Raw genomic sequence first — 56,762 nt, 5'->3', positions numbered from 1 at the left:
ACGGTCAGCCCGAGGCCCAGGAGCAGGATGGGCACGACATAGATGAAGCCCACCAGCGACACCGGAAGGTTCGCCAGGAGGTGGGCGATCTCCTTCCAGGTGTGCCGGTCGTAGGCGAAACGCGCCGGTGGTGGGCGGTCGGCGGGAGAAGGGAAGGGCTCGGTCATGTGTCATAGCGTGCACGGCCACGGGGGCCCACGCCATGAGGTGGGCCCCTGATATCCACGGGGGAAATCCCCACCCCCCGTACCAGGGGGTGACGGGCTGCTTACGGGGCACTTGTCAGGGCCTAGACTCCCGTGCGTACAGATCGTCGAACAGCGAGGGGCGGACGTGCGGCAATCGACCGGCGTCGAACCGACCGGCTTCGACCCGACCGGCATCGGCATGGCCGGCTTCGACATGGCCGGCGGCGGACCGACTGCCGCGATCGCTTCGAACCAGGTCGCGGCGGCAGACTACTTCCAGGCGTACTCGGTCGTCGGACTGCTCGCCGTCGTCGGCGTGCTGTTCGTCGCCGTCGCCTTCGGTGCGGGACGCCTGCTGCGGCCGGTGGTACCCACGCCCGAGAAGCTCATGACGTACGAGTGCGGAGTCGACCCCGTCGGCGAGGGCTGGGCCCACACCCAGGTCCGCTACTACGTCTACGCCTTCCTCTACGTGATCTTCGCTGTCGACTCGATCTTCCTCTTCCCCTGGGCGACCGTCTTCGCCGCCGACGGCTATGGCGGGACCACGCTCGTGGAGATGTTCATCTTCCTAGGCTTCCTCGCCGTCGGCCTGCTGTACGCATACAAGAAGGGCGTCCTGACATGGACGTGACCCCCACCCACTCACCGGGTGCCACCACCCCGCCGGCCCCGGGTTCGGCCCCGGGCCCGGATTCCGGACCGGTGCTGCTGCCCGAGCCCGCCGTGCTCCCCGCCGAAGGCAGCGGAAAGCTCGGCGCGCTCGCCCGGCTCGCCCCCGAGCCGATGAAGGTGATCCTCAACTGGGGTCGCCGCTACTCCCTCTGGGTCTTCAACTTCGGCCTTGCCTGCTGCGCGATCGAGTTCATCGCCGCGTCGATGGCTCGCCACGACTTCATCCGCCTCGGCGTCATCCCCTTCGCACCGGGACCGCGCCAGGCCGACCTGATGGTCGTCTCCGGAACGGTCACGGACAAGATGGCACCCGCGGTGAAGCGTCTGTACGAGCAGATGCCCGAGCCGAAGTACGTCATCTCGTTCGGCGCGTGCAGCAACTGCGGCGGGCCGTACTGGGACTCTTACTCCGTCACCAAGGGCGTCGACCAGATCATCCCGGTCGACGTCTACGTCCCCGGCTGCCCGCCGCGGCCCGAGGCACTGCTCCAGGGGATCCTGAAGCTCCAGGAGAAGATCGCACGGGAGTCGCTGGGGGAGCGGTACGGGTCCGGTGGACGAGGTGCTTCGGCGACGGCGCTGCAGAGCGGGTTGGTGAAGCCGCCGGTGCCGGGGGAGGCCGGTGCGGTGCAGTCCGGCCGGGGGGAGGACCGATGACCGCGGTCGGCTGGCTCCCCGCCGACGCCGAGGAACTGTTCGGCACGGAGGCCGCGGCCGAGGAGTCGTACGACGTCCTCACCGTCGACGTCCCGCCCGCCTCCTGGCTCCCGGCCCTGGAGACCGCGCGCGACCGGCTGGACTGCACGTACTTCGATTGGTTGAGCGCGGTCGACGAGCCCGGTACGGGCTTCCGCGTCGCCGCCCACGTCGTGGCCCTCTCCCCGGTACGGCGCCTGCTCCTGCGTACGACCGTCCCGCACGAGGCCCCGGCGCTGCCCTCCGCGGTGGGCGTCTACGCGGGGGCCGCCTGGCACGAGCGCGAGACGTACGAGATGTTCGGCATCGACTTCACCGGCCACCCCGCACTCGACCACCTGCTCCTGCCGGACACCTTCGAGGGCCACCCCCTGCGCAAGGACTTCGTCCTCGCCGCCCGCGTCGCCAAGGCATGGCCCGGCGCCAAGGAACCCGGCGAGTCCGAACACGGCGGCCCCAAGCGCCGCCAGATGCTTCCCCCGGGGGTCCCCGACCCCAATGAGTGGGGCCCCCTGAAGGGCAGGCTCCCCCCGGCCCCGTCCCGTCCGGCCCGGGGCGCGGGCAGGGCGGCCACCGGCACTGGTCCCGGGCCCGCCGCAGAAGGAACACCCGGCGACCGTCCGCTGCGTCGAACCCGTACGGCGGCGGAGGGCTCCGCGAGCCAGTCGGCCCCCGCGGGGCCGGAGGGCGAGGGCCGTCCCGCACCGCCGCCGCGCCGGAACCGTACGGCGGCCGAGGGCTCCGCGAGCCAACAGGCCGCGCCCGCCCCCGAGCCCCCGGCCGCCCACACCGCGGCACAGCCCGGAACACCCCCGCCGGCCACACCCCGGACGCGCCGTGCCCGGAGTGCGAGCGAGGGCTCGGCATCCCAGCGCGAGCAGTCGACGGCAGCCGCGTCCGGGAAGGCGGAGAAGGCCGCGGAGGGCACTGTCGGCTCTGCTGCCGGTCCCGGCACCGACGCGCCCGAAGCGCCGGCCATCGGACGCCGCACCCGAAGCGCGTCCGAGGGCTCCGCGAGCCAACGACCCCAGGCGTCACCGCCGAAGCCCACCGATGAACGGGGCCCCCGCCGGGCACGCAGCGCGTCGGAAGGCTCCGCAAGCCGCCCGACCGCGCCGCCGGAGATGACCGCGCCGCCGGACATGACCGGGGCGTCAAAAGAGACGGAGGCGCCGGATCGGACCGGAGCATCGGGCACCAAACCCTCCACCGCACCGCGCAGTCCGGACGCCCCCTGGCACCACGCCCGCCCGGCCCACACCGAGCCCGAGCCCGACGCGGCAGGTGAGCCCGAGCCCGAGGTCGAAACACCGGCTGAACCCGAGTCCGCCCCGGACCCGGCCCCGGACCCGGCCCCGGCCCCGGACCCGGCCCCGGACCCGGCCCCGGCCCCGGACCCGGACCCGGACCCGGCCCCGGAGTCGGGCCCCGCGGCCCCCGACACCCCCTCAGGAGGCCCGCGGTGAACGATGTACTCGATGTCGCCCTGCGACTCCTGATCATCTTCGTCGTCTTCCTCACCTTCCCTCTGATCGTCGGCCAGACCGAGCACAAGGTGATGGCGCACATGCAGGGCCGCCTGGGCCCGATGTACGCGGGCGGCTTCCACGGCTGGGCCCAGCTCGTCGCCGACGGCGTGAAGTTCGCACAGAAGGAGGACGTGGTCCCGGCCGGTGCCGACCGCCGTATCTTCCAACTCGCCCCCGCCGTCGCCCTCCTGCCGTATCTCCTCGTCCTGCTCGCCATCCCGATCGGGCCGGGCGAGGGCGCCGTCGGACAGGTGCTGGACGCAGGTGTGTTCTTCGTGCTCGCGGTGATGGGCGTAGGCGTCCTCGGCTCGCTGATGGCCGGGTGGGCCTCCGCCAACAAGTTCTCCCTCCTCGGCGGCCTGCGCACCGCCGCTCAGCTCCTCGCCTATGAACTGCCGATGCTGCTCACCGCCGCCTCGGTGGCGATGGCGGCCGGTACCGTCTCGCTCGTCGGCATCCTCGACGCGTTCGAGTGGTGGTGGTTGCCCTGGCAGATCGTCGGCGCGATCGTCTTCTTCGTCGCCGGCCTCGCCGAACTCCAGCGGCCGCCCTTCGACATGCCCGTCGCCGACTCGGAGATCATCTTCGGTGCGTACACCGAGTACACCGGCCTGCGGTTCGCGCTCTTCCTCCTCGCCGAGTACGCCGGGATCGTCGTCCTGTGCGGCCTGACCACCGTCCTCTTCCTGGGCGGCTGGCACGGGCCGTGGGGCGCCGACGGCCTCGGCTGGGTCTGGACCCTGCTGAAGGCCGCGGTCCTCGCCTTCGTCGTCATCTGGCTCCGCGTCAGCTATCCCCGCCTGCGCGAGGACCAGCTGCAGAAACTGTCCTGGACCTTCCTTGTTCCCCTCGCTCTCGCCCAGATCGCCCTCACCGGCGTCGTCAAGGTGGTGATCTCCTAGCCATGCCCTCTCTTCCTGGCTTCCCCGGCTCCGGCCTGGCCAAGGGCCTGGCCGTCACCCTGCGGACGATGACGAAGAAATCCGTCACCGCCCAGTACCCGGACACCCAGCCCGACCTCGCACCCCGCACCCGAGGGGTGATCGGTCTGTTCGAGGAGAACTGCACGGTCTGCATGCTGTGCGCCCGCGAGTGCCCGGACTGGTGCATCTACATCGACTCCCACAAGGAGACCGTCCCGGCGGCGACGCCCGGCGGCCGTGACCGCAGCCGCAACGTCCTCGACCGGTTCGCCATCGACTTCTCCCTGTGCATGTACTGCGGTATCTGCATCGAGGTCTGTCCTTTCGACGCCCTGTTCTGGTCCCCCGAATTCGAGTACGCCGAGACCGACATCCGCGAACTCACCCATGAACGCGACAAGCTCCGCGAGTGGATGTGGACGGTTCCGGCTCCGCCGGCCCTCGACCCCGCCGCCGAGGAGCCGAAGGAACTCGCCGCCGCCCGCAAGACGGCCGACAAACTGACCGCCGCCCAGCCCGCCCCGCAGGCAGATCCGAAGGGGGAGGAGTCGTGACCCCCGCCGCAGCCGCAGCCGCAGCCGCAGCCGCAGCCGCAGCCGCAGCCGCAGCCGCAGCCGCAGCCGCGGTCGCGCACGCCACGACCACCACCGTCACCACCACCGCCGAGGCGCAGGGCTTCCTCTCCCCGACCGGTGTGGAGATCGCCTTCCTCCTCGTCGGCCTGGTCACCTTCGGTGCCGCCGTCGTCACCGTCACCACCAGGCAGCTGGTGCACGCCGCCCTGTGGCTGGTGGTGGCCCTCGGTGGACTCGCCGTCGAATACCTCCTGCTCACCGCCGAGTTCATCGCCTGGGTGCAGGTCCTGATCTACGTGGGTTCGGTCGTCGTCCTGCTCCTGTTCGGTCTGATGCTCACCAGAGCGCCCATCGGCCGCTCCCCGGACGCCGACTCCGACAACCGCTGGGTCGCCCTCGCCGTGGCCGTCGCCGCGGCCGTCGCCCTGGTCTGGGTCGTCGTCGACGCCTTCCGCACGACCTGGATCGACCTGGACGGCCTGTCCGCCGGCTCCACCGACGTGACCGGCGCCAGCCTCTTCCAGCACTGGGTCCTCCCCTTCGAGGCCCTCTCCGTCCTCCTCCTGGCCGCCCTCGTCGGCGCGATCGTCCTCTCCCGCAGGGCGAAGACGGCCGCCGCGGCACGGGAAGCCGGGGCACGGGACACGGCCGCCGGAGCCACCAGCGGATCGCCCTCGGAATCAGCCCCTGGACCGGCCCGCGCGTCGACCGCCCGCCGCCGCGACGCGGAAGGGAACCGCTGATGCACCTCGCCTATCCCGTCGTGCTGTCCGCCCTCCTCTTCTGCACCGGTCTGTACGGAGTCCTCGCCCGCCGCAACGCGATCCTGGTCCTGATGTCGGTCGAGCTGATGCTCAACGCCGTCAACCTGAACCTGGTCGCCTTCGACGTCTGGCTCAGCAAGACCGCCGAGGAGACCCTGCACTCCGGTCAGGCCCTCGCCCTGTTCACCATCGCCATCGCCGCCGCCGAGATCGGCATCGGTCTGGCGATCGTCCTCGCCGTCCACCGCAACCGCGGCACCGCGGACATCGACAAGCTCCGCGACACCGCCGAGGGCCACGACCCGGATGACCCCGACGGCCCCGACGGCGCGGGCAGTCCCGGCGGGCCGGGCGGCCCCGTACCCGACAGCGACGCCGACGCCCCCACGACCCGGGCGGCCGTCACGAAGGCTGAGGCCACCGCGTGACCACGACCACCCTCGCCGTCCTCGTCCCCCTCCTTCCGTTCCTCGGCGCGATCGCCGGACTGCTCCTCGGCCGAACGGCCCCGGGGTTCGTCCGCCCGCTCGCCGTCCTGCCCACGCTCACCGCCCTCGCACTGGCCGTCGTGGTCGCCGTGCGCCAAGGCGGCGGCCGGGCCGTCGATGCCGCCACCGAGCTCACCCCCACCGGTTCCGTCCCCATCGAACTCGCCCTGGACGTCGACGGCTTCGCCGCCCTCACCGCCGTGCTCGTCGGTGTCGTCGCCACCTGCGTGCAGATCTACTCGACGGGTTACCTCCGCGACGACCCGCGCTACCCCTCCTACGCGGCCCTCGTCTCCCTGTTCACCTCCGCGATGTTCCTCGTCGTCTACTCCGGCGACCTGATGGTGCTGCTGGTCGGCTGGGAAGTCATGGGCATCTGCTCCTACTTCCTCGTCGGCCACTACTGGGAGACCCCCCAGGCCCGCGCCGCCTCCCTGAAGGCCTTTCTGGTCACCAAGCTCGGCGACGTCCCCTTCCTCATCGGTCTGTTCGCCATCGCCGGCGAGACAGGCTCCTTCCGGATCACACACGTCCTCGACGCCGTCGCGAACGGCGGCATCGAGCACCCCACCCTGATCGCCCTGCTTCTCCTGGCGGGCGTGGCGGGCAAGTCGGCGCAGTTCCCGCTGCACACCTGGCTCCCCGACGCGATGGCGGGCCCGACCCCCGTCTCCGCGCTGATCCACGCCGCGACGATGGTCGCCGCCGGTGTCTACTTCGTCGCCCGTCTCCTCCCGCTCTTCGCGGCCTCCCGGGCCGCGATGACCGTCCTCGCCGTCATGGCAGCCGTCACCATGGCCGGCTCGGCGCTCGCCGCGCTCGCCCAGGACGACATCAAACGTGTCCTCGCCTACTCGACGATCGGCCAGCTCGGCTACATGACCGGCGCCCTCGCCGTCGGCGAACGCGGAGCCGCCGTCTTCCACCTCCTGTCCCACGGCGCCTTCAAGGCGTTGCTGTTCCTCGCCGCCGGTGTGATCATCCACGCCGCCGGCACCAACTCGCTGGCCGCCATGTCCCGCATGAGTCACCTGCGTGACCGCGTCCCCGACGCCTACTGGACGATGACCGTGGCGCTCCTCGCGCTGGCCGCGATCCCGCCGTTCAGCGGCTTCTTCTCCAAGGAGGCCGTCCTCGGAGCCGCCGAACACGTCGTCACCGGCCACAACGGGCAGGTCCCCGCCGCGGCGGGCTGGATCGTCCTCCTCGCCGGCCTGGTCACCTCCCTGCTCACCGCCGCGTACGCGACGCGGCTGTGGCTGCTGGCCTTCCGGGGACACGGCACCGAGGCGCCCGACCACGGCAGGCAGCCCCTCACCATGACCGTCGTGCTGTGGGTGCTCGCGATCCCCTCCCTCGCACTGGGCGGCCTCGCCTTCCGCGTGCTGCCCGACTGGTTCGACGGCCACGACCTCACCCCGACCCTCGCCACCTCGGTGCTCGGCACCGGCGTGGCCCTGGTCGGCGGCATCGTCACCTACACCACCTGGCGGCACACCACCGCCCACGCCGCCGGCTTTCCCCTCGGTGCCGTCGCCGCCCACCCGGAACGCGACGCCGGACAGATCGAGGCAGAGGCGATCGCCAGTCACGAGCCCGCCTACGGAGACATCGCGTACGCACCCGACCCGTCCGACCCCGGGCGGCTGCTGCTCGGCCCCCTGCACCGCCACGCGGCCGTCGGCTTCCACCTCGACGCCGTGTACACGGCCCTCTTCGTCCGGCCCGTCCAGTCCGCGGCCGGTCTGGTCCGGTTCCTCGACCGTGAGGTTGTCGACACATACGTGCGCGGTGCGGGAGCGCTGCCCCGGTGGCTCGGCACCGCCGTACGACGTGCCCAGACCGGCAATCTGCAGACCTATGTGAGCGCGCTGCTCGCCGGCACCGTCGTCCTCGCGGTCGCCGTCGTCCTCGCCGCCACGGGAGCGTGACCAGACGTGATCGATATCAGCGAGTCCGTGATGCAGCTCCTTCTGGCGTTCCTCGTCGTCGGCCCGCTCCTGGGAGCCGCCGCCGCTCTCCTCCCGGCCCCGCCGGGACTCAAGGGAAAGTCACCCGACCAGGCCGTGCTCCGGCACGGTGTGACCGTCACCGGCGCCGTTCTCATCGCGGCGATCGTCCTCGCGCTCGGCTTCGACCACGACCAGCCGTCGAAGATGCAGGCCACGACCGACATCAGCTGGATCCCCGCACTCGACGTGCGGATCCACCTCGGCACCGACGGCATCTCCCTCCCCCTTCTGGTCCTGACCGCACTGCTGACCTTTCTCAGCGCGCTCTACACGTACTTCAAACCGCCCGCGGGCCCGTCCCCGAAGGCCTTCGTCGCCCTGCTGCTCGTCCTCGAGTCCGGCACCCTCGCGGCCTTCGCCGTCCTCGACCTGATCCTGTTCTTCCTCGCCTTCGAGATGGTCCTGATCCCGATGTACTTCCTCATCGCCCGCTGGGGCGGCGAGGGCCGGGCCGAGGCCGCCTGGAAGTTCATCCTCTACACACTGCTCGGCTCCGTGGTCATGCTGCTCGGCCTGCTCCTGATCGGAATCAGGGCGGGCACATTCGACATGGTGGCACTCGCCACTGACAACGGCCGGTCACTGACCGTATCCGTGCAGGTCATCGCCGTATTGACGATCGGGATCGGGCTCGCGATCAAGACCCCGATGTGGCCGCTGCACAGCTGGCTGCCCGACGCCCACACCGCCGCCCCGACCGTCGGATCCGTCCTGCTGGCCGGCGTCCTGCTGAAGATGGGCACGTACGGGTTCGTGCGGATCCTGCTCCCCGCCGCACCCGACGGTTTCCGCACGTTCGCGCCCTACCTCGCCGCCTTCGCCGTCGTCGGCATCATCTACGGATCCCTCGCCTGCCTCGCCCTCGCCAGGGAAGGCGCGAAGGGCGACCTCAAACGCCTCATCGCCTACTCCTCCGTCGGCCACATGGGCTTCGTCCTCCTCGGCATCGCCACCATGACCCCGACCGGCGTCAACGGCGCCCTCTTCGCCAACATCGCCCACGGCCTCATCACCGGCCTGCTCTTCTTCCTCGTCGGCGCACTCAAGGACCGCACCGGCACCGTCGACCTCGACACCCTGTCCCGCCCGTGGCCCGACCGCCGCCCCTCAACGAGCGGCTCCGCCACACCGGACCGACCCCAGACCGGCGCCGCCCTCTACGGCAGGGCGCCGCGCCTCGGCGGACTGCTCGCCTTCGCGGCCGTCGCCTCCCTCGGCCTGCCCGGCCTCGCCGGGTTCTGGGGAGAAATGCTCGCCCTCTTCGGCGCGTTCGACCCCGCCGCCGGACTCAGCCGCCCCGCCTTCCTCGTCTTCATGTCGATCGGAGCCTTCGGCACCCTGCTGACCGCCGCGTACCTGCTCGTCGTGGTCCGCAGGGTCTGCATGGGCGCCCTGCCGGAACAGGCTCCCGCGCTCACCGACGTCCGCGGCTACGAGTTCGCGGCCTGGACCCCGCTCGTCGTCCTCACCGTCGTCGCCGGACTGTGGCCCGGGGCCCTGATCGGACTGACCGACCCGGCCGTGCAGCAGCTCCTCACAGGAGGCACCCGATGAGCTCCCTCGTCCAGTCCGTCGACTGGCTGGCCATCGCGCCGCCCGTCATCACGGCCGTGGTGGGACTCGCCGTCCTCGTCGCCGACCTGTTCGTCGGCGAGGCCAGGAAACCGCTCCTCGGCCGGCTCGCGGTGACCGGACTCGCCGCCGCCACGCTCATGCTGCTGCCCCTCCTCGACGCCGACCGCAGCACGTTCTGCCTGGTCGGCGACCCCGGAGTGTGCAGCTACACCGCCGACCGGTTCACCCTCGTCATCCAGTTCCTGGTGCTCGGCGGCGCGCTCCTGACCGCCCTCCTGTCGGTCACCGTCCTCAAGGACGCCGACAAGCGGCTCCCCGAGGGCGAGTACTGGTTCCTGCTCCTGTCCTCCGCCGCGGGCGCCGCCCTCCTGCCCGCCTCCCGCGACCTCGCGACCCTCGTCGTCGCCCTGGAGGTCGCCTCCCTGCCCGCCTTCGCCCTGGTCGGCCTCAGACACGGCGACCGGAAGTCGTCCGAAGCGGCGCTGAAGTTCTTCCTGTCCTCGGTCACCGCCACCGCGGTCAGCCTCCTCGGCATCAGCTTCGTCTACGCCGCCACCGGGACCCTCCACCTCACCCTGGTGGCCGAACGCGTCCAGACCGTCGACGGACAGCTCCACACCCTCGTCCAGACCGGCGTCGTCCTCACCCTCGTCGGCTTCGCCTTCAAGACGGCCGCCGTCCCCTTCCACTTCTGGGTGCCCGACACCTATGTGGGTGCCCCCTTGCCGATCGCCGCCTACCTGTCGGTCATCGGCAAGGCGGTCGGCTTCACCGGCCTGATCCTCGTCACCGTCGTCGCCCTCCCCTCGTACGCCGAGATCTGGGGCCCGGCCCTCGCCGTGCTCGCCGCCCTCACCATGACCGTCGGCAACGTCGGCGCCCTCGGGCAACAGGCCACGCGCGCGTACAGCGCGGTACGCCTCCTGGCCTGGTCCTCCGTCGGCCAGGCCGGCTACCTCCTGGTGCCGATCGCCGCCGCCGCGTACTCCGGCGACGCCGAGAAGTCGATCGGCTCCACCCTCGCCTACGCCCTCATGTACGGCGCGGTGAACCTCGGCGCCTTCGCCGTCGCCGCCCTGGTAGGCCGTACGAAGTTCCTCAACCGGGTCTCCGACTACCGCGGCCTGTACGCCTCCAGCCCGCTCACCGCCCTGCTCCTGGCCTTCTTCCTGCTGTGTCTCGCCGGACTCCCGCCCGGCATCATCGGCCTCTTCGCCAAGGTCACCGTCTTCTCCGCTGCCGTCGACGCCGGACTCGGCTGGCTCGCCGTCCTCATGGCCGTCAACGTCGTCATCGCGCTGGTGTACTACCTCCGTTGGACGGCCCTGCTGTTCCGTGCCCCCGACGGCGAACCGGCCGTGCACCGTGTCCCGGTCCCGCTCACCGCCGCGATCGCCCTCACCGGAGCCCTCGGCATCGTCCTGTCCGGCGCACCACAACTGATCCTGCGCTTCACCGACACCGGGCTCTTCTGACCGACCCCCGGGGCCACGCCGGTACCCCGACCCTCCAAGGCCCCGAGGCGTGCCGGACCTCCTCCGGCACCCCTGCCCTCATCCACCGGCCGCGCTTTTCGGCCACCGGACGGGGCGCGGCCGGCACGGTGCCCAGGACGGCCTCCACCCGGACGGTTTACACGCGCCACCACGCGCCCCAGGGAACCTGTGCCGCTCGCCTGGCGTTGACGAATACGGGAGGGTCCACTGGACGTGAGGCCGAAGCACCCGGGGCCATCGCAGGTCAGAAGGAAGATCGGCAGACAAGGGTCCCCCGCCGCACGATTTGGAGGGCGTACTGTGCACCGCCGGCACAACGGGCTCAGGACCGCGGTCCTCCTCGGGGGACTGTCCGCACTCATCATCGTCATCGGCAGCTTCTTCGGCCGGACGGGCCTCGTTGTCGCTGTCGTGATCGCGCTGGGCACCAACGCGTACGCGTACTGGAACAGCGACAAGCTCGCCCTGCGCGCGATGCGGGCCCGCCCCGTGAGCGAGTTCGAGGCCCCTGGCCTGTACCACCTGGTCCGCGAACTCTCCACCCAGGCCCGCCAGCCCATGCCCCGCCTGTACATCTCCCCGACCGAGGCGCCCAACGCCTTCGCCACCGGCCGCAACCCGCGCAACGCCGCCGTGTGCTGCACCGAAGGCATCCTGCGCCTGCTCGACGAGCGTGAACTGCGCGGCGTCATCGGCCATGAGCTCAGCCATGTCTACAACCGGGACATCCTGATCTCCTCGGTCGCCGGTGCCCTCGCCTCCGTGATCATGTTCCTGGTCAACTTCGCCTGGCTGATCCCGGTCGGCCGTTCCAGCGACGACGACGGCCCCGGCATCCTCGGCATGCTGCTGATCATGATCCTGGGCCCGCTCGCCGCTTCCCTCATCAAGCTGGCCATCAGCCGCTCCCGCGAGTACGAGGCCGATGCCTCCGGCGCTCAGCTGACCGGCGACCCCCTCGCCCTGGCAAGCGCCCTGCGTAAGCTGGAAACGGGCACCAAGCAGCTTCCCCTGCCCCCCGAGCCCCGCATCGAGACCGCCAGCCACATGATGATCGCGAATCCGTTCCGTCCGGGCCAGGGGTTCGCGAAGATGTTCTCGACCCATCCGCCCATGGCGGAACGCATCGCCCGACTCGAGAAGATGGCAGGTCGAACGCAGTGAAGACCATCCTGAACGTCATATGGCTCGTTCTGAGCGGCTTCTGGCTGTTCCTCGGCTACCTGCTCGCCGGCGTCCTGTTGTGCATCACGATTATCGGTATTCCTTTTGGTATCGCCGCCTTCCGGATCGGCGTCTATGCCCTGTGGCCGTTCGGGTACACGGCGGTCGAGCGCAGGGACGCGGGTGCCGCCTCCTTCATCGGCAACGTGCTGTGGCTGCTCCTCGCGGGCTGGTGGCTGGCCATCGGCCACATCGTCACCGGCCTCGCCCTGTGCGTGACGATCATCGGCATCCCGCTCGGCATCGCCAACTTCAAGCTGATCCCTGTTTCGTTGCTCCCGATGGGCCGCGAGATCGTACGCACCGACCAGCAGTTCGTGTCCCGCTAGTCCCGCTGGACCGACTTGGTCTTCCACAGTCCACAAGCGTGCCGACGAGGGTTTTCCACAGGCTGCCGCGACTGTCGGTGGCGGCGTGCATCATGGACGCGTGACCAAGTGTGATCGTTAGCTGACACCTGGTGGTGTCCGAATCCCCGGTGGCCCAGAAGGCCGAGCCCCACCGGGAACGCCACCTGTCCCTGCCCTGCCATGGGGTTGCCCCACCATGGGGTTGCCCTGCCGGGTCCCGCCCGCCCGGACCCGGGACGGTCTACCGCCCGGCAGCCCTCCACCGCCGCACCCCATGAGCGGCCGCACCCACCGCCAGCACCCCCGCGCCGACGGCTACGGACATCCCTGGCAGTGAGAACGCCAGAATCAGACACCCGACGAGCCCGACCGCCGGCAGCACCCGCGCCACCGGTCCCGGCCGAAGCGTCCAGGCCGACGCGTTGGCCACCGCGTAGTACGCCAGCACCCCGAAGGAGGAGAACCCGATCGCGCCCCGTACATCCACCGTGGCGGCCAGGACGGCGACCACCGCTCCCACGGCCAGCTCCGCCCGGTGCGGCACCTGGAACCGAGGGTGGACGGCGGACAGGGAGCCCGGCAGATGCCGGTCCCGGGCCATGGCCAGCGTCGTTCGCGAGACACCCAGGATCAGGGAGAGCAACGAACCCAGCGCGGCCGCGGCCGCCCCCACCCGTACCACCGGCGTCAGTTCCGGAACCCCGGCCGACCGCACCGCGTCGGTCAGCGGCGCGCCCGAGTGACCCAGTCCCTGCGCCCCCAACACCGAAAGGACGGCGACCGCGACAGCCACGTACACGACCAGGGCGATGCCCAGCGCCAGCGGGATCGCGCGCGGGACGGTGCGCGCCGGATCCCGCACCTCCTCGCCGAGGGTCGCGATCCGCGCGTACCCGGCGAAGGCGAAGAACAGCAGACCGGCGGCCTGGAGCCCGCCGCCCGCGCCGCCCGGTGCCACGAAGGAGAGACGCCCGGCATCGGCCTGCTCCGAAGTCAGGCACACGACCACCACGGAAGCGAGGACAGCGAGGACCACGGCCACGATCACCCGCGTCAGCCACGCGGACTTCTGCACGCCGCCGTAGTTCACCGCGGTCAGCGCCACGACAGCGGCGACCGCCACGGCGTTGGCCTGCCCCGGCCAGAGGTACGCGCCGACGGTGAGCGCCATCGCCGCACAGGAAGCGGTCTTCCCGACCACGAACGCCCAGCCCGCGAGGTACCCCCAGAACTCCCCGAGCCGCTCCCGCCCGTAGACATAGGTGCCGCCCGATTCGGGATACAGCGCGGCCAGGCGTGCCGACGACGTGGCGTTGCAGTAGGCGACCACGGCAGCGGCCGCGAGCCCGAGGAGCAGCCCGGAGCCGGCCGCCTGCGCCGCGGGCGCCAGAGCGGCGAAGATCCCGGCCCCCACCATGGAGCCGAGACCGATGACGACGGCGTCTCCCACGCCGAGCGTGCGGCGCAGTTCGGAACCGGCTCGGGCTGTCATGAGACCGCACCCTACTGATCGCGGGAACCGTCACACATACCCGCGTCGTCCTCCACCCCAGCACGACATGAACGGAACACGGCGCGGGTTTCACAGGCCGTGCCAGGTGAGAGCACGGTACGAGAAGGGCAGGGACAGGGCATGACGATCATCAGCTGGATCGTTCTGGGGCTGCTGGCCGGAGCGATCGCGAAGTTCCTGCTGCCGGGCCGCGACCCGGGCGGCTTCATCGGGACGACCCTCATCGGGGTCGCCGGAGCGTTCATCGGCGGCTGGGTCTCGGCCCGTTGGCTGGACCACCCGATCACCAAGGGCTTCTACGACGGTGCCACCTGGGCCGCCGCGATAGGCGGCTCCCTGATCCTCCTGATCGCCTACCGACTCCTCTTCGGCCACTCACGCGACTGACGTCACCGGCACCTCGGAAACGGCTGCCGGCCGAGCAGGGTGGGCGCCCGGAGACACCCACCCGCCCGCATCCACGCGTGCACGCGACGCCCAAGGCACACGCGGTCTCGTTCTCCGCCCGGACCTAGCGGTAGTTCACGAACTGCAGGTCGAAGTCGAAGTCCTGGCCCTTGAGCAGGGAGATGACGGCCTGAAGGTCGTCACGGCTCTTGGAGGAGACCCGGAGTTCCTCGCCCTGCACCTGGGCCTTCACGCCCTTGGGACCCTCGTCCCGGATGAGCTTCGCCACCTTCTTCGCGTTCTCCTGGGAGATGCCCTCCTGGATCGACGCGAAGATCTTGTACTCCTTGCCGGAGAGCTGCGGTTCACCGGCGTCCAGGGACTTCAACGAGATGCCCCGTTTGATCAGCTTGGACTGGAAGACATCGAGGACAGCCTTCACCCGGTCCTCGGAGTTCGCCTCCAGAAGAATCTTCTCCCCGGACCACGAGATCGAGGCACCCACGCCCTTGAAGTCGTAGCGCTGCGAGATCTCCTTGGCGGTCTGGTTGAGGGCGTTGTCGACCTCCTGCCGCTCGACCTTCGAGACGATGTCGAAACTGGAGTCGGCCATGTCCTGTGGCTCCTTGTATCGAGGTTGCGTATGGGGCTGAGAGCCGGATGAGTACCGGCTACCGGCGTATGTGGGCGGCCGTCGAGCCCGGCATCGGTCCCGGGCCGCATCCTCACAAGCCTAGCCACCCCGGGGTCCCCGGGTAGCGATCAATCGGGTGGCGAACCACCCCTCCCCATCAGGTATCGTTTACGTCGTTGCCACGGAGCGCCGCCGCAAGGCGGTTCGATGGCAGCGACCTTGGCGGTGTGCCCGAGCGGCCAAAGGGAGCAGACTGTAAATCTGCCGGCTCAGCCTTCCCAGGTTCGAATCCTGGCGCCGCCACACAAGGGAAAACCCCTTCTGACCAGCCATTACGGCAGGTCAGAAGGGGTTTTTCGTTGGTGGTCCGGGTGCGATTCGTCGTGGACGGGGCGCGGACGTGTCTCACTTCATACCGTCCGTATCCCGCCGTTGATCAGTGCGTGTCCCCCAGGCGTCCCCCGGGGGAGAGCGTGATCACTCCGGTTCGTTCCACTTCCGGAGAACCGCATCGATCCGGCTGTTCGCACGCTCCTGGGTCTGGTCGAGCACCTTGGCATACACCTTGTGCAGCACCGCGATGCTGTGCCCGGCACGACGGGCGCACTCCATCGCGTCCACTCCGGAACTGAGCCAGAACGACACCCCGGCGTGCCGCAGGTCGTAGGGGCGACGAGCCAGCAGAGAGGCCGTCTCTGCCTCGCTCAGCACGTCCCGGCGGGCCTTCGCCCACACCTCTCCGTAGCCGGTCTTCTGGAGCAGGCCGTTGCGGTTCGTCCGGAAGAGCCGGCCGTCGGGTGCCGTGCCGTGCGTGGCGATGTGCTGCCGCAGCATGCGCACGAAGTGCGGCGGGATGGGCACTGGCCGGGAGTCCTTCTCGGCACGGGCCTTGAGATGGCGCGTCCCGTGTGCCGCCCCGTCGTTCGACCAGCTCCGTCCGGCCCGGACGATGCCCTGCCGCAGGGTGAGCATGCCCCACCCCGTTTCCGGCAGGTGGCACTGGTCCGCGCGCAGTCCGGCGGCTTCAGCCGGCCGCATGGCCGCGTAGTACAGGCAGCCGAAGAACGCCTCCAGATGCCGTCCGCGGGGCCCCTGCTCTCGGGCCCCGGCCAAGAGCGCGCGCGCCTGGCGCGGGTTGGCAACGCTTTCGGGGTCCACTTCCTCTACGGACTTCGGAGCGGTTCACTTCACGGCCGTGAGCGGGTTGACCGGGAGGGTGAAGTACTTCTCCTCCACGGCGAGTCCCAGAACGTCGCTCAGGCACGCCCGCTTCCGCTTCGCCGTGCGCGGTGAGGCCGTCTTCCCGTCCAGCCGTAGCGCCACTGCGTCCAGGGCCAGACGCACGGTTGCCGGATCTTCCAACGCGGACACCGACATGAGGGAGTGTCTCATCAACGGCTCTGCCTCCTGTCCGGTGGTGACAGAAAGTGAGAATTGGGCATCTCTGCCTTGCGGAGAGTGCGGCTGGTGCTCCGACCTCGATGCTCCGAAGCGGATGGCAGCGCATCGGGGTCGCTGAGCTTTTCGCGCCGGACTCTCACGGACAGACACCGGGCCGATCGGCCGACTCCGGGGAACGACCGCTGTGGTGCGCGGACCTGAGGGTTCATGCTCGACGGCATCTTTGTCGCCGTCATGACTTTCTGTCACCATCGAATGTGAGACAGAGCCGCTAAGTTGACACACCCCGCTCCGCGCTTCCCGGCTCTGGCTGCGTCCGCGCTCCTGCCTTCGGCTCGCTCGGCGCCGCCGACGCGCGCCCACGAGAGATTGGCCCAAGGGGCATGAGACGAGAACCAAGCCCGCGGCTTCAGACATGCCTCCAGCGGGGGCGCTCGGACTCCGGGATGGGACGGGCGCCGTTCGCGAGTGCCGGCGGATTCGTGGCGAGCGTCGTGGGGCTCCCATCCCGACCGCCTTCGACCCAGGCAGAGCCGAGCGGTCACGGCCCAGGGCGTCAAGGTCGTTCGTACAGTGGCGCGTTCCACCTTGACGCCCTGAACCACGACCGCTCCACGGTGTGTGGGCCGAAGGCGGACGGGATGGAAGCTGGGGTGAGTGGTGGGTTGGCGTAAGCGGGTGCACAGCATCCGGCGGTGCCTGATCGGCAGCGAGCCGGGCCACAAACTGCTGGTCTCTGGCATGACGGCCTGTTTGCACCGCTGCGTACCGTGCACCGTCGAACAGGCCCCTGCATCGGAGTGACGAATGTTCCTGGTCCCTCTGCTGCTGGGCGCCGGGTTGATACTGGTCGGGCTTGCGCTGATGACGGACCACCGTGGCATCGCACAACGGACCGTGGACACGTACTTCAACCCTGCCCACGCCGCCCCCAGCCTCCTGCGGACCTTCAACCAACTGGGATTCGAGCATCCGGGGATGGACTTCCTCCGTTACGCCCCACTCCAACGGCGGCTCGTGCGGATCTGGGGTGGATTTATGTGCGTCTTCGGGCTCGGGTTCCTGGCCGCAGGCGTCGTGCTCTTCGTTCGTGCATGACCCCCGCTATGCGGGTTTACCGTCCCCGCTTCCTGGCACGTGTGCCCGTTGCATGTCCGACCGGTCGGGGGCCAGCGGGGAACCACGGGGACGGACAGCAAGATCGCCTCTGGATCGCAGGTCACAAGCGTGCAGGTCAGGGGTTATCCACATACGGGATCTTGCAGGCTGGGGCATCGGGGCGGCAGGCGGGTCTTCCGCGGTCATCGCGGACCACCGAGCCGACCTGGACCCGCCACGCTCGAAGCGGCAAACGGTTGACAGCCCGCCCAAGATGCGATCGCTCAAGAGGCGACTAGCGTATGTAAGTGGGAGCCGGAACCCGGCGATATGCCCCTTCCGGCGGATCCTTGAAGACCGCGGCCTCCGCGCATTCGTGAAACCCCCGCACTGCGGGACTACGGAGCCGGGCAGGGAAGCTCTTCCCCCATGACACGTGGCGAATTCAAGATCACGCCACGCATCTTCTTATGGCCGCGGCCGAAAATCGCGCGTCCGACAACGTGCAAGTCGATCAAAGGGAAGGCATGATCATGCAGGCGCAGCGTCTGAAGCACCTCTTTGCGGTTTCCGCAGTTGGCGTTCTCATGGCCGGTGGTGCCGCGATCGGTACGGCGGGAACCGCAGCTGCCGCCGCTCCGACTCACGCCCAGACCTCCGTGAGCTCCTACGGTGACCACGGAGGCGGCGGCGGCTACGGCGGCGGCTATGGCGGCTACGGCGGCTATGGCGGCGGCCACGGCGGCTACGGCGGCGGCTATGGCGGCTACGGCGGCTACGGCGGCGGCCACGGCGGCTACGGCGGCGGCTACGGCGGCTACGGCGGCTACGGCGGCTACGGCGGCTACGGCGGCTACGGCGGCTACGGCGGCGGCTACGGCGGCTACGGCGGCGGCTACGGCGGCTACGGCGGCTACGGCGGCTACGGCGGCTACGGAGATTAACTGAGCCCCTTCGGAGCGCGGTGTGTGACCGTTGTGTGGCTCCCTAGTCGGAGTACGCGCACACACCGCGCCCTCTCCGGTGGTCGACCGGTGCTGTACAGCAGTGAAGTACAGCAACCGCCGCGACTGCAGACCAACATCACCTGCCAGCGAACGTCCGATCAGTCGGGCAGACCTCAGCGACCGTCCCGCCCGTAGTTCGCATCGAGGGGCGACCTGACATCAACGACGCCGGGCAGGGACGTACAACAGGGCCTCTGTCCGGCCGTCGCTCCAGTCGACGGCAGCAGCCGGAACGGGCTCGGATCGAACTCCCGAAGCGGTGTTCTCGGGATCTCTGCCCCCAGGTGTGCCCCAGCAGCCTCCAGCGATGGAGAAGCCGCAGGCGAGCGGTGTTGAGGGGAGCCCGTTGTAAATCTGCCGGCTCAGCCTTCCCAGGTTCGAATCCTGGCGCCGCCACAAGGTGAACGAGGGGCCTGTGACCTGCTGTTTCAGCAGGTCACAGGCCCCTCGTCATGTGCTCCCACGAGACCGGCGGTGGGACGGGACCGTCCGGTCGGCCGGACGGTCGTACCCCGGCCGAGCCACTTGAACGCGCAGTGCGGTGGCTGTCATGATCACGAGGCGTTCGGTGGAAATCCGGCGCGCGGAGAGGGGAGTCATGCGGCTTTTTCTCGCCATAACTGTCGCGCTGATGGCGTTGCTCATCGCTGCCTCGGGGGTAGCGGCGGTCACCCGCGGCTGGGTACTTCCTCTGAACCGGCATCTGGTTCGCCGCGTTCGCCTCTTCGGCTGGGCCCAGTTGGTGGTGGCCTTCGCCCTGTGCTGGCAGGTGGCCTTCGGGCTGGTGATCAGCGACATCGGCACCCGGCAGTGGGGAACCTTGACGGGCAGCGGGCTTCTGCTGACCGGCCTTCTCGTGATGGCGGTGAGCCAGCGCGCGGGCGGTGGACAACGGGGTAGGGGCACGCCCTAGCCAGGGTCTTTCGTTTGTGCTGTGGGGTATGTGTGGGGCGGGTCGCTCGGGGAGACTGGCGGGATGTCGTCGCGTCGTAGGCGTTGTCCCGAGTGCCGTCGTGAGATCGCCGTCGTGGCCGGGCGGTACGCGCGTCACGATCCGGCCGGCGCCCGGGGGAGCGGGAAGCTCACCTCGTGCCCGGGGTCCCGCCGGTACGCCCGGGCCGGCGCCGAACAGCCGTCGCTGGACGGGTACGTCGTACCGGAGTTCCCGGGGCAGATGCCGCTGTTCTAGCCGTCCTGGAGAAGCTTTCCGAATCCCTCCCGGTCCCCTCCCGAATCCCTCCCTGTCCCCTCCCGCGGCTCACTCGCCCGCCACCGCCTTCACCGCCACCGGGACCGGCAAGGGGCCGCTGATCAGTTCCAGGGTCAGGCCGGCCGTCGAGGAACCCTCCACCAGCTCGGCCAGGACGGCGGCCACGTCGTCGCGGGGGATCGGGCCGCGGCCGGTGTGGGCTTCCAGGCGGACCAGGCCGGTGCCGGCGTCGTCGGTGAGCAGACCGGGGCGCAGGATCGTCCATTCGAGGGCGTCCAGGCCGCGGACGTACGCGTCGGCCTCGCCCTTGGCGCGCTGGTACACGTCGAAGACCTCGTCCCCCTCATGGGCAGGGTCCGCGCCCATCGACGAGACGACCACGAACCGCCGCACGCCCGCGCGGACCGCGGCGTCGGCGAAGAGGACCGCCGCGGCCTTGTCCACCGTCTCCTTACGTGCCGCGCCGCTCCCCGGACCGGCGCCTGCGGCGAACACCGCGGCGTCCGCGCCCCGGAGTTGCTCCGCGACGTCCGCCACCGACGCCGACTCCAGGTCGAGTACGACCGGCTCGGTACCCAATTGCCTTAGTGCATCGGCCTGTTCGGGCTTGCGGATGATGCCCGCCACTTCGTCCCCGCGCGCGGCGAGCAACCGCTCCAGCCGCAGCGCGATCTGACCATGACCACCAGCGATGACAATGCGCATGCCTTCGACCGTACGCCGCGACGATCGCATCCGCCGCACGGCACGGCCTGGAAGGAGAGGGGCGGAAGAAACAGCAGAACAGAAGGAAGAACAGAAGGAAGAACAGAAGGAAGAAAGGGAGGAGCCGGCGGAGGAGCTACGTGGTTCCTGTCCGCCCCTGTCGGGGCAGGCCCGTGGCTGGTTCCGTGGCCGGTTCCGTGGCCGTCGTCAACGAACCGCAGTACTCCCTTACCGCGCTCGTCCGTGCGACCACGCGCCCCCGGTGCACCACGATCCGGCTGTACGCCAGGGACAGTGCCGCCGACAACCGGTCGCCGCGGACCGCGAGCAGTTCGGCGGGGAAGCCCGCCTCCACCCGTACCTCGGGCAGTCCGAGGGCGGCGCGAGCCGACGTGCTCACCGTCTCGTAGGCATCCTCGGGGGACAGCCCGTGACGGGAGGCCAGTAGGTAAGCCGCCTCCAGCGGGTCGCCGCGGCCGACCGGGTTCGACGCGTCCCGCAGGGCACCGCTCCCGGCCGCCACCTGCACGCCCGCTGCGCGCAGCAGCCGTACCGGAGCCGTGCCGGTGTCCCGGCGGTCGAGGCCTCCGCAGCCGCCCTGGGGCAGGCACACCACGGTCACCCCGGCCGCCGCCAGTTGGTCCGCGGTACGTGAGGCCGCTTCGGAGGGCAGCCGGCCGAGGCCGCCGCACGGGCTGAGCGTCACCCCCGGCCGCAGCCCGCCCGCCATCGCGGCGAGCCGGGCCACGCGGGCGGGGTCGGCGGTGTCCGTGTGCAGGTCGACGGGGCAGCCGTGCTCGGCGGCGACCTCCAGGACCGCTTCCACGTACCCCGTGGGGTCGGGGTCGACGTCCGGACAGCCGCCCACCACCGAGGCGCCCATCTTCACCGCGTCCCGCAGCATCGCGATCCCGTCGGCCCCGGCCATCCCGGTCAGTACGCGCGGCATCGCCACCGTCGTCAGCTCGGTCAGCCCGCGCAGCGAACGCCCCGCCTGCAGGACGGCGGTGAGCGCGCCGAGTCCGGTCATGTCGTCCACGCGCACGTGCGCCCGAAGTGCCGTCGCCCCGTGCCCGAGCTGGAGCAGCGCGGCCTCCGTCGCCCGGCTCCGGACGTCGTGGGGATCGTACGAGACGGGGCCGTCGGATGCTGCGGACAGGGCGGTGTCGGAGTGGGCGTGCGGCTCGGCGGGGGCCGGGAGGAGCAGATGGCCGGCCAGGTCGACCCGGGTGCCGCCCGTGCGGGTGCCGTCCACGGTCAGGCTGCCGGCCGTGCCGACCGCTTCGATGCGCCCGCCGCCCAGCCGTACGTCCACGGTCCGGCCGTCGGTGAGTCGCGCGCCGCACAGCAGGAGCGGCGCCGGGTCGGACGGGTCCGGGGGCGGTACGGGCGACGAGGGGGGCGGCGGCTGCGGACGGTTGTCGGGCATCGCGCTCCTGAGGCTCGGACTGCGCACGGTTGTCGCAGGATCACACAGAGGGAAGATCACGCAGAGTGAGACGAGCCTAGGGCGGAGGCTCGTCCCTCGCCGGGAGGAGCGTAAGAGTCAGCAATAGTCGTACTGGCGTGGCCGGGCAGGGGCCGCCGTGGCCCGGTGGGGTGTCGCGGAGGGCCGGACGCGGCGTCCGGGACCGTCGGGAGGGGGTGGCCGACAGGGTGGGACAGGGGCCGCGAAACGGATTTGGGTGAACGGCGGCGGAGCGTGTAATGTCTTCCTCGCTCGCCCCAATAGCTCAGTCGGTAGAGCGTCTCCATGGTAAGGAGAAGGTCAACGGTTCGATTCCGTTTTGGGGCTCTGGTGTGTGAGGTTCCCGTCGCGAGGCGGGAATCGATCGCATCACAGCGGTGTAGCTCAGTCGGTAGAGCAAGCGGCTCATAATCGCTGTGTCACCGGTTCAAGTCCGGTCACCGCTACATACAGTAGCCGATTGCGGGGTCGGTCCTTCGATCGGCTACTCTTTCTGCGTTCATTCAGTCTCATTATCCCGTTCGTCCAAGGAGCACTCACGTGGCTGCCACCGACGTCCGCCCGAAGATCACGCTGGCCTGCGTGGAGTGCAAGGAGCGGAACTACATCACCAAGAAGAACCGGCGTAACAACCCGGACCGTCTGGAGATGAAGAAGCACTGCCCGCGTTGCAATGCGCACACCGCGCACCGCGAAACGCGATAAATCAGGCTCGTACGCGAGGCCGTCCCCGTAGTCGGGGGGCGGCCTCGCGTTGTTCTTCCCGCCGGCCGACCAGGGCCGCACGAGACGCAGGAGGTGCTGCGCGCATGGCGCTCGACCAGTCCTTCGTGGGGCGGAGCTACCCGCCCACCGTTCCCTATGAAGTGGGCCGGGAGAAGATCCGCGAGTTCGCAGAGGCGGTGGGGGACACCCACCCGGCGTACACGGACGCGGAGGCCGCCAAGGCGCTCGGCCACCCCGATGTGATCGCCCCGCCGACCTTTGTGTTCGCGATCACCTTCAAGGCCGCCGGGCAGGTCTTCACCGACCCCCAGCTCGGCCTGGACTACAGCAGGGTGGTGCACGGCGACCAGAAGTTCGCCTACCGTCGCCCGGTGCGCGCCGGTGACCGGCTCACCGTCACCTCGACCATCGAGACGATCAAGTCGATGGCGGGCAACGACATCCTGGACGTCCGCGGCGAGGTGCACGACGAGGCGGGCGAGCACGTCGTGACCGCCTGGACCAAGCTGGTGGCCCGCGCCGCCGAGAGGGCGTGAGCAGCATCATGACGGCGAAGATCTCCTACGCCGACGTCGAGGTCGGCACCGAGCTGCCCGCACAGACGTTCCCCGTCACCCGGGCCGCCCTCGTCCAGTACGCGGGTGCCTCCGGCGACTTCAACCCCATTCACTGGAACGAGAAGTTCGCCAAGGAGGTCGGCCTGCCCGACGTCATCGCGCACGGCATGTTCACCATGGCCGAGGCGATCCGCGTGGTCACCGACTGGGTGGGCGATCCGGGCGCGATCGTCGAGTACGGCGTCCGCTTCACCAGGCCGGTCGTCGTCCCCAACGACGATCAGGGCGCCACCATCGAGGTCACCGGCAAGGTCGCGGCCAAGCTCGACGACCACACCGTCCGCGTCGACCTCACGGCGACCAGCGCCGGGCAGAAGGTGCTGGGGATGTCGCGGGCGGTCGTACGACTCGCCTGACCGAAGAAACCGCGTCGCGTGGCATGGCGTAAGGGGCGTTCTCCCTGAGGGCGCCCCTTACGGCGTACCCGGACCGCCTCTTGACTTAGTTAGTGATTGCGTACTAACTTGTGGACATGGTCAGGATGAGTGCGGCGGAGAGGCGCGAGAGCATCGTCCGCGCGGCGAGTGCCGAGTTCGCCCGCGGCGGCTACCACGGCACGTCGACCGAGGCGATCGCCAAGCGGGTCGGCGTCTCGCAGCCGTATCTCTTCCGGCTCTTCCCGGGCAAGAAGGCCATCTTCCTGGCAGCGGCGGAACGCTGCGTGGAGGACACCATCCGCATGTTCGCGGAGGCCTCCGAAGGGCTGGAGGGCGAAGGCGCCCTGCAGGCCATGGCGGGCGTTTACACCCGGACCATCGCGGAGCGGCCCGAGCTGCTCATGATGCAGATGCAGATGTACCTCGCCGTGGCGGCCGCCGAGGAGGAGGGTGACGAGGAGTTCGGTGCGAGCGTGCGTGCCGGCTGGCTGCGGCTGTGGGACACCGTCCATCTCGCCCTGGGGGCCGACGTCTGCGAGACGACGAGCTTCATGGCGTACGGCATGCTCATCAACTGCCTGTCCGCCATGGGGTTCCCGTCCGGGCACCGGATCTGGGAAGGGCTGGACCTGTCGGCGCGGGCCGAGGGGCCGTCGAAGAAGTAGGAAGCGGTGCCATCGGTGGATCCGGTGGATCCGGTGGAAGTGACCGAAGTGAAGGAAGGCGTCATGGTGGCGCCTTTTCTGCTCGTGAAAGTTAGTCATCAGTAACTAACAACATCATTTCCTGGGGGAGCGATGTCACAACAGACCGCACGCGGCGGCTCGGCCGCCTGGGCACTCGTCATCACCAGCGTCGCCGGCTTCATGGCGGCCCTCGACAACCTCGTCGTCACCACCGCACTGCCCTCCATCCGCAAGGACCTGGGCGGCGCCCTGCACGACCTGGAATGGACCGTGAACGCCTACACGCTCACCTTCGCCGTCCTGCTGATGTTCGGCGCGGCGCTCGGCGACCGCTTCGGCCGCCGTCGGCTCTTCATCGCCGGCATCACCGTCTTCACCGCGTCCTCCGCCGCCGCGGCCATGGCCCCCGGCATAGACTCCCTGATCGCCGCCCGCGCGGTGCAGGGTGCCGGAGCCGCGGTCATGATGCCCCTCACCCTGACCCTGCTCACCGCAGCCGTACCCGAGGCGCGGCGCGGCATGGCGTACGGCATCTGGGGCGCCGTGAACGGCCTCGCGGTGGCCTCCGGACCGCTGGTCGGCGGCAGCCTCACCGAACACATCTCCTGGCAGTGGATCTTCTGGCTGAACGTCCCGCTCGGTCTGATCCTCATCCCGCTCGCCCGCCTGCGCCTCGCCGAGTCCCACGGCACCGGAGCCCCGCTCGACCTGCCCGGCACCCTGCTCGCCAGCGGCGGACTCTTCGGCATCGTCTACGGGCTGGTCCGTGGGCCCGTCGACGGCTGGACCGGCAGGGTCGTCCTGACCGGGCTGTTCGCCGGGACCGCGCTGCTCGTGGGCTTCGTGCTCTACAGCATCCGCGCCAAGAACCCCATGCTGCCGATGCGGCTGTTCCGCTCCCGTGCCTTCTCCGGCATCAACGCGGCGAGCCTGCTGATGTTCCTCGGCATGTTCGGCTCGATCTTCCTGCTCAGCCAGTACATGCAGGGCGTGCTGGGCTACTCGCCCACCGAGGCGGGCCTGCGGATGCTGCCCTGGACCGGCATGCCGATGCTCGTCGCCCCGATCGCCGGCATCCTCTCCGACCGCATCGGCGGCCGTCCGGTCGTCGCCACCGGTCTCTTCCTGCAGGCCCTCGGCCTCGGCTACCTGGCCGTGGTGGCGACCGCCGACGCCTCCTACGCCGCCCAGCTGCCCGCCCTGATCATCAGCGGCATCGGTATGGCGCTGTACTTCGCCCCGGCCTCCAACCTGGTGATGTCCAGCGTCCGCCCGAAGGAACAGGGCATCGCATCCGGAGCCAACAACGCCCTGCGCGAGGTGGGCGGCGCCCTCGGTATCGCGATCATGGCGTCGATCTTCGCTTCCCGGGGCGGTTACGAATCCGGCCGGGCCTTCGTCGACGGTATGCGTCCGGCGCTGGTGACCGGCGCCGCGGCGGTCGCTCTCGCGGGCGTCGCGACCCTGTTCATACCGGCCCGCAGGCGGTCCATCGCCCCCACCGCGCCCCCGGCCGGTCCGACGCCGGAGCCGGTACTGGAAACGGCCTTCTGAGCCCTTCGGAATCCCGTGGCCCCTCGTCCCCCTCCATCCACCACGGAAGGACCCGGTCGTGCCCACGCTTCCCTGGACCGTCCCGAACACCCCGCCGCCCCACACCGACGTGCACGTCTTCGTCTCCCGCTTCGAGACCCGCACCCTCTGGGGAGCCCTGCGCCTCTTCCTCAAGAGGCCCGCGGTGTGGTGGCAGGTCAGCGGGGCTCCCGGCGCGTACGGAGCCTCCCTGAAGGCAGAGCCGCTGTGGCGGACCTTCTGGACCCTGTCCGCCGGGAGTCTCCCCGAAGGCCCTCGGTGCCTTCGCCCGTACCGGCCCGCACGCGCTCGTCGCCCGAGGGCTCGCCGCGCGGATGCACGACGCCAAGTTCGCCGGCTGGGCCGCGGAGAGCGAGGACCTCCCCGTCGACCGGACCGAAGTACGGCGCCGCCTCACCCGAACACACGTCCGCGTGAACACCCGCCCGCACGTCCGCGTGAACACCCGCCCGCGCGTGGGCACGACCCGCCCCGCGCGGACACCACACCCGTACAGGTGTACGGCAGCGCAGGCGCACGACAGCGCACATGGCCCCCGCCCCGTCCGGCGGGGGCCTTAGTCTTGAGCCCGTGCAGGAACTCCACGACGCCCCCCTCGCCCCGCTGACCACGTTCCGCCTGGGCGGCCCCGCGACCCGGCTGGTCACCGCGACGACCGACGAGGAAGTGATCGCCGTCGTCCGTGAGGCCGACGACAGCGGTACGCCCCTGCTGATCATCGGCGGAGGCTCGAACCTGGTCATCGGCGACAAGGGCTTCGACGGCACCGCACTCCTCATCGCCACCCGGGGCCTCACCCTGGACGGCACGCGCCTGGAACTGGCGGCCGGAGAGGTGTGGACCGACGCCGTCGCCCGCACCGTGGAAGCCGGCCTGGCCGGCATCGAGTGCCTGGCCGGCATCCCCGGCTCGGCGGGCGCGACCCCCATCCAGAACGTCGGCGCGTACGGCCAGGAGGTCTCCTCCACCATCACCGAGGTCGTCGCCTACGACCGCCGGGCCCGCGAGACGGTCACCCTCGCGAACGAGAAGTGCGCCTTCTCCTACCGGCACAGCCGCTTCAAGGCCGACCCCGAGCGCTACGTCGTCCTGCGTGTCCGCTTCGGCCTGGAGGACGCCGACGGCCTCTCCGGCCCCGTCCGGTACGCCGAGACGGCCCGCGTCCTCGGCGTCGTACCGGGCGACCGCGTCCCCCTGCCCACGGCCCGCGAGACGGTCCTGAAGCTCCGTGCCGGAAAGGGTATGGTCCTGGACCCCGAGGACCACGACACCTGGTCGGCCGGCTCCTTCTTCACCAACCCGATCCTCACGAGCGAGGAGTTCACGGCCTTCCGGACCCGGGCGAAGCAGCACCTCGGCCCCGACACCGAGCCCCCCGCGTACCCCGCCGGCGAGGGCCGTACCAAGACCTCCGCCGCCTGGCTGATCGACAAGGCCGGCTTCACCAAGGGCTACGGCGAGGGCCCGGCCCGCATCTCCACCAAACACACCCTCGCCCTCACCAACCGCGGCGAGGCGAGCACCGAGGACCTGCTGGCGCTCGCCCGCGAAGTGGTGGCCGGCGTGCGCGAAACCTTCGGCATCATCCTGGTCAACGAGCCGGTGACGGTGGGGGTCGGCCTCTGAGCGGCCGCGGACCGCCCGTCCTCACCCCGTCCTCACCCCGTCCTCACCCCGCCGGAGTCGTCAGCCACCGGTCGACCCCCGCCAGCAGCTCCGCCCTGACCGCCTCCGGCGCCGTCGACCCGCGCACCGACTGCCGTGCCAGCTCCGCCAGCTCGGCGTCCGTGAACCCGTGGTGCTCGCGCGCGATCTCGTACTGGGCCGCCAGCCGCGAGCCGAACAGCAGGGGGTCGTCCGCCCCCAGCGCCAGCGGCACGCCCGCGTCGAACAGCTTCCGCAGCGGCACGTCCCCCGGCTTCTCGTACACGCCCAGGGCCACGTTCGACGCCGGGCACACCTCGCATGTGATCTGCCGGTCCGCGAGCCGCTGGAGCAGCCGCGGGTCCTCCGCCGCCCGTACCCCGTGCCCGATCCGGTCGGCCTCCAGATCGTCCAGGCAGTCCCGCACGGACGCGGGACCGGACAGCTCACCCCCGTGCGGCGCGGACAGCAGCCCGCCCTCGCGCGCGATGGCGAACGCCCGGTCGAAATCCCGGGCCATGCCGCGCCGCTCGTCGTTGGACAGCCCGAACCCGATGACCCCGCGGTCCGCGTACCGCACCGCCAGCCGGGCCAGCGTGCGCGCGTCCAGGTGGTGCTTCATCCGGTTCGCGGCGACCAGTACCCGGATCCCGAGCCCGGTGTCCCGCCGCGCCGAGTCCACCGCGTCCAGGATGACCTCCAGCGCCGGGATCAGCCCGCCCAGCCGGGGTGCGTACGACGTCGGATCGACCTGGATCTCCAGCCAGCCCGAGCCGTCCTTCAGGTCCTCCTCCGCGGCCTCCCGCACCAGCCGCTGGATGTCCTCCGGCTCGCGGAGGCACGAGCGCGCCGCGTCGTACAGCCGCTGGAACCGGAACCAGCCCCGCTCGTCCGTGGCCCGCAGACTCGGCGGCTCCCCGCTGGTCAGCGCGTCGGTCAGCGCCTCGGGGAGGCGTACGCCGTACTTGTCGGCCAGTTCCAGCACGGTGGCGGGGCGCATCGACCCGGTGAAGTGCAGGTGCAGATGGGCCTTCGGCAGCAGGGAGAGGTCACGTACACGTTCCATTCCAAAATCTTGCCGCACCCCCCGGGGGCCTCGGTAGCGCTTTCCCCGAACGTGGTCTTGCTCGCACGTCAGCACGAGGGAAACGGAAGCGGGCCGCCTCCCCGAGGGGAGACGGCCCGCCGTGCACTCACGTGAGGACCGGGATCAGTCCTGTGCCTCCGCCAGCAGCTTCTGGATCCGGCTCACGCCCTCCACCAGGTCCTCGTCGCCCAGCGCGTAGGACAGCCGCAGGTACCCCGGAGTGCCGAAGGCCTCGCCGGGTACGACCGCGACCTCGACCTCCTCGAGAATGAGCGCGGCCAGCTCCACGGAGTTCTGCGGCCGCTTGCCCCGGATCTCCTTGCCGATCAGGGCCTTCACCGACGGGTAGGCGTAGAACGCGCCCTCGGGCTCCGGGCAGACCACGCCGTCGATCTCGTTGAGCATCCGCACGATGGTCCTGCGCCGGCGGTCGAAGGCCTCGCGCATCGTGGCGACCGCGTCGAGGGAGCCGGAGACCGCGGCCAGCGCCGCCACCTGGGCGACGTTCGACACGTTGGAGGTGGCGTGCGACTGCAGGTTGGTGGCGGCCTTCACGACGTCCTTCGGACCGATGAGCCACCCGACCCGCCAGCCGGTCATCGCGTACGTCTTCGCGACACCGTTGACCACGATGCACTTGTCCCGCAGCTCCGGCAGGACGGCGGGCAGCGAGGTGAAGGTGGCGTCGCCGTAGACCAGGTGCTCGTAGATCTCGTCGGTCAGCACCCACAGACCGTGCTCGACCGCCCAGCGGCCGATCGCCTCGGCGTCCTCGGCGCTGTAGACCGCGCCGGTGGGGTTCGAGGGGGAGACGAACAGGACGACCTTGGTCTTCTCCGTCCGCGCGGCCTCCAACTGCTCCACGCTGACGCGGTAGCCGGTCGTCTCGTCGGCGACGACCTCGACCGGGACACCGCCGGCCAGGCGGATCGACTCCGGGTACGTCGTCCAGTACGGGGCCGGGACGATGACCTCGTCGCCCGGGTCGAGGATCGTGGCGAAGGCTTCGTAGATGGCCTGCTTGCCGCCGTTGGTGACGAGGACCTGGGCGGGGTCCACTTCGTAGCCGGAGTCGCGCAGCGTCTTCGCGACGATCGCGGCCTTCAGCTCGGGCAGCCCGCCGGCCGGCGTGTAGCGGTGGTACTTCGGGTTCCGGCACGCCTCGATCGCGGCGTCGACGATGTAGTCCGGAGTCGGGAAGTCGGGTTCACCGGCGCCGAAGCCGATCACCGGTCGCCCGGCGGCCTTGAGGGCCTTGGCCTTGGCGTCCACGGCGAGGGTGGCGGACTCGGAGATCGCACCGATCCGGGCGGAGACCCGGCGCTCGGTGGGAGGGGTTGCAGCGCTCATGGACCCATCGTTCCAGACCGGAAACCTGCCCGGCACGGGGGTTTCACAGACTGAACAGGTCCTGGCCAACCTCTGAACACCAGTCCGGATCCGTCCCGCCGGCCCCCTCCGTCAGGACGATCTTCGGTCGGGAGACCGGTCACGGGCGCTTTCTGTTCGACGCCCGGCCCCGGAACACGTACACTCACACCTCGTTGGCCTTCTGCGGCCGCGCTCACCGGATGCACACCAAGCATCCGGTTGGATGCGGTACGTTGGGGGACACACAAAGGGTCGTAGCTCAATTGGTAGAGCACTGGTCTCCAAAACCAGCGGTTGGGGGTTCAAGTCCCTCCGGCCCTGCTATACACAACCTTAGCCAGGATGTGTACGCATATACGTACAGCAATGCACCGCCGTGCGGCTCATACCGGGCGCGGCACGGCCATGACCCGGAATCAGGTGAGGACGAGTGACGGACGCCGTGGGCTCCATCGACATGCCTGATGCCGAGGACGAGGCGCCGGACTCCCAGAAGAAGACCCGCAAGGGCGGAAAGCGGGCCAAGAAGGGCCCGCTGAAGCGCCTCGCGCTCTTCTACCGCCAGATCGTGGCGGAGCTTCGCAAGGTTGTCTGGCCGACCCGGAATCAGCTGACGTCGTACACAAGCGCAGTGATCGTCTTCGTGGTCGTCATGATCGGCCTGATTACTCTGATCGACTACGGGCTCAGCCACGCCGCCAAGTACGTCTTCGGCTGAGCAGCCTGCGAAGAGCGCCGAGGTACCCGGCGCTCCTTTCGCGTGTTCCACCCCTATGTATCCAGGAAGAAGCAGCCACCGTGTCTGACCCGAACGTGAACGACGCCATCGAGCAGGTCGAGTCCGTCGAGGACGAGCTCGACACCGTCGGGGGCGCGGACAGTGAGGCCTCCGAGGCCTCCGCCGAGGTCGAGGCTGCCGACGCCGCCGCGGACGAGTCCGAAATGGCGGCCGATCCGACCCCCGAGGCCGAAGAGGCCGACGACGCGGACTCCGACGAGGATGCCGCGGACGAGACCGCCGCCGAGGACGAGGCCGAAGAGGCCGCCGAGGACGAGGCCGAAAAGGTCGAGGCCAACCGCGACCCGGTCGAGGAGCTCCGCGAGGAACTGCGGACGCTGCCCGGTGAGTGGTACGTCATCCACACGTACGCGGGGTACGAGAACCGGGTGAAGACCAACCTGGAGCAGCGTGCCGTCTCGCTGAACGTCGAGGAGTTCATCTTCCAGGCCGAGGTGCCGCAGGAAGAGGTCGTCCAGATCAAGAACGGCGACCGCAAGACGATCAAGCAGAACAAGCTCCCGGGTTACGTCCTGGTCCGCATGGACCTGACGAACGAGTCCTGGGGCGTCGTCCGCAACACCCCCGGTGTCACCGGCTTCGTGGGCAACGCCTACGACCCGTACCCGCTGACCCTGGACGAGATCGTCAAGATGCTCGCCCCGGAGGCCGAGGAGAAGGCCGCCCGCGAGGCCGCCGAGGCCGAGGGCAAGCCGGTTCCGCAGCGCAAGGTCGAGGTCCAGGTGCTGGACTTCGAGGTCGGCGACTCGGTCACTGTCACCGACGGCCCGTTCGCCACCCTCCAGGCGACCATCAACGAGATCAACCCCGACTCCAAGAAGGTCAAGGGCCTGGTGGAGATCTTCGGCCGCGAGACGCCGGTCGAGCTCTCCTTCGACCAGATCCAGAAGAACTGACCCGGTTCCGGGCAGTTCCGGAGAGTCTGGACAGCAGCTTCCGAGCAGGTCAGGTGAACGCTCAGGCGTCTGCCTGACCTGCTCGGTTTTTGGCCGCACACCTATACCCGCTATCGTTGTGCGGTATGCCTGTGTCCGGGTTGATTCCCGGTACGCGGGCAGGACCCGAATCGAAAGGACCCGGAGAGTCATGCCTCCCAAGAAGAAGAAGGTCACGGGGCTCATCAAGCTCCAGATCCAGGCCGGTGCCGCCAACCCGGCTCCGCCGGTGGGCCCCGCGCTGGGTCAGCACGGCGTCAACATCATGGAGTTCTGCAAGGCCTACAACGCCGCGACCGAGTCGCAGCGTGGCTGGGTCATCCCGGTGGAGATCACGGTCTACGAGGACCGTTCCTTCACCTTCATCACCAAGACCCCGCCGGCCGCGAAGATGATCCTCAAGGCCGCGGGTGTGGAGAAGGGCTCCGGCGAGCCGCACAAGACCAAGGTCGCGAAGATCACCGCTGCCCAGGTCCGTGAGATCGCCACGACCAAGCTGCCCGACCTCAACGCCAACGACCTGGACGCCGCGTCGAAGATCATCGCCGGCACCGCCCGTTCCATGGGCGTCACGGTCGAGGGCTGACCTCCACCCCCGTAAGCCAAGCAGAAGTGTGGAAGGGCCCGCTCGGCCCGGACCACGACTCCTAAGAACCCACAGGAGCTATACGTGAGCAAGCGCAGCAAGTCTCTCCGCGCTGCGGACGCCAAGATCGACCGGGAGAAGCAGTACGCCCCGCTCGAGGCCGTCCGTCTCGCCAAGGAGACCTCCACCTCGAAGTTCGACGGCACCGTCGAGGTCGCCTTCCGCCTGGGCGTTGACCCGCGCAAGGCCGACCAGATGGTCCGTGGCACCGTGAACCTCCCGCACGGCACCGGCAAGACCGCCCGGGTCCTGGTCTTCGCGACCGGCGACCGTGCCGAGGCCGCGCGTGCCGCGGGCGCCGACATCGTCGGCGCCGACGAACTGATCGACGAGGTGTCGAAGGGCCGTCTGGACTTCGACGCCGTCGTCGCCACCCCGGACCTCATGGGCAAGGTCGGCCGCCTCGGCCGTGTGCTCGGTCCCCGTGGTCTCATGCCGAACCCCAAGACCGGCACCGTCACCCCGGACGTCACCAAGGCTGTCAACGACATCAAGGGTGGCAAGATCGAGTTCCGCGTCGACAAGCACTCGAACCTGCACTTCATCATCGGCAAGACGTCCTTCGACGACACCAAGCTGGTGGAGAACTACGGCGCCGCGCTGGATGAGATCCTCCGTCTGAAGCCGTCCGCCGCGAAGGGCCGGTACATCAAGAAGGCCGCGATCACCACCACGATCGGCCCCAGCATTCCGCTCGACTCGAACCGCACCCGCAACCTCCTCGTCGAGGAGGACCCGGCGGCGGTCTGAGCCCGTCGGGCCGGCCCGTCCGGCCCGCGCGCCCACCGAGCACGCCCCGAACCCGTCCCCGCGCCCTCCCAGGCGCGGGGACGGGTTTTTTCCGTACAGCAGTGTCAGTCGGGTGGGCTACGGTGCACCAGACTTCACTGAGCAGGCGAAACAACCAGGGGTGGGATGCATGGGCATGTCCGCATGGAAGCGCGCGGGTGTCTGCGTGGCGGCCGTGACGGTCGTCGCGGGTGTCGCGGGCTGCCAGGCCGGTGACGGGGGAGCGAGGGACAAGGCGGCGGAGCCCAAGGTCCTGTCCCGGAGTGAGGCGGCCGAGGTGCTTCAGGCCGCCTTCAAGAAGACGACGGAGGCGAAGTCCGCCAAGGTCCGGATGACCATGTCGATGCCCTCGGGGATGCAGGGCATGGGGGACATGGTGGGCATGGCGGGCGACGGAACCATGGAGATGACCGGAGTCCAGGGCTGGGACCCGGCGGTCATGGATATGACCATCAAGGGATCCGGCTTCGCGGGGACCGGTCCCGACGCGCCCTCCGAGATCCGCATGATCATGCTGGACAACATCATGTACGCGGACATGGGTGCGGAGCAGGCCGCCGAGATGGACGGCAAGCGCTGGATGAAGCTGGACTTCCAGGCCATGGCCGAGGAGTCCGGAAGCAAGGAACTGCAGAAGCAGATGACCGGCAGCCTGGAGAGCATGAACCAGGACCCGGCCCAGCAACTGGCCCTGTTGCTCGAGTCGCCCAACCTGAAGCACGTCGGTCCGCAGAAAATCGACGGCGTCCAGGCGCAGCACTACAAGGGCACCCTGACCTTCGAGGAGATCATCAAGGGCAACGAGTCCTTCGACTTCCTCTCCGAGAAGGAGCGCAAGGAGCTCGTCGCCGACGCCGAGAGGTCGGGCGTGAAGGGCTACGACACCGAGGTCTGGGTCAACGAGGACGACTACCCGGTCAAGATGGTCCTCGGCATGGAGTCGGACGAGGGCACGGTCGACATCACGACGCACTACTCCGACTACGGTGCCCAGGCCGAGGTCGAGGCGCCGCCGGCCAAGGACACGGTCGACCTCTTCGAGATGCTGCAGGGCTTCGAGGAGGGGCTCACGGGCATCGGAGCGGACGCCTGAGTGCCGTGACCGTCCCGATGGCTCGACCGTCCTGATGGCCCGCCCTGAACGTCCCGGCGGGAACGGATTTGCCTCGCGGCGATCCGTTCCCGTACTCTCCAGAAGAAGCCAAAGACCGCTGGTCGTTGCCGTGCACTCGCAAGAGGGTGCGGTGGCCGAAGGATCCGCTGAACTGCGGACGACCCGCGCAGGTGAATGTGGAAGAGTTCCCGGAAATTCGCGGCCGTGAGGATGCGAATCACCGGTTGAACCCAGCCCCGTGCGCCTGCGCCCGGGGCGTTTCGTTTTTCCCAGTCCTCCTTCGGGTCCGCGCGGTCCGAATCACCCGGAAGGAGGCCGAGGCTCTATGGCGAGGCCCGACAAGGCTGCCGCGGTTGCCGAGCTGACGGACCAGTTCCGCAACTCGAGCGCCGCTGTGCTGACCGAGTACCGCGGTCTCACCGTGGCGCAGCTCAAGCAGCTGCGCCGTTCGCTCGGTGAGAACGCCCAGTACGCCGTGGTGAAGAACACGCTGACCAAGATTGCGGCCAACGAGGCCGGGATCACGACGCTGGACGACCTGTTCAACGGTCCGACGGCAGTCGCCTTCGTCACCGGTGACCCGGTGGAGTCGGCGAAGGGTCTTCGTGACTTCGCCAAGGACAACCCGAACCTCGTCATCAAGGGCGGTGTCCTTGACGGCAAGGCGCTGTCCGCCGACGAGATCAAGAAGCTCGCGGACCTCGAGTCCCGCGAGGTTCTGCTCTCCAAGCTGGCGGGTGCCTTCAAGGGCAAGCAGTCCCAGGCTGCTCAGCTCTTCCAGGCGCTTCCGTCGAAGCTCGTCCGCACCGTGGACGCGCTTCGCGCCAAGCAGGACGAGCAGGGCGGTGCCGAGTAATTCGGCTCGCTTTCCGGCCCTCGCCGACATGAGGCAAGGGTCATAGCGGGCCCGACGTACGCCCGCCTCACCCAGTACACCCGGCACCTGCCGATTTAGTGGAAGGACCGCCATCATGGCGAAGCTCACCCAGGACGAGCTGCTGGCCCAGTTCGAGGGCATGACCCTCATCGAGCTCTCCGAGTTCGTGAAGGCCTTCGAGGAGAAGTTCGACGTCACCGCCGCCGCCGCGGTCGCCGTGGCCGGTCCGGCCGGCCCGGCCGCCGCCGTCGAGGCCGAGGCCGAGCAGGACGAGTTCGACGTCATCCTCACGGGTGCCGGCGACAAGAAGATCCAGGTCATCAAGGTCGTGCGCGAGCTGACCTCCCTCGGCCTGAAGGAGGCCAAGGACCTGGTCGACGGTGCGCCGAAGGCCGTCGTCGAGAAGGTCAACAAGGAAGCCGCGGCGAAGGCCAAGGAGGCCCTCGAGGGCGCCGGCGCCTCCGTCGAGGTCAAGTAAGACCTTCCGGGTCCGACAGGACCCCCGCGGGGCCGGCAGCGCCGGATCCGCACCGCGTCCACCAGGGCGTGTAACGCGTAAGCGCCGAAGAGCGATCATCCATCCGGGTGGTCGCTCTTCGGTGTCTCCGGGGCCGGTGGCGATTGCCTCGAACCCGGGACGGCGGGGGTAGGGTGATCTTCGTTGTGGCCCTGTGCGGGCCACGTGGGGTCGCCTGTCGAAGGGCGGTTCGGGCAAGGGGGCCTTGACGAACCGCACGTGGCGCGCAATTCTCAGGACGCGTCGTCACAAGGATCCGAATCCGAGGCATGGATCGGCGGCGGAGAGGGCAGGATCACGGTGCGTTGAGGGCAGGACCGTGTCATAGGAGTTGAGAGCAACGAGGGCCTCCAAGGGTCTCGAAAACCCGCACTGGACATCAGTGTGCCAAGTGGCTACACTGACCCTTTGCGCTGCCTGTTAGCTGTCCCCTGCCCGTCACCAGGGGCATGCCCTCACTTGAGCACTGACGATCAGAGCCTCTCTGACCCGGCCTTTCCCGCCGGGAAGCGAAGTGTCTGCCGTGGTGTCCCGTGGGGGGCCGGTACGCGCGTAGTGAGTCCGAGCCCTCGGAAGGACCCCCTCTTGGCCGCCTCGCGCAATGCCTCGACCGCGAATACGAACAACGCTGCCAGCACCGCACCGCTGCGCATCTCTTTTGCAAAGATCAAGGAGCCCCTCGAGGTTCCGAACCTTCTCGCGCTGCAGACCGAGAGCTTCGACTGGCTGCTCGGCAACGACGCCTGGAAGGCTCGCGTCGAGGCCGCTCTGGACAACGGTCAGGATGTCCCCACCAAGTCCGGTCTTGAAGAGATCTTCGAGGAGATCTCCCCGATCGAGGACTTCTCCGGGTCGATGTCGCTGACCTTCCGCGACCACCGCTTCGAGCCGCCGAAGAACTCCATCGACGAGTGCAAGGACCGCGACTTCACGTATGCGGCGCCGCTCTTCGTCACCGCCGAGTTCACCAACAACGAGACCGGCGAGATCAAGTCCCAGACCGTCTTCATGGGCGACTTTCCGCTCATGACGAACAAGGGCACCTTCGTCATCAACGGCACCGAGCGTGTCGTGGTGTCGCAGCTGGTCCGTTCGCCGGGTGTCTACTTCGACTCCAGCATCGACAAGACGTCCGACAAGGACATCTTCTCCGCCAAGATCATCCCGTCCCGGGGTGCCTGGCTGGAGATGGAGATCGACAAGCGCGACATGGTCGGCGTCCGCGTCGACCGCAAGCGCAAGCAGTCCGTCACCGTCCTGCTCAAGGCGCTCGGCTGGACCACCGAGCAGATCCTCGAGGAGTTCGGCGAGTACGAGTCCATGCGCGCCACCCTGGAGAAGGACCACACCCAGGGCCAGGACGACGCGCTGCTCGACATCTACCGCAAGCTGCGTCCGGGCGAGCCCCCCACCCGCGAGGCCGCGCAGACGCTGCTCGAGAACCTCTACTTCAACCCCAAGCGCTACGACCTCGCCAAGGTCGGCCGCTACAAGGTCAACAAGAAGCTGGGTGCCGACGCGCCGCTCGACGCGGGCGTGCTGACCGTCGAGGACGTCATCTCGACGATCAAGTACCTGGTGAAGCTGCACGCCGGCGAGATCGAGACCGTCGGTGACAGCGGCCAGACGATCGTCGTCGAGACGGACGACATCGACCACTTCGGCAACCGCCGCCTGCGCAGCGTCGGCGAGCTCATCCAGAACCAGGTCCGTACGGGTCTGGCTCGTATGGAGCGCGTCGTGCGTGAGCGTATGACGACCCAGGATGTCGAGGCGATCACGCCGCAGACCCTGATCAACATCCGGCCGGTCGTCGCCTCCATCAAGGAGTTCTTCGGCACCAGCCAGCTGTCGCAGTTCATGGACCAGAACAACCCGCTGTCCGGGCTGACGCACAAGCGTCGTCTGTCCGCGCTCGGCCCGGGTGGTCTCTCCCGTGAGCGGGCCGGCTTCGAGGTCCGTGACGTGCACCCCTCGCACTACGGCCGCATGTGCCCGATCGAGACGCCCGAAGGCCCGAACATCGGTCTGATCGGCTCGCTCGCCTCCTACGGCCGGGTCAACGCGTTCGGTTTCGTCGAGACCCCGTACCGCAAGGTGATCGACGGCCAGGTCACCGACGAGGTCGACTACCTGACCGCCGACGAGGAGGACCGCTTCGTCATCGCGCAGGCCAACGCCCCGCTGAGTGACGACATGCGGTTCGCCGAGGCCCGCGTGCTGGTCCGCCGCAAGGGCGGCGAGGTCGACTACGTCAGCCCCGACGAGGTCGACTACATGGACGTCTCGCCGCGCCAGATGGTGTCGGTCGCGACCGCCATGATCCCCTTCCTCGAGCACGACGACGCCAACCGTGCCCTCATGGGCGCGAACATGATGCGTCAGGCCGTGCCGCTGATCAGGTCCGAGTCCCCGCTCGTCGGCACCGGCATGGAGTACCGCTCCGCAGCCGACGCCGGTGACGTGGTCAAGGCCGAGAAGGCGGGTGTGGTCCAGGAGGTCTCCGCGGACTACATCACCACGACCAACGACGACGGCACGTACATCACGTACCGCCTGGCCAAGTTCGCCCGCTCCAACCAGGGCACCTCGGTCAACCAGAAGGTCATCGTCAACGAGGGCGACCGCGTCATCGAGGGCCAGGTCCTCGCCGACGGTCCGGCCACCGAGAACGGCGAGATGGCGCTCGGCAAGAACCTGCTGGTCGCGTTCATGCCGTGGGAGGGCCACAACTACGAGGACGCGATCATCCTGTCGCAGCGCCTCGTCCAGGACGACGTCCTCTCCTCGATCCACATCGAGGAGCACGAGGTCGACGCCCGTGACACCAAGCTCGGCCCCGAGGAGATCACCCGGGACATCCCGAACGTCTCCGAGGAGGTCCTCGCCGACCTCGACGAGCGCGGCATCATCCGTATCGGTGCCGAGGTCGTCGCCGGCGACATCCTCGTCGGCAAGGTCACGCCCAAGGGTGAGACCGAGCTGACCCCGGAGGAGCGCCTGCTGCGTGCGATCTTCGGTGAGAAGGCCCGCGAGGTCCGTGACACCTCCCTGAAGGTGCCGCACGGCGAGATCGGCAAGATCATCGGCGTGCGCGTCTTCGACCGCGAGGAGGGCGACGAGCTTCCCCCCGGTGTGAATCAGCTGGTGCGCGTCTACGTCGCGCAGAAGCGCAAGATCACCGACGGTGACAAGCTCGCCGGCCGTCACGGCAACAAGGGCGTCATCTCGAAGATCCTGCCGATCGAGGACATGCCGTTCCTGGAGGACGGCACCCCGGTCGACATCATCCTCAACCCCCTCGGTGTGCCGTCCCGGATGAACCCGGGACAGGTGCTGGAGATCCACCTCGGCTGGCTCGCCAGCCGCGGCTGGGACGTCTCCGGCCTCGCCGAGGAATGGGCGGAGCGCCTGCAGATCATCGGCGCCGACAAGGTCGAGCCCGGTACCAACGTCGCCACCCCCGTCTTCGACGGTGCGCGTGAGGACGAGCTGGCCGGCCTGCTGCAGCACACCATCCCGAACCGGGACGGCGAGCGCATGGTGCTCCCGACCGGCAAGGCGAGGCTGTTCGACGGCCGCTCCGGCGAGCCGTTCCCGGAGCCGATCTCGGTCGGCTACATGTACATCCTCAAGCTGCACCACCTGGTCGACGACAAGCTGCACGCCCGCTCGACCGGTCCGTACTCGATGATCACCCAGCAGCCGCTGGGTGGTAAGGCCCAGTTCGGTGGCCAGCGCTTCGGTGAGATGGAGGTGTGGGCGCTGGAGGCGTACGGCGCCGCTTACGCCCTCCAGGAGCTGCTGACCATCAAGTCCGACGACGTCACCGGCCGCGTGAAGGTCTACGAGGCCATCGTCAAGGGCGAGAACATCCCCGAGCCGGGCATCCCCGAGTCCTTCAAGGTCCTCATCAAGGAGATGCAGTCCCTGTGCCTGAACGTGGAGGTGCTGTCCAGCGACGGCATGTCCATCGAAATGCGTGACACCGACGAGGACGTCTTCCGCGCAGCGGAGGAGCTCGGCATCGACCTGTCCCGGCGCGAGCCGAGCAGCGTCGAAGAGGTCTGACGGGAGTCCGGTCAGGAGGTTCAGCGATGAAGATCCCTGAACCTCCGGCCGACCCCAGGACCCCCGTATCAGACCCCAAGACTTACAACCCTGAGAGGGATTGACGCATAGTGCTCGACGTCAACTTCTTCGACGAGCTCCGGATCGGCCTGGCCACCGCGGACGACATCCGTCAGTGGAGCCACGGCGAGGTCAAGAAGCCCGAGACCATCAACTACCGCACCCTCAAGCCCGAGAAGGACGGACTCTTCTGCGAGAAGATCTTCGGTCCGACCCGGGACTGGGAGTGCTACTGCGGCAAGTACAAGCGCGTCCGCTTCAAGGGCATCATCTGTGAGCGCTGTGGCGTCGAGGTCACGCGCGCCAAGGTGCGCCGTGAGCGGATGGGCCACATCGAGCTCGCCGCGCCCGTCACGCACATCTGGTACTTCAAGGGCGTCCCGTCGCGCCTCGGCTACCTGCTCGACCTCGCCCCGAAGGACCTGGAAAAGGTCATCTACTTCGCGGCGTACATGATCACGTTCGTCGACGAGGAGCGCCGCACCCGCGACCTGCCCTCGCTGGAGGCGCACGTCTCCGTCGAGCGCCAGCAGGTGGAGAACCGTCGCGACGCCGACCTGGAGGCCCGGGCCAAGAAGCTCGAGACCGACCTGGCCGAGCTCGAGGCCGAGGGTGCCAAGGCCGATGTGCGCCGCAAGGTGCGCGAGGGTGCCGAGCGTGAGATGAAGCAGCTGCGCGACCGTGCGCAGCGCGAGATCGACCGCCTCGACGAGGTGTGGAGCCGGTTCAAGAACCTCAAGGTCCAGGACCTGGAGGGCGACGAACTGCTCTACCGCGAGCTGCGCGACCGCTTCGGCACGTACTTCGACGGCTCGATGGGTGCCGCGGCGCTGCAGAAGCGCCTGGAGTCCTTCGACCTCGAGGAGGAGGCCGAGCGTCTCCGCGAGATCATCCGCACCGGCAAGGGCCAGAAGAAGACCCGTGCGCTCAAGCGCCTCAAGGTCGTCTCCGCGTTCCTGCAGACCAGCAACAGCCCCAAGGGCATGGTCCTGGACTGCGTGCCGGTCATCCCGCCGGACCTGCGTCCGATGGTGCAGCTGGACGGTGGCCGCTTCGCGACCTCCGACCTGAACGACCTGTACCGCCGTGTCATCAACCGCAACAACCGCCTGAAGCGGCTTCTCGACCTCGGCGCGCCCGAGATCATCGTGAACAACGAGAAGCGCATGCTCCAGGAGGCCGTCGACGCGCTCTTCGACAACGGCCGTCGTGGCCGCCCGGTGACGGGCCCCGGCAACCGTCCGCTGAAGTCGCTGTCCGACATGCTCAAGGGCAAGCAGGGCCGCTTCCGTCAGAACCTGCTCGGCAAGCGAGTCGACTACTCGGCGCGTTCCGTCATCGTCGTCGGCCCGCAGCTGAAGCTGCACCAGTGCGGTCTGCCGAAGGCGATGGCGCTGGAGCTCTTCAAGCCGTTCGTGATGAAGCGCCTGGTCGACCTGAACCACGCGCAGAACATCAAGAGCGCCAAGCGCATGGTCGAGCGCGGCCGCACGGTCGTGTACGACGTGCTGGAAGAGGTCATCGCGGAGCACCCGGTTCTGCTGAACCGTGCGCCCACGCTGCACCGCCTCGGCATCCAGGCCTTCGAGCCGCAGCTGGTCGAGGGCAAGGCCATCCAGATCCACCCGCTCGTCTGCACCGCGTTCAACGCGGACTTCGACGGTGACCAGATGGCCGTGCACCTGCCGCTGTCCGCGGAGGCGCAGGCCGAGGCCCGCATCCTGATGCTGTCCTCGAACAACATCCTCAAGCCCGCCGACGGCCGTCCGGTGACGATGCCGACCCAGGACATGGTCCTCGGTCTGTTCTTCCTCACCACCGACGGCGAGATGCGCGAGCTCAGGGGCGAGAGCCGTTCCTTCTCCTCCGTCGCCGAGGCGATCATGGCCTTCGACGCGAGCGAGCTGTCGCTCCAGTCGAGGATCGACGTCCGCTTCCCGGTCGGCACCATCCCGCCGCGTGGCTGGATGCCGCCGGCGCGCGAGGAGGGCGAGCCGGAGTGGCAGCAGGGTGACAGCTTCCGGCTGAACACCACGCTGGGTCGCGCGCTCTTCAACGAGCTGCTGCCCGAGGACTACCCGTTCGTCGACTACGAGGTCGGCAAGAAGCAGCTCTCCGAGATCGTCAACGACCTCGCCGAGCGCTACCCGAAGGTCATCGTGGCGGCGACGCTCGACAACCTGAAGGCGGCCGGCTTCCACTGGGCGACCCGTTCCGGCGTCACCGTGGCCATCTCCGACGTCGTCGTTCCCGAGGCGAAGAAGGCGATCGTCCAGGGTTACGAGGCGCAGGACGAAAAGGTCCAGAAGCAGTACGAGCGCGGTCTGATCACCAAGGACGAGCGCACGCAGGAGCTCATCGCGATCTGGACCAAGGCGACCAACGAGGTCGCCGAGGCGATGAACGACAACTTCCCGAAGACCAACCCGATCTTCATGATGGTGAACTCGGGCGCACGAGGCAACATGATGCAGATGCGTCAGATCGCCGGTATGCGTGGTCTGGTGTCGAACGCGAAGAACGAGACGATCCCGCGGCCCATCAAGGCCTCGTTCCGTGAGGGTCTGTCCGTGCTGGAGTACTTCATCTCCACGCACGGTGCCCGTAAGGGTCTGGCGGACACCGCTCTGCGTACCGCCGACTCGGGTTACCTCACCCGTCGTCTGGTCGACGTCTCCCAGGACGTCATCATCCGCGAGGAGGACTGCGGCACCGAGCGCGGTCTGAAGCTGCGGATCGCCTCGCGCGACGCCGACGGGACGCTGCGCAAGACGGACGACGTCGAGACCAGCGTGTACGCCCGCATGCTCGCCGAGGACGTCGTCATCGACGGCAAGGTGATCGCGCCGGCCAACGTGGACCTCGGTGACGTGCTCATCGACCAGCTGGTGCACCACGGTGTCGAGCAGGTCAAGACCCGTTCGATCCTGACCTGCGAGTCCGCCGTCGGCACCTGCGCCATGTGCTACGGCCGTTCGCTGGCCACCGGCAAGCTGGTCGACATCGGTGAGGCGGTCGGCATCATCGCCGCCCAGTCCATCGGTGAGCCCGGCACCCAGCTGACGATGCGTACCTTCCACACCGGTGGTGTGGCCGGTGACGACATCACCCAGGGTCTGCCGCGTGTCGTCGAGCTCTTCGAGGCCCGTACCCCGAAGGGTGTCGCCCCGATCTCCGAGGCCGCCGGCCGCATCCGGATCGAGGAGACCGAGAAGACGAAGAAGATCGTCGTCACCCCGGACGACGGCAGCGACGAGACGGCGTTCCCGATCTCGAAGCGTGCCCGTCTGCTGGTCGGCGAGGGCGATCACGTCGAGGTGGGCCAGAAGCTCACCGTGGGTGCCACCAACCCGCACGACGTGCTGCGCATCCTGGGTCAGCGGGCCGTCCAGGTCCACCTGGTCGGCGAGGTCCAGAAGGTCTACAACTCGCAGGGTGTGTCGATCCACGACAAGCACATCGAGATCATCATCCGGCAGATGCTCCGCCGCGTGACGATCATCGAGTCCGGCGACGCCGAGCTGCTGCCCGGCGAGCTGGTCGAGCGGTCGAAGTTCGAGACCGAGAACCGTCGTGTGGTCCAGGAGGGCGGTCACCCCGCTTCCGGCCGTCCGCAGCTGATGGGTATCACCAAGGCCTCGCTGGCGACCGAGTCGTGGCTGTCGGCGGCGTCCTTCCAGGAGACGACCAGGGTCCTCACGGACGCGGCGATCAACGCCAAGTCCGACTCCCTGATCGGCCTCAAGGAGAACGTCATCATCGGTAAGCTCATCCCGGCCGGTACGGGTCTGTCCCGTTACCGCAACATCCGGGTCGAGCCGACCGAGGAGGCCAAGGCCGCGATGTACTCGGCCGTCGGCTACGACGACATCGACTACTCGCCGTTCGGCACGGGCTCCGGCCAGGCCGTTCCGCTGGAGGACTACGACTACGGTCCGTACAACCAGTAAGCGAGTCGCCCGACGTACCGCAGGGGCGGTCACTCCCGTTTCGTACGGAGTGGCCGCCCCTGCGGCGTTCTCATGACCTGTACCGGTTTCGTGACGCGCTGCGGTGCCGGAAGGCGTCGCGGGGGCGCATCATGGGATGACGTGTGCAGTTGGGGGAGGTACCTGGTGTCGCATTCGCCGTATCCGTCGTGGCAGCCCTGGCAGGGGCGGGGTGTTCCGCAGCCGTGGGGTGGGCCGGTCGGACCGGGCGGACCGCCGCAGGGCGGGCCGCCGATGCTGGCCTCGCACGCCGACCGGGAGCGCACCGTGGACGTGCTCCGGGCCGGGTACGCCGAGGGCAGACTGGACCAGCAGGAGCTCGAGCGGCGGGTGGCGCGGGCCTACCAGGCGCGTACGGTGGCGGATCTGGCGCTGCTGGTGGCCGACCTGCCGCAGGGGCCCGTGCCGCAGACCGCGCCGGTGCAGCACGTCGCTTCCATGGCGCCGGCGACGTTCCTGCCCCGGCCGCCGAAGACCAATGAGAAGGCGGTCGGGTCCATGGTGTGCGGGGTGCTGTGCCTGGCGACGGGTGGTCTGACCGGCATTCCGGCCGTGATCCTCGGGCATGCGGCCCGCGCGGAGATCCGGCGGACGGGCGACGGCGGCGACGCGTACGCGATGACCGGGCTGGTGCTGGGCTGGCTGTCCACGGCCGGCTGGGCCCTGCTGATCACGCTGATGGTCTTGTTCAGTGCCACGTCGGGCTGACGTCCGGGCGGTGCCCGACGGGCCGGGGACCGCCCATTCGAAGATCATTACCCGTGTCCGGGCTTCACTCGCTTCGTGCGGCGGTGGGATGAAGGCCCATTTGTTTTGACCGCAGCCAATGCTATAGGTACGCTCAGACCTTGTGCCTGGGGTGTGCCCTGGCCTCCGTGCGTGCCATCACCCGCATCGGGGGTTGTGAACGGCCACCGTGATCATGCGTTGCTTTCTGCTTTGCGGCGGAAGTCCGCGGGATTCGACACACCCGACCGCGTGGGTCGGTGGCGTTCCAGGTTAGCTGTACCTATCGGCACACAGAAACCGGAGAAGTAGTGCCTACGATCCAGCAGCTGGTCCGAAAGGGCCGGCAGGACAAGGTCGAGAAGAACAAGACGCCCGCACTCGAGGGTTCCCCTCAGCGCCGTGGTGTCTGCACGCGTGTGTTCACGACCACCCCGAAGAAGCCGAACTCGGCCCTGCGTAAGGTCGCGCGTGTGCGTCTGACCAGCGGTATCGAGGTCACTGCTTACATTCCGGGTGAGGGACACAACCTGCAGGAGCACTCCATCGTGCTCGTGCGCGGCGGCCGTGTGAAGGACCTGCCGGGTGTTCGCTACAAGATCATCCGTGGTTCGCTCGACACCCAGGGTGTCAAGAACCGCAAGCAGGCCCGCAGCCGCTACGGCGCCAAGAAGGAGAAGTAAGAATGCCTCGTAAGGGCCCCGCCCCGAAGCGCCCGGTCATCATCGACCCGGTCTACGGTTCTCCTCTTGTCACGTCGCTCATCAACAAGGTGCTGCTGAACGGCAAGCGCTCCACCGCCGAGCGCATCGTCTACGGCGCCATGGAGGGCCTTCGCGAGAAGACCGGCAACGACCCGGTCATCACGCTGAAGCGCGCTCTCGAGAACATCAAGCCGACCCTCGAGGTCAAGTCCCGCCGTGTCGGTGGCGCCACCTACCAGGTGCCGATCGAGGTCAAGCCCGGCCGTGCCAACACCCTGGCGCTGCGCTGGCTGGTGGGTTACTCCCGCGCCCGTCGCGAGAAGACCATGACCGAGCGTCTGCTCAACGAACTCCTCGACGCCAGCAACGGCCTCGGTGCCGCGGTGAAGAAGCGCGAGGACACGCACAAGATGGCCGAGTCCAACAAGGCCTTCGCGCACTACCGCTGGTAGTCGCTCCCCACATCGAGACCGAGAGAAGACTGAAGCCTTATGGCTACCACTTCACTTGACCTGGCCCATGTCCGCAACATCGGGATCATGGCCCACATCGACGCGGGCAAGACGACCACCACCGAGCGGATCCTGTTCTACACCGGCGTGTCGTACAAGATCGGTGAGACCCACGAGGGTTCCGCCACGATGGACTGGATGGAGCAGGAGCAGGAGCGTGGCATCACGATCACCTCTGCTGCGACCACCTGTCACTGGCCGCTCGAGGACAACGACTACACGATCAACATCATCGACACCCCGGGGCACGTCGACTTCACCGTAGAGGTGGAGCGTTCACTGCGCGTGCTCGACGGTGCCGTGACCGTGTTCGACGGTGTCGCCGGTGTCGAGCCGCAGTCCGAGACGGTGTGGCGTCAGGCCGACCGTTACGGCGTGCCGCGTATCTGCTTCGTCAACAAGCTTGACCGTACCGGCGCGGAGTTCCACCGCTGCGTCGACATGATCAAGGACCGCCTCGGCGCGCAGCCGCTGGTCATGCAGCTGCCGATCGGTGCCGAGGCCGACTTCAACGGCGTCGTGGACCTGGTCCGCATGAAGGCGTTCGTGTGGTCCGCCGAGGCCGCCAAGGGCGAGATGTACGACGTCGTCGACATCCCGGCCACGCACGTCGAGGCCGCCGAGGAGTGGCACGGCAAGCTGATCGAGGCCGTCGCGGAGAACGACGAAGAGATCATGGAGCTGTACCTGGAGGGCCAGGAGCCCACCGAGGAGCAGCTGTACGCCGCGATCCGTCGCATCACCATCGCGTCCGGCAAGTCCAGCGACACCACGGTCACCCCGGTGTTCTGCGGCACCGCGTTCAAGAACAAGGGCGTCCAGCCCCTGCTCGACGCGGTCGTGCGCTACCTCCCGACCCCGCTCGACATCGAGGCCATCGAGGGCCACGACGTCAAGAACCCCGAGGTCGTGGTCAAGCGCAAGCCGTCCGAGGACGAGCCGCTGTCGGCCCTCGCGTTCAAGATCGCGAGCGACCCGCACCTCGGTAAGCTCACCTACGTCCGGGTCTACTCGGGCCGCCTGGAGTCCGGCACCGCCGTGCTGAACTCCGTCAAGGGCAAGAAGGAGCGCATCGGCAAGATCTACCGCATGCACGCGAACAAGCGTGAGGAGATCGCGTCGGTGGGCGCCGGTGACATCGTCGCCGTCATGGGCCTGAAGCAGACCACCACCGGTGAGACGCTGTCCGACGACAAGCAGCCGGTGATCCTGGAGTCCATGGACTTCCCGGCGCCGGTCATCCAGGTCGCCATCGAGCCCAAGTCGAAGGGCGACCAGGAGAAGCTGGGCGTCGCGATCCAGCGCCTGGCCGAGGAGGACCCGTCCTTCCAGGTCCACTCGGACGAGGAGACCGGCCAGACCATCATCGGTGGTATGGGCGAGCTGCACCTCGAGGTGCTGGTCGACCGTATGCGCCGTGAGTTCAAGGTCGAGGCCAACGTCGGCAAGCCGCAGGTCGCCTACCGTGAGACGATCCGCAAGGCCGTCGAGCGCGTGGACTACACCCACAAGAAGCAGACCGGTGGTACCGGTCAGTTCGCCAAGGTGCAGATCGCGATCGAGCCCATCGAGGGCGGCGACGCCTCGTACGAGTTCGTGAACAAGGTGACCGGTGGCCGCATCCCGAAGGAGTACATTCCTTCGGTGGACGCCGGCGCGCAGGAGGCCATGCAGTTCGGTATCCTCGCCGGCTACGAGATGACGGGCGTTCGCGTCACGCTCATCGACGGTGGCTACCACGAGGTGGACTCCTCCGAGCTCGCGTTCAAGATCGCCGGTTCGCAGGCCTTCAAGGAGGCCGCGCGCAAGGCTTCGCCCGTGCTCCTCGAGCCGATGATGGCCGTCGAGGTCACCACGCCCGAGGACTACATGGGTGAGGTCATCGGCGACATCAACTCCCGCCGTGGCCAGATCCAGGCCATGGACGAGCGCGCGGGTGCTCGTGTCGTGAAGGGGCTCGTGCCCCTGTCGGAGATGTTCGGCTACGTCGGGGACCTCCGCAGCAAGACGTCGGGTCGCGCAAGCTACTCGATGCAGTTCGACTCCTACGCCGAGGTTCCGCGGAACGTCGCCGAGGAGATCATCGCGAAGGCCAAGGGCGAGTAACGGTCTCCGTTCACACGCTTTAGGCTTGACCCCGGAGCCTGCTTGGGGCATTTCACCGAGAACCGGTGGAATGCCCCCGGCCCCGGGCTTTCCAGCAAAGATCACCTGGCGCCGATGAGTAAGGCGTACAGAACCACTCCACAGGAGGACCCCAGTGGCGAAGGCGAAGTTCGAGCGGACTAAGCCGCACGTCAACATCGGCACCATCGGTCACATCGACCACGGTAAGACGACCCTCACGGCCGCCATTACCAAGGTGCTGCACGACGCGTATCCCGACCTGAACGAGGCCTCGGCCTTCGACATGATCGACAAGGCGCCCGAAGAGCGCCAGCGTGGTATCACGATCTCGATCTCGCACGTCGAGTACCAGACCGAGTCGCGTCACTACGCCCACGTCGACTGCCCTGGTCACGCGGACTACATCAAGAACATGATCACGGGTGCGGCGCAGATGGACGGCGCCATCCTCGTGGTCGCTGCCACCGACGGCCCGATGCCGCAGACCAAGGAGCACGTGCTCCTGGCCCGCCAGGTCGGCGTTCCGTACATCGTCGTCGCCCTGAACAAGGCCGACATGGTGGACGACGAGGAGATCCTGGAGCTCGTCGAGCTCGAGGTCCGTGAGCTGCTCTCCGAGTACGAGTTCCCGGGCGACGACGTTCCGGTCGTCAAGGTCTCGGCTCTGAAGGCGCTCGAGGGCGACAAGGAGTGGGGCAACACCGTCCTCGAGCTCATGAAGGCCGTGGACGAGGCCATCCCGCAGCCCGAGCGTGACGTCGACAAGCCGTTCCTCATGCCGATCGAGGACGTCTTCACGATCACCGGTCGCGGTACGGTCGTCACCGGCCGTATCGAGCGTGGTGTCCTGAAGGTCAACGAGACCGTCGACATCATCGGTATCAAGCAGGACAAGACCACCACCACGGTCACCGGTATCGAGATGTTCCGCAAGCTGCTCGACGAGGGCCAGGCCGGTGAGAACGTCGGTCTGCTGCTCCGCGGCATCAAGCGTGAGGACGTCGAGCGCGGCCAGGTCATCATCAAGCCCGGTTCGGTCACCCCGCACACCGAGTTCGAGGCCCAGGCCTACATCCTGTCGAAGGACGAGGGTGGCCGTCACACCCCCTTCTTCAACAACTACCGCCCGCAGTTCTACTTCCGTACGACGGACGTGACCGGCGTCGTGACCCTCCCCGAGGGTACCGAGATGGTCATGCCGGGTGACAACACCGAGATGAAGGTGGAGCTCATCCAGCCGATCGCCATGGAAGAGGGCCTGAAGTTCGCCATCCGTGAGGGTGGCCGGACCGTGGGCGCCGGCCAGGTCACCAAGATCAACAAGTAAGCTCCGGCTGCTTCTGATCAGACCTGGTAGCTCCACCGCGAGCACCTGAGAGGGGCCGCACGACTTCGGTCGTGCGGGCCCTTTCGCGTGGCCGGTGACCGGTGACCGGTGGGCGGCGGAGTCAACTTCCGTTCCCCGCCGGTCACTCGATCGCAGGAACCCTTGGCATATGCGGCCACTGAGTGGCGAGGCGCCTTTAGTTTCGGATCATGCTCAGCTCATCCCATGAGGCCCTGCATCGGATCTTCCAGGAAGACCCGGGTCTCTTCGCCCGTGCCGTCAGAGGGCTCGGTGTCTCCTTTCCACCGCCTGTTTCCGCCTCCCCGCTTCCCACCGACCTCACGGAGAACCGTCCGCTGGAGCGGCGGGTGGACACGCTGCTGAGGATGGACACCGAGAACGGCGAGTTCCTCCTGGCAGTCGAGTCCCAGAGCGAGCGGGACCCCGGCAAGCCCGCGAGCTGGGCGTATTACCTCTCCCACCTGTATGCCAAGTACAGCATTCCCCCGGTCCTCCTCGTCGTCTGCGCGGACCGGTCCACCGCGGCCTGGGCGGCCCGGCAGATCGACATCGGCCCGCCGCAGTGGCCTTCGCTCACTTTGCGCCCCCTGGTCCTGGGACCGGACAGCCTGCCGGTGATCGCCAGCCCCGACGAGGCCGCTCGCGACATTCCGCTCACGGTCCTGTCGGCGGCTCTGCACCGCCGGGATCCGGGTGCCGATGCCATACTGAACGCGCTGGCAAAGGCACTGAAGGGCTTGTCGGCCGACGACGAGAACACCGCAGGCACCTTCATCGAACTCACCGAACAAGGCCTCGGCAAGACGCCGGCCGCGGATCTCTGGAGGCACCTGATGGCTGTCGACCTCTCTTTCTTCCAGTCGGAGACTGCTCAGAAGCTTCGGGCAGAGGGCCGAGTGGAGGGCCGGGTGGAGGACATCCTGCGGCTGCTCGACGGCCGAGGGGTCGAGGTGTCCGCGGAGGAGCGGGAGCGTATTGCCGGGTGCGGTGACCTGGACATGTTGGATGTCTGGTTCACCCGGGCGATCACGGCCACTTCGGCGGCGGAGGTGTTCGTGCCGGAGGGGAACTGAAAGGCTGCTTCGGGTGGCCGGTTCGGCGGTCCGGCAGAGATGTGTCGAAGGGCGGTCATTCACGGGTGCCCGCGAGTTCCACCGCCCGGCGCCGCAGGACGAGGCCGGCCGGGACGACCGAGGCGAGCACCGCGAGGAACGTGCAGGCGGCCACGACCGCGCCGATCGTCGCCCATGGCAGTCCTGGCGTGGGGCGCACCGAGAGCAGCCCCAGCGCCGCCCACATCCCGGCCAGGTTGACCCCGGTGACGACCAGTCCCAGGAGCGCGCCGACCCCCACGATCATCAGCGACTCGGCACCCACCAGCCGCAGCACCTGCCCGTTGGTGGCCCCGGCCAGCCGTAGTACCGCCAGGTCGCGGACCCGGTCGGAAGTCGCCATCACCATGGTGTTGACCATGGAGATCCCGGTGTAGAGCAAGGCGATGCCGAGGACCAGCAGAAGGCCGAGCCGGGTCGGGCGGTCGGTCTTGGGAGAGACGGCCGCGACCCACTTGTCCTTGCTGAACACCTGCCCGCCGGCCGACCGCACCGCCTCGCGCAGCCCGGCAGCCACGGCCCCGGTGTCGGCGCCGTCGGCGAGGGCGACGTCCACCCGGTCGACGGAGGCGCCGGGAGCGTTGGCGAGAGTGACATAGACGCCGTTGTCACCGGTGCCGGTGGTCATCACCGCGGCGATGCGCAGCGTCTTCTTCGTGCCGTTCCCGAGCCACACCTCCACGCTCCGGCCGACGGAGTGCCGTTCCCACTCCTCGTTGACGATGATCGAACCGTCGTCGAGGTCGGACACCTTCCCCGCGGCGAGCGGCAGCCGGGTGGTGGCGGACAGGGCCTCGGGGACGGCGGCGCGTGCGTCGGACTCGAGGAGGACCATGCCCTCTTCGAGGACGTACACCGCGCTCGACGAGGTGGGTGACACCTCGGTGCCGGGCACGGAGCGCAGCCGCTCCACGGTCCGCGCGTCGAAGCCCGCGCCGTCCGGCGCGGTGACCACGAAGGCGGCGGTGGTCCGCTCGCGAGTTTCGGTGGCCTTCGCCTCGTCCAGGGTCGTGGTGGCGCCGAGCAGTGAGCCCGCGAGAGCGACCGTCACCAGCACGGGTGCCGCGATCGCGGCCGTACGGCGCACTCCCGCGGCCGCGTTCTCGCGCACCAGCATGCCTGCCGCGCCCGGCAGTTGAGCCGGCAGCCACACCAGCAGCCGGGTCAGTGGACGCATCAGGACCGGCGCGAGCAGCGCCACCGCGGTGATCAGCAGCATCGGCCGGAGCACATAGGTCTTGCGGTGCAGCAGGTCGCCGGGGTCGTCGGCCAGGGTGATGCCGAGCGTCACCTGGGCGGTCAGCAGCAGTCCCGCGCCGGACAGCCACCGGCCCCAGGTCATGGTCCTGGCGTCCACGGAGGCCTCACGCAGTGCCTGCGCGGGGCCGGTCCGGCCGGCCCGCCAGGAGGCCGTGGCCGCGCCGCACAGGGCGACGAGGAGCCCTGTCCAGAAGGCCAGGTGGTAGGGCCACGTGTAATCGCCCATGGTGAACCAGGCCGGTGCCAGTCCGCCGTCGACCCGGAGGTGGTACGCCAGTTGCTGCGCCGCCGCCGGGACCCCCTGGAGCGGCTCAGCCCGCGTGAGCGCGAGGTGCTCGCCCTGATCGCGGAGGGCAGGTCCAACGGCGCCATCGCCCGCGAACTCGTCGTCTCCGAGGCGGCCGTGGGCAAGCACATCGGCAGCATCCTCACCAAGCTCGACCTGCCCCCAGCGGCCGAGACCCACCGCAGGGTGCTGGCGGTGCTGGCGTATCTGCGGGCCTGATCCTGCGGGTACGACTCCCACACGGCGCCGCGCGCCTTTTCCGAGCAGCGGCAACATTCTGTGGTGGGGCCGAGGCGGGCCAGGGGTTGTTCAGGTGCGTGAGGACGGCGAGGACGCAACGCTACGGTCGGCTTCCTCCGCGGAGAAGGCGTACCCCCAGGCCCAGGTATAGGCCCAGCTCCAAGCGTGTACTGCCTTCATCGCCTCGATGGAGTTGGAGCCGTCATGGCTTTCCACGACGTGACCCGGCGCTGAGTCAGCGAAGTGCGGGTGCTGCTCGGCAGTCGGGGCAGCGGGCCTCGGTTTCGGGGGCGCGGAAGTCGCGGTCGCAGCCGTCGCAGTTCCTCATGCGGTGCCCTACATGCGCGTGAGCCGCATAGGGACCCCGTCACCAGCAGTCGTCATCGGCCTGGAGAACGGTCAGGTGCTGACCTCGGAGTGCAGAGGGACGGGTTGGCGGACACCGGTGAGGGCTTCCGCGCGGGCGACGAGGCGGGGCGCAAGGTCGGGGTACCAGCCACGGGCCACGGCTTGCAGCATCTCTGCCAGGGCCGCGAGTCCACCGATCCGGCCGGCGGGGGTGTCGAGAACCGCTGCGAACTCCTCGCGGAGGCGGCCGACCACGTCGGGAACGAGCAGGCTGTCGGCGTGGAGGAGCCCGGCGTCGAAGCCGAAGGGCACCAGACCTCACCGCTCCCAGTCCAGCAGGGCCAGGGCACGGTGGTGAGGTTGCCCCAGTGCAGGTCACCGGGACCGGTCACCTGCTCCCTCTCGGTGGGGGCCGGGATGCCGAGGAACCGGGGGAAGGCCCGCTCGATCCACCCGTCCCGGACGGTCGTCTGGTGCGTTCACCGGTCGGCCGACTGCCGAGCCCAAGCACCTGCGCATCCTTGAGCTGTGGTATGGCGCCATCCGGGCTCAGGCACTCTCGCCGAGGGAGTCGCTGGCCTTCATCGAGCGACTGCTGGGAGAAACATGATCCGCAAGACCACTGCCGGGGGCGCCTCCGAGCCGGCGTGGTTCAAGAGCAGCTACGGCGGCGGAAACGACGGCAACTCCTGCGTTGAGCTGGCCATCACCCCCGGCACCGTGCATGTCCGTGACTCCAAGAACGTCGAGGGGCCCCGGCTGGCGGTCGCGCCTGGTGCGTGGGCGAGCTTCGTGACGTACGCGTCGGAGCGCTGACACTCCAACGACACGCGCCCCGCGCCCCGTGCCCCGCGCCTTCGCCTTGGTCTTACGGGCGGCAGCCCTGCGCCTCTTCGCTTCGGGGTATGCAGCCCTTGTTCCCACTCTTCCTTATCCCCTGGTGCAGGGCCGGCTCCGGCGCTGCGGGCGGGATCGTCGGTGGTCAGGGCGGAACGGGTCACCGCCGTCACCTCCCACGGGCGGTTGCGCACGGTCACCGGCTGACCTGGGGCGACGGGCACCGCGCCCTCGGCCGGGCGCGTCAGGTCGGCGTCGCCTTCGGCAGCCGCGTCGTACATGTTCTCAGTGCCGCCAGTGCCGCCAGTGCCGCCAGTTCCCGGCCGCACAGCCGCCCCACCCCTTGTCATGGCGCCCCGTTCTCCTGTCCCGCCCCGGTCCGGCGACCGCCCCACATGGTGCCGGTACCGTCCCGGAAGCCTGAGGGTGATGTGGGTGTTGTGGGCAGGTGTGAGAAGGGGGCGGTAAGGGGGAAACCGAGCGTCAGGCCGCTGTCCCATCTTCTGTACGGAGGGTCTCAAATGGCGGACAATCGTGCAGGACCCTTGGCCTTCCGCTTAACACATGAGTAACACTGAAGGGTCGACTGCCGTACCGAGGACTCCCGGGCAGTCGCCGTCCCCGCGCGAGGCAATGGCGCCGCGCGCCCATCACCGGGCCCGTTCCGGTGTCAGCCGCGCCAGAAAGGGACCCCGTGACCTCACGATCCGACCACAGCACAGCGCTCGCCCACATCCATGCCGAGATCGTGCGCCGCAATCCGGCGGAACCCGAGTTCCACCAGGCCGCACGCGAGGTGCTGGACAGCCTCGGGCCGGCGCTCGCGGCGCGCTCCGAGTACCGGGACCCGGGGCTCGTCGAGCGTCTGATCGAGCCGGAGCGACAGATCATCTTCCGGGTGCCGTGGCAGGACGACCAGGGCTGCGTCCACGTCAACCGCGGCTTCCGGATCGAATACAACAGCGCCCTCGGCCCGTACAAGGGCGGCCTGCGCTTCCACCCCTCCGTGAACCTGGGGATCATCAAGTTCCTCGGCTTCGAGCAGGTCTTCAAGAACGCGCTGACCGGCCTCGGTATCGGCGGCGGCAAGGGCGGCAGTGACTTCGACCCGCAGGGCCGCAGCGACGCGGAGATCATGCGCTTCTGTCAGTCCTTCATGACGGAGCTGTACCGGCACATCGGCGAGTACACCGACGTCCCGGCGGGCGACATCGGTGTCGGCGCGCGCGAGATCGGCTACCTGTTCGGCCAGTACCGGCGGATCACCAACCGCTGGGAGGGCGGCGTCCTGACCGGCAAGCGCGCCGGCTGGGGCGGCTCGCTGATCCGGCCGGAGGCGACCGGGTACGGCAACGTGCTGTTCGCCGAGGCGATGCTGCACGAGCGCGGCGAGGACCTCGAAGGCCAGACCGCGGTCGTCTCCGGCTCCGGGAACGTCGCGCTCTACACCATCCAGAAGCTGATCGCCCTCGGCGCCAACCCGGTGACCTGCTCCGACTCCAGCGGCTACGTCGTCGACGAGAAGGGCATCGACCTGGAGCTGCTCTGCCAGATCAAGGAGGTCGAGCGCGGCCGGGTGAACACGTACGCCGAGCGGCGCGGCTCCTCCGCGCGGTTCGTTCCCGGCGGGCGGGTCTGGGAGGTCCCGGCCGACCTCGCCCTGCCGTCCGCCACGCAGAACGAGCTGGACGAGGACGCGGCCGCCACGCTCATCCGCAACGGCGTGAAGGCCGTCTCGGAGGGCGCGAACATGCCCACGACACCGAAGGCCGTGCAGCTCCTCCAGCGGGCCGGAGTCGCCTTCGGCCCCGGCAAGGCGGCGAACGCGGGCGGGGTCGCGGTCAGCGCCCTGGAGATGACGCAGAACGCGTCGCGCACGACGTGGAAGGCCGACCAGGTCGAGAACGAGCTGGCCCGCATCATGATCGACATCCACCGCACCTGCGCCGAGACCGCCGAGCGCTACGGCGCCCCCGGCGACTACGTCACGGGAGCGAACATCGCCGGCTTCGAACGGGTCGCGGACGCGGTGCTGGCGCAGGGCGTCATCTGACGGTGCCGGACCGTCACCGGCGGGGGAGGGCGGAGGCCCTTCCCCCGCTCGGGCCCGGCCCGTCCCGCTCGGACCGGGGACTACCCCACATGGCCCTGGCGCCCGCCCGCCCGGGCCGTGGAGACTCGGACCCATGCAGAAGCTCTCCCTCGACGCACTCGCCCGCGAGCACCTGGAACGTGCCGCCGCCGCCTCCACCGGCCGCAGCGCGAGCACGGTCTACGGCGGCCACGAGCACACCCTGCGCCAGACCCTCCTCGCGCTGACCTCCGGCACCTCCCTCGCCGAGCACGAGAACCCCGGCGAGGCGACCCTGCTGGTGCTGCGCGGCCGGGTCCGCCTCACCAGCGGTGACACCGCGTGGGAGGGCAGAGAAGGCGACCTGATCGTCATCCCGCCGGCCCGGCACGCCCTGGAGGCCCTGGAGGACGCGGCCGTACTCCTCACCGTCGCCAAGCCGAACTGAGCGAACCGGCCGACGCGGACGAGAGCCGGATCCCCCGCCACGGAGCCGCATCGAACAATGGGACGATGTCGCCGCAGACCATCGAACCGTGAACGGGGGAGGGCGGCGCCATGGCCCGCTACATGGAGGCACTGACCGTCGAACGCGGCGGTTTCCGGATCAAGGTGCCGGAGTCGTGGTGGGAGTTCGACGTCCGGCCGGAGTCGCGGGACGACTCGATCCACCGGATGGTGACCGAACGGCTGCGTCAGCACCCGGAGTTGGAACCGCACCGGGACACGTACACCTCCTTCCTGCGAAAGGCCGCCGCGGACGCCTGGAAGTCGGGCGCGCTGTACTGCGGCTGCATGGCCGAGAGCTTCGGCGGGGACGTCCCGATCACCGGCTCGGTGACGGTGTCGCTGGTCGGCGGCCGTGCGAGCGGGGGCGACCCGCTGCCCACCGACCCGGCCGCCATCGCCGCCCAACTCGCCGTCAAGGAAGCCAAGAAGCCGGGTGACTCCTGGCGCAAGGTGACCACCGTCGACATCCCGGGCGTCGGCCCGGCGGCACGCACGTACGGCATCGAGGACATCCCCGTACCCGGCGACGAACTCCACCGGACCGTCCGCGCGGTGCTGACCCAGACCTTCATCCCGGTGCCCGGCCAGGAGGGCAAGGTCGCCCTGGTGGCCGGCAGCAGCCAGGTCCTCGACCTCGCGGACTCCTTCTTCGACATCTTCGACGCGATCACGTCGACGTTCCGCTTCACCGCCTGAGCCGCCCGTCCCGGCCCGACCCTTCTCACGGCGGCTGAGCCGAACGAGCACCGCCCGTGGCCACCCGATCCACCCTCAACATGAGCCACGCCGTTCATCTGATTCCTTTTGTGGATACCCCCGCCTTCAGGCGGGGGTGGGGGTACCGCCCGCTTGCGGGGGAGAAACG

The 56,762-nt window shown here is 69.0% G+C and carries 53 protein-coding genes, 4 tRNA genes and 4 pseudogenes (1 of these 61 running past the window's edge); 49 read left to right on the top strand and 12 right to left on the bottom strand.

Going from position 1 to position 56,762, the window contains the following annotated elements; all coding sequences use genetic code 11:
• Positions 1–167, bottom strand: the 5' end (the start) of a protein-coding gene (locus tag ACFP2V_RS31200; protein ID WP_381218631.1) for a sensor histidine kinase. The gene continues 1,066 nt to the left of window position 1, outside the view; the window shows 167 of its 1,233 coding nt (coding positions 1–167); its start codon is at positions 165–167; the stop codon falls past the left edge of the window.
• A gap of 235 nt (positions 168–402) precedes the next feature.
• Between ACFP2V_RS31200 and ACFP2V_RS31195 the strand changes: the two genes are divergently transcribed.
• From ACFP2V_RS31195 to ACFP2V_RS31140, 12 genes are all read left to right on the top strand, one after another.
• Complete coding sequence (locus ACFP2V_RS31195; protein WP_381218693.1) at positions 403–822, top strand: NADH-quinone oxidoreductase subunit A; 420 nt, start codon at positions 403–405, stop codon at positions 820–822.
• Complete coding sequence (locus tag ACFP2V_RS31190; RefSeq protein WP_381218630.1) at positions 813–1,520, top strand: NADH-quinone oxidoreductase subunit B; 708 nt, start codon at positions 813–815, stop codon at positions 1,518–1,520. The genes ACFP2V_RS31195 and ACFP2V_RS31190 overlap by 10 nt, the downstream gene beginning before the upstream one ends.
• On the top strand, positions 1,517–3,025 hold the full coding sequence (locus tag ACFP2V_RS31185) for an NADH-quinone oxidoreductase subunit C (protein WP_381218629.1): 1,509 nt from the start codon (positions 1,517–1,519) through the stop codon (positions 3,023–3,025). Before ACFP2V_RS31190 ends, ACFP2V_RS31185 begins: the two co-directional genes overlap by 4 nt.
• Positions 3,022–3,990: a complex I subunit 1/NuoH family protein gene (locus ACFP2V_RS31180; RefSeq protein WP_381218628.1), complete on the top strand. Its 969-nt coding sequence runs from the start codon at positions 3,022–3,024 to the stop codon at positions 3,988–3,990. Before ACFP2V_RS31185 ends, ACFP2V_RS31180 begins: the two co-directional genes overlap by 4 nt.
• A 2-nt stretch (positions 3,991–3,992) precedes the next feature.
• On the top strand, positions 3,993–4,565 hold the full coding sequence (locus ACFP2V_RS31175) for a NuoI/complex I 23 kDa subunit family protein (RefSeq protein WP_381218627.1): 573 nt from the start codon (positions 3,993–3,995) through the stop codon (positions 4,563–4,565).
• The gene (locus ACFP2V_RS31170; RefSeq protein ID WP_381218626.1) at positions 4,562–5,329 is read left to right on the top strand and encodes an NADH-quinone oxidoreductase subunit J family protein; all 768 of its coding nucleotides are present in this window, start codon (positions 4,562–4,564) and stop codon (positions 5,327–5,329) included. Before ACFP2V_RS31175 ends, ACFP2V_RS31170 begins: the two co-directional genes overlap by 4 nt.
• Positions 5,329–5,778: an NADH-quinone oxidoreductase subunit NuoK gene (gene nuoK / locus ACFP2V_RS31165; RefSeq protein ID WP_381218625.1), complete on the top strand. Its 450-nt coding sequence runs from the start codon at positions 5,329–5,331 to the stop codon at positions 5,776–5,778. The genes ACFP2V_RS31170 and nuoK overlap by 1 nt, the downstream gene beginning before the upstream one ends.
• Positions 5,775–7,769, top strand: a complete 1,995-nt coding sequence (locus tag ACFP2V_RS31160) for an NADH-quinone oxidoreductase subunit 5 family protein (protein WP_381218624.1) — start codon at positions 5,775–5,777, stop codon at positions 7,767–7,769. Before nuoK ends, ACFP2V_RS31160 begins: the two co-directional genes overlap by 4 nt.
• A gap of 6 nt (positions 7,770–7,775) precedes the next feature.
• Positions 7,776–9,404 carry a complex I subunit 4 family protein gene (locus ACFP2V_RS31155; RefSeq protein ID WP_381218623.1) on the top strand — a complete coding sequence of 543 codons (1,629 nt, stop codon included), beginning with the start codon at positions 7,776–7,778 and terminating at the stop codon, positions 9,402–9,404.
• Positions 9,401–10,900, top strand: coding sequence for an NADH-quinone oxidoreductase subunit N (locus ACFP2V_RS31150; RefSeq protein WP_381218622.1), 1,500 nt, complete (start codon positions 9,401–9,403; stop codon positions 10,898–10,900). Before ACFP2V_RS31155 ends, ACFP2V_RS31150 begins: the two co-directional genes overlap by 4 nt.
• 321 nt (positions 10,901–11,221) lie before the next feature.
• Positions 11,222–12,085: a zinc metalloprotease HtpX gene (htpX, locus tag ACFP2V_RS31145; protein ID WP_381218621.1), complete on the top strand. Its 864-nt coding sequence runs from the start codon at positions 11,222–11,224 to the stop codon at positions 12,083–12,085.
• Positions 12,082–12,474 (top strand): YccF domain-containing protein, encoded by a 393-nt coding sequence (locus tag ACFP2V_RS31140; RefSeq protein WP_381218620.1) that lies wholly within the window; start codon positions 12,082–12,084, stop codon positions 12,472–12,474. The genes htpX and ACFP2V_RS31140 overlap by 4 nt, the downstream gene beginning before the upstream one ends.
• Positions 12,475–12,736: 262 nt before the next feature.
• Here ACFP2V_RS31140 and ACFP2V_RS31135 read toward each other — a convergent pair whose 3' ends face one another.
• Positions 12,737–13,987, bottom strand: coding sequence for an APC family permease (locus ACFP2V_RS31135; RefSeq protein WP_381218619.1), 1,251 nt, complete (start codon positions 13,985–13,987; stop codon positions 12,737–12,739).
• A gap of 141 nt (positions 13,988–14,128) precedes the next feature.
• On the opposite strand from ACFP2V_RS31135, the gene ACFP2V_RS31130 reads away from it, so the two are divergent.
• Positions 14,129–14,395: a GlsB/YeaQ/YmgE family stress response membrane protein gene (locus ACFP2V_RS31130; protein ID WP_381218618.1), complete on the top strand. Its 267-nt coding sequence runs from the start codon at positions 14,129–14,131 to the stop codon at positions 14,393–14,395.
• Positions 14,396–14,519: 124 nt separating this feature from the next.
• On the opposite strand, the gene ACFP2V_RS31125 is transcribed toward ACFP2V_RS31130, so the two are convergent.
• Positions 14,520–15,008, bottom strand: a complete 489-nt coding sequence (locus ACFP2V_RS31125) for a YajQ family cyclic di-GMP-binding protein (protein ID WP_055595887.1) — start codon at positions 15,006–15,008, stop codon at positions 14,520–14,522.
• Positions 15,009–15,250: 242 nt separating this feature from the next.
• Between ACFP2V_RS31125 and ACFP2V_RS31120 the strand changes: the two genes are divergently transcribed.
• Positions 15,251–15,332: transfer RNA gene (locus tag ACFP2V_RS31120), tRNA-Tyr, on the top strand.
• A gap of 174 nt (positions 15,333–15,506) precedes the next feature.
• Here ACFP2V_RS31120 and ACFP2V_RS31115 read toward each other — a convergent pair.
• On the bottom strand, positions 15,507–16,142 hold the full coding sequence (locus ACFP2V_RS31115; protein ID WP_381218617.1) for a hypothetical protein: 636 nt from the start codon (positions 16,140–16,142) through the stop codon (positions 15,507–15,509).
• A gap of 69 nt (positions 16,143–16,211) precedes the next feature.
• On the bottom strand, positions 16,212–16,421 hold the full coding sequence (locus ACFP2V_RS31110) for a hypothetical protein (RefSeq protein ID WP_381218616.1): 210 nt from the start codon (positions 16,419–16,421) through the stop codon (positions 16,212–16,214).
• A gap of 816 nt (positions 16,422–17,237) precedes the next feature.
• Between ACFP2V_RS31110 and ACFP2V_RS31105 the strand changes: the two genes are divergently transcribed.
• The gene (locus ACFP2V_RS31105; protein WP_381218615.1) at positions 17,238–17,528 is read left to right on the top strand and encodes a hypothetical protein; all 291 of its coding nucleotides are present in this window, start codon (positions 17,238–17,240) and stop codon (positions 17,526–17,528) included.
• 398 nt (positions 17,529–17,926) lie between these two features.
• On the opposite strand, the gene ACFP2V_RS31100 is transcribed toward ACFP2V_RS31105, so the two are convergent.
• Entirely contained in the window at positions 17,927–18,175 is a 249-nt protein-coding gene (locus tag ACFP2V_RS31100) for a hypothetical protein (RefSeq protein ID WP_381218614.1), read from the bottom strand.
• A 12-nt stretch (positions 18,176–18,187) separates the two neighbouring features.
• Between ACFP2V_RS31100 and ACFP2V_RS31095 the strand changes: the two genes are divergently transcribed.
• The 3 genes from ACFP2V_RS31095 to ACFP2V_RS31085 all read left to right on the top strand — a co-directional run bounded on the left by ACFP2V_RS31095 (position 18,188) and on the right by ACFP2V_RS31085 (position 19,724).
• Positions 18,188–18,472 carry a hypothetical protein gene (locus ACFP2V_RS31095; protein ID WP_381218613.1) on the top strand — a complete coding sequence of 95 codons (285 nt, stop codon included), beginning with the start codon at positions 18,188–18,190 and terminating at the stop codon, positions 18,470–18,472.
• A gap of 613 nt (positions 18,473–19,085) precedes the next feature.
• Positions 19,086–19,448 carry a hypothetical protein gene (locus ACFP2V_RS31090; RefSeq protein WP_381218612.1) on the top strand — a complete coding sequence of 121 codons (363 nt, stop codon included), beginning with the start codon at positions 19,086–19,088 and terminating at the stop codon, positions 19,446–19,448.
• A 63-nt stretch (positions 19,449–19,511) separates the two neighbouring features.
• Positions 19,512–19,724 carry a hypothetical protein gene (locus tag ACFP2V_RS31085; RefSeq protein ID WP_381218611.1) on the top strand — a complete coding sequence of 71 codons (213 nt, stop codon included), beginning with the start codon at positions 19,512–19,514 and terminating at the stop codon, positions 19,722–19,724.
• Positions 19,725–19,793: 69 nt separating this feature from the next.
• Here the strand turns inward: ACFP2V_RS31085 and ACFP2V_RS31080 are convergent, their stop codons facing one another.
• Both ACFP2V_RS31080 and ACFP2V_RS31075 read right to left on the bottom strand, forming a co-directional pair.
• Positions 19,794–20,450 carry an NAD(P)H-binding protein gene (locus ACFP2V_RS31080; RefSeq protein ID WP_381218610.1) on the bottom strand — a complete coding sequence of 219 codons (657 nt, stop codon included), beginning with the start codon at positions 20,448–20,450 and terminating at the stop codon, positions 19,794–19,796.
• A 136-nt stretch (positions 20,451–20,586) separates the two neighbouring features.
• Positions 20,587–21,879, bottom strand: coding sequence for an amidohydrolase family protein (locus tag ACFP2V_RS31075; RefSeq protein ID WP_381218609.1), 1,293 nt, complete (start codon positions 21,877–21,879; stop codon positions 20,587–20,589).
• A gap of 293 nt (positions 21,880–22,172) precedes the next feature.
• Here ACFP2V_RS31075 and ACFP2V_RS31070 point away from each other — a divergent pair.
• The 9 genes and pseudogenes from ACFP2V_RS31070 (at position 22,173) to ACFP2V_RS31030 (ending at position 27,543) form a co-directional block, all read left to right on the top strand.
• A tRNA-Thr gene (locus tag ACFP2V_RS31070) sits at positions 22,173–22,245 on the top strand.
• A gap of 46 nt (positions 22,246–22,291) precedes the next feature.
• Positions 22,292–22,364: transfer RNA gene (locus ACFP2V_RS31065), tRNA-Met, on the top strand.
• Positions 22,365–22,458: 94 nt separating this feature from the next.
• Positions 22,459–22,623 carry a 50S ribosomal protein L33 gene (gene rpmG, locus ACFP2V_RS31060; protein ID WP_003948671.1) on the top strand — a complete coding sequence of 55 codons (165 nt, stop codon included), beginning with the start codon at positions 22,459–22,461 and terminating at the stop codon, positions 22,621–22,623.
• A 104-nt stretch (positions 22,624–22,727) separates the two neighbouring features.
• A complete protein-coding gene (locus tag ACFP2V_RS31055; protein ID WP_381218608.1) occupies positions 22,728–23,180 on the top strand; it encodes an FAS1-like dehydratase domain-containing protein in 453 nt (150 codons plus the stop codon).
• Between the two features lie 8 nt (positions 23,181–23,188).
• Positions 23,189–23,617: a MaoC family dehydratase gene (locus tag ACFP2V_RS31050; protein ID WP_381218692.1), complete on the top strand. Its 429-nt coding sequence runs from the start codon at positions 23,189–23,191 to the stop codon at positions 23,615–23,617.
• Positions 23,618–23,733: 116 nt separating this feature from the next.
• Positions 23,734–24,303, top strand: coding sequence for a TetR/AcrR family transcriptional regulator (locus ACFP2V_RS31045; protein WP_381218607.1), 570 nt, complete (start codon positions 23,734–23,736; stop codon positions 24,301–24,303).
• Between the two features lie 132 nt (positions 24,304–24,435).
• On the top strand, positions 24,436–25,878 hold the full coding sequence (locus ACFP2V_RS31040; protein WP_381218606.1) for an MFS transporter: 1,443 nt from the start codon (positions 24,436–24,438) through the stop codon (positions 25,876–25,878).
• Between the two features lie 58 nt (positions 25,879–25,936).
• Positions 25,937–26,315 (top strand): annotated as a pseudogene (locus tag ACFP2V_RS31035) (hypothetical protein); the annotation flags it as partial.
• 172 nt (positions 26,316–26,487) lie between these two features.
• Positions 26,488–27,543: a UDP-N-acetylmuramate dehydrogenase gene (locus ACFP2V_RS31030; RefSeq protein WP_381218605.1), complete on the top strand. Its 1,056-nt coding sequence runs from the start codon at positions 26,488–26,490 to the stop codon at positions 27,541–27,543.
• Positions 27,544–27,586: 43 nt separating this feature from the next.
• On the opposite strand, the gene ACFP2V_RS31025 is transcribed toward ACFP2V_RS31030, so the two are convergent.
• Positions 27,587–28,627: an adenosine deaminase gene (locus ACFP2V_RS31025; protein ID WP_381218604.1), complete on the bottom strand. Its 1,041-nt coding sequence runs from the start codon at positions 28,625–28,627 to the stop codon at positions 27,587–27,589.
• Between the two features lie 144 nt (positions 28,628–28,771).
• Entirely contained in the window at positions 28,772–29,998 is a 1,227-nt protein-coding gene (locus tag ACFP2V_RS31020; protein WP_381218603.1) for a pyridoxal phosphate-dependent aminotransferase, read from the bottom strand.
• A 269-nt stretch (positions 29,999–30,267) separates the two neighbouring features.
• On the opposite strand from ACFP2V_RS31020, the gene ACFP2V_RS31015 reads away from it, so the two are divergent.
• From ACFP2V_RS31015 to ACFP2V_RS30940, 16 genes are all read left to right on the top strand, one after another.
• Positions 30,268–30,340 (top strand) — tRNA-Trp (locus ACFP2V_RS31015).
• Between the two features lie 109 nt (positions 30,341–30,449).
• Positions 30,450–30,737, top strand: coding sequence for a preprotein translocase subunit SecE (secE, locus tag ACFP2V_RS31010; protein ID WP_381218602.1), 288 nt, complete (start codon positions 30,450–30,452; stop codon positions 30,735–30,737).
• Positions 30,738–30,817: 80 nt separating this feature from the next.
• Complete coding sequence (gene nusG, locus ACFP2V_RS31005; protein WP_381218601.1) at positions 30,818–31,714, top strand: transcription termination/antitermination protein NusG; 897 nt, start codon at positions 30,818–30,820, stop codon at positions 31,712–31,714.
• A gap of 190 nt (positions 31,715–31,904) precedes the next feature.
• A complete protein-coding gene (rplK, locus tag ACFP2V_RS31000; RefSeq protein ID WP_055570301.1) occupies positions 31,905–32,339 on the top strand; it encodes a 50S ribosomal protein L11 in 435 nt (144 codons plus the stop codon).
• 84 nt (positions 32,340–32,423) lie between these two features.
• Positions 32,424–33,149, top strand: coding sequence for a 50S ribosomal protein L1 (gene rplA / locus ACFP2V_RS30995; protein WP_332430005.1), 726 nt, complete (start codon positions 32,424–32,426; stop codon positions 33,147–33,149).
• Between the two features lie 169 nt (positions 33,150–33,318).
• Positions 33,319–34,281, top strand: a complete 963-nt coding sequence (locus tag ACFP2V_RS30990) for an SCO4651 family lipoprotein (protein ID WP_381218600.1) — start codon at positions 33,319–33,321, stop codon at positions 34,279–34,281.
• A gap of 346 nt (positions 34,282–34,627) precedes the next feature.
• Positions 34,628–35,158 (top strand): 50S ribosomal protein L10, encoded by a 531-nt coding sequence (rplJ, locus tag ACFP2V_RS30985; RefSeq protein WP_055592515.1) that lies wholly within the window; start codon positions 34,628–34,630, stop codon positions 35,156–35,158.
• Positions 35,159–35,273: 115 nt separating this feature from the next.
• On the top strand, positions 35,274–35,657 hold the full coding sequence (rplL, locus tag ACFP2V_RS30980) for a 50S ribosomal protein L7/L12 (RefSeq protein WP_381218599.1): 384 nt from the start codon (positions 35,274–35,276) through the stop codon (positions 35,655–35,657).
• A gap of 624 nt (positions 35,658–36,281) precedes the next feature.
• Entirely contained in the window at positions 36,282–39,767 is a 3,486-nt protein-coding gene (rpoB, locus tag ACFP2V_RS30975; RefSeq protein ID WP_381218598.1) for a DNA-directed RNA polymerase subunit beta, read from the top strand.
• A 110-nt stretch (positions 39,768–39,877) separates the two neighbouring features.
• Positions 39,878–43,777 (top strand): DNA-directed RNA polymerase subunit beta', encoded by a 3,900-nt coding sequence (locus ACFP2V_RS30970; RefSeq protein ID WP_381218597.1) that lies wholly within the window; start codon positions 39,878–39,880, stop codon positions 43,775–43,777.
• 165 nt (positions 43,778–43,942) lie between these two features.
• Positions 43,943–44,524: a DUF1707 and DUF4190 domain-containing protein gene (locus tag ACFP2V_RS30965; RefSeq protein WP_381218596.1), complete on the top strand. Its 582-nt coding sequence runs from the start codon at positions 43,943–43,945 to the stop codon at positions 44,522–44,524.
• Positions 44,525–44,853: 329 nt separating this feature from the next.
• On the top strand, positions 44,854–45,225 hold the full coding sequence (gene rpsL, locus ACFP2V_RS30960; protein ID WP_003948652.1) for a 30S ribosomal protein S12: 372 nt from the start codon (positions 44,854–44,856) through the stop codon (positions 45,223–45,225).
• A gap of 2 nt (positions 45,226–45,227) precedes the next feature.
• Positions 45,228–45,698 (top strand): 30S ribosomal protein S7, encoded by a 471-nt coding sequence (gene rpsG / locus ACFP2V_RS30955; protein WP_003974303.1) that lies wholly within the window; start codon positions 45,228–45,230, stop codon positions 45,696–45,698.
• A 39-nt stretch (positions 45,699–45,737) separates the two neighbouring features.
• Entirely contained in the window at positions 45,738–47,864 is a 2,127-nt protein-coding gene (fusA, locus tag ACFP2V_RS30950; protein WP_381218595.1) for an elongation factor G, read from the top strand.
• A gap of 154 nt (positions 47,865–48,018) precedes the next feature.
• Positions 48,019–49,212 carry an elongation factor Tu gene (gene tuf / locus ACFP2V_RS30945; RefSeq protein WP_381218594.1) on the top strand — a complete coding sequence of 398 codons (1,194 nt, stop codon included), beginning with the start codon at positions 48,019–48,021 and terminating at the stop codon, positions 49,210–49,212.
• A 209-nt stretch (positions 49,213–49,421) separates the two neighbouring features.
• Positions 49,422–50,306, top strand: coding sequence for a hypothetical protein (locus ACFP2V_RS30940; protein ID WP_381218593.1), 885 nt, complete (start codon positions 49,422–49,424; stop codon positions 50,304–50,306).
• Between the two features lie 55 nt (positions 50,307–50,361).
• Here the strand turns inward: ACFP2V_RS30940 and ACFP2V_RS30935 are convergent.
• Positions 50,362–51,864, bottom strand: a pseudogene (locus ACFP2V_RS30935) (ABC transporter permease); the annotation flags it as partial.
• On the opposite strand from ACFP2V_RS30935, the pseudogene ACFP2V_RS30930 reads away from it, so the two are divergent.
• Positions 51,853–52,110 (top strand): annotated as a pseudogene (locus tag ACFP2V_RS30930) (response regulator transcription factor); the annotation flags it as partial. The pseudogenes ACFP2V_RS30935 and ACFP2V_RS30930 overlap by 12 nt on opposite strands.
• 420 nt (positions 52,111–52,530) lie before the next feature.
• Here ACFP2V_RS30930 and ACFP2V_RS30925 read toward each other — a convergent pair.
• Positions 52,531–52,791 (bottom strand): hypothetical protein, encoded by a 261-nt coding sequence (locus ACFP2V_RS30925; protein ID WP_381218592.1) that lies wholly within the window; start codon positions 52,789–52,791, stop codon positions 52,531–52,533.
• 139 nt (positions 52,792–52,930) lie between these two features.
• Here ACFP2V_RS30925 and ACFP2V_RS30920 point away from each other — a divergent pair.
• From ACFP2V_RS30920 to ACFP2V_RS30900, 5 genes and pseudogenes are all read left to right on the top strand, one after another.
• A pseudogene (locus tag ACFP2V_RS30920) lies at positions 52,931–53,089 on the top strand (transcriptional regulator); the annotation flags it as partial.
• Positions 53,086–53,295, top strand: coding sequence for a DUF397 domain-containing protein (locus ACFP2V_RS30915; protein WP_381218591.1), 210 nt, complete (start codon positions 53,086–53,088; stop codon positions 53,293–53,295). The pseudogene ACFP2V_RS30920 and the gene ACFP2V_RS30915, both read left to right, overlap by 4 nt.
• 715 nt (positions 53,296–54,010) lie before the next feature.
• Positions 54,011–55,369 (top strand): NADP-specific glutamate dehydrogenase, encoded by a 1,359-nt coding sequence (gene gdhA, locus ACFP2V_RS30910; protein ID WP_381218590.1) that lies wholly within the window; start codon positions 54,011–54,013, stop codon positions 55,367–55,369.
• 133 nt (positions 55,370–55,502) lie between these two features.
• Positions 55,503–55,835 (top strand): cupin domain-containing protein, encoded by a 333-nt coding sequence (locus ACFP2V_RS30905; RefSeq protein WP_381218589.1) that lies wholly within the window; start codon positions 55,503–55,505, stop codon positions 55,833–55,835.
• A 110-nt stretch (positions 55,836–55,945) separates the two neighbouring features.
• Positions 55,946–56,593, top strand: coding sequence for a hypothetical protein (locus ACFP2V_RS30900; protein ID WP_381218588.1), 648 nt, complete (start codon positions 55,946–55,948; stop codon positions 56,591–56,593).
• Positions 56,594–56,762: the final 169 nt, after the last annotated feature.

Source organism: Streptomyces incanus (assembly GCF_042656345.1).
Taxonomy (GTDB): Bacteria; Actinomycetota; Actinomycetes; order Streptomycetales; family Streptomycetaceae; genus Streptomyces; species Streptomyces incanus.
The sequence above is the reverse complement of the archived record's forward strand: the minus strand, read 5'-3'. Positions and strand labels throughout refer to the sequence as shown.

Bases quoted from the DNA above. Each gene is read 5' to 3' on its own strand.
- ACFP2V_RS31195 (WP_381218693.1), top strand. From the start codon at position 403: ATGGCCGGCGGCGGACCGACTGCCGCGATCGCTTCGAACCAGGTCGCG.
- ACFP2V_RS31190 (WP_381218630.1), top strand. From the start codon at position 813: ATGGACGTGACCCCCACCCACTCACCGGGTGCCACCACCCCGCCGGCC.
- ACFP2V_RS31185 (WP_381218629.1), top strand. From the start codon at position 1,517: ATGACCGCGGTCGGCTGGCTCCCCGCCGACGCCGAGGAACTGTTCGGC.
- ACFP2V_RS31175 (WP_381218627.1), top strand. From the start codon at position 3,993: ATGCCCTCTCTTCCTGGCTTCCCCGGCTCCGGCCTGGCCAAGGGCCTG.
- nuoK (WP_381218625.1), top strand. From the start codon at position 5,329: ATGCACCTCGCCTATCCCGTCGTGCTGTCCGCCCTCCTCTTCTGCACC.
- ACFP2V_RS31150 (WP_381218622.1), top strand. From the start codon at position 9,401: ATGAGCTCCCTCGTCCAGTCCGTCGACTGGCTGGCCATCGCGCCGCCC.
- ACFP2V_RS31135 (WP_381218619.1), bottom strand. From the start codon at position 13,987: ATGACAGCCCGAGCCGGTTCCGAACTGCGCCGCACGCTCGGCGTGGGA.
- ACFP2V_RS31130 (WP_381218618.1), top strand. From the start codon at position 14,129: ATGACGATCATCAGCTGGATCGTTCTGGGGCTGCTGGCCGGAGCGATC.
- ACFP2V_RS31125 (WP_055595887.1), bottom strand. From the start codon at position 15,008: ATGGCCGACTCCAGTTTCGACATCGTCTCGAAGGTCGAGCGGCAGGAG.
- ACFP2V_RS31110 (WP_381218616.1), bottom strand. From the start codon at position 16,421: ATGAGACACTCCCTCATGTCGGTGTCCGCGTTGGAAGATCCGGCAACC.
- ACFP2V_RS31105 (WP_381218615.1), top strand. From the start codon at position 17,238: ATGTTCCTGGTCCCTCTGCTGCTGGGCGCCGGGTTGATACTGGTCGGG.
- ACFP2V_RS31090 (WP_381218612.1), top strand. From the start codon at position 19,086: ATGATCACGAGGCGTTCGGTGGAAATCCGGCGCGCGGAGAGGGGAGTC.
- ACFP2V_RS31085 (WP_381218611.1), top strand. From the start codon at position 19,512: ATGTCGTCGCGTCGTAGGCGTTGTCCCGAGTGCCGTCGTGAGATCGCC.
- ACFP2V_RS31080 (WP_381218610.1), bottom strand. From the start codon at position 20,450: ATGCGCATTGTCATCGCTGGTGGTCATGGTCAGATCGCGCTGCGGCTG.
- ACFP2V_RS31075 (WP_381218609.1), bottom strand. From the start codon at position 21,879: ATGCCCGACAACCGTCCGCAGCCGCCGCCCCCCTCGTCGCCCGTACCG.
- ACFP2V_RS31055 (WP_381218608.1), top strand. From the start codon at position 22,728: ATGGCGCTCGACCAGTCCTTCGTGGGGCGGAGCTACCCGCCCACCGTT.
- ACFP2V_RS31050 (WP_381218692.1), top strand. From the start codon at position 23,189: ATGACGGCGAAGATCTCCTACGCCGACGTCGAGGTCGGCACCGAGCTG.
- ACFP2V_RS31045 (WP_381218607.1), top strand. From the start codon at position 23,734: ATGGTCAGGATGAGTGCGGCGGAGAGGCGCGAGAGCATCGTCCGCGCG.
- ACFP2V_RS31040 (WP_381218606.1), top strand. From the start codon at position 24,436: ATGTCACAACAGACCGCACGCGGCGGCTCGGCCGCCTGGGCACTCGTC.
- ACFP2V_RS31025 (WP_381218604.1), bottom strand. From the start codon at position 28,627: ATGGAACGTGTACGTGACCTCTCCCTGCTGCCGAAGGCCCATCTGCAC.
- ACFP2V_RS31020 (WP_381218603.1), bottom strand. From the start codon at position 29,998: ATGAGCGCTGCAACCCCTCCCACCGAGCGCCGGGTCTCCGCCCGGATC.
- rplK (WP_055570301.1), top strand. From the start codon at position 31,905: ATGCCTCCCAAGAAGAAGAAGGTCACGGGGCTCATCAAGCTCCAGATC.
- ACFP2V_RS30990 (WP_381218600.1), top strand. From the start codon at position 33,319: ATGGGCATGTCCGCATGGAAGCGCGCGGGTGTCTGCGTGGCGGCCGTG.
- rplJ (WP_055592515.1), top strand. From the start codon at position 34,628: ATGGCGAGGCCCGACAAGGCTGCCGCGGTTGCCGAGCTGACGGACCAG.
- rplL (WP_381218599.1), top strand. From the start codon at position 35,274: ATGGCGAAGCTCACCCAGGACGAGCTGCTGGCCCAGTTCGAGGGCATG.
- rpsG (WP_003974303.1), top strand. From the start codon at position 45,228: ATGCCTCGTAAGGGCCCCGCCCCGAAGCGCCCGGTCATCATCGACCCG.
- fusA (WP_381218595.1), top strand. From the start codon at position 45,738: ATGGCTACCACTTCACTTGACCTGGCCCATGTCCGCAACATCGGGATC.
- ACFP2V_RS30940 (WP_381218593.1), top strand. From the start codon at position 49,422: ATGCTCAGCTCATCCCATGAGGCCCTGCATCGGATCTTCCAGGAAGAC.
- ACFP2V_RS30915 (WP_381218591.1), top strand. From the start codon at position 53,086: ATGATCCGCAAGACCACTGCCGGGGGCGCCTCCGAGCCGGCGTGGTTC.
- ACFP2V_RS30905 (WP_381218589.1), top strand. From the start codon at position 55,503: ATGCAGAAGCTCTCCCTCGACGCACTCGCCCGCGAGCACCTGGAACGT.
- ACFP2V_RS30900 (WP_381218588.1), top strand. From the start codon at position 55,946: ATGGCCCGCTACATGGAGGCACTGACCGTCGAACGCGGCGGTTTCCGG.